General features: G+C 69.2%; 48 protein-coding genes, 1 tRNA gene and 1 riboswitch. Of the genes, 25 read left to right on the forward strand and 24 right to left on the reverse strand.

The features are described 5' to 3' along the window. Together ACWCRB_RS27560 and ACWCRB_RS27565 are read left to right on the forward strand one after the other, a co-directional pair. The coding region (locus ACWCRB_RS27560) for a hypothetical protein (protein ID WP_450998605.1) at window positions 1-264 on the forward strand (264 nt) is incomplete at its 5' end. 70 nt (window positions 265-334) lie between these two features. Beyond that, a tRNA-Met gene (locus ACWCRB_RS27565) sits at window positions 335-408 on the forward strand. 24 nt (window positions 409-432) lie between these two features. Here the strand turns inward: ACWCRB_RS27565 and ACWCRB_RS27570 are convergent. Both ACWCRB_RS27570 and hisN read right to left on the reverse strand, forming a co-directional pair. Next, complete coding sequence (locus ACWCRB_RS27570; RefSeq protein ID WP_450998606.1) at window positions 433-831, reverse strand: CBS domain-containing protein; 399 nt, start codon at window positions 829-831, stop codon at window positions 433-435. 111 nt (window positions 832-942) lie between these two features. Then, entirely contained in the window at window positions 943-1,743 is an 801-nt protein-coding gene (hisN, locus tag ACWCRB_RS27575; RefSeq protein ID WP_450998607.1) for a histidinol-phosphatase, read from the reverse strand. A gap of 200 nt (window positions 1,744-1,943) precedes the next feature. Between hisN and ACWCRB_RS27580 the strand changes: the two genes are divergently transcribed. Then, window positions 1,944-2,576 carry a TetR/AcrR family transcriptional regulator gene (locus ACWCRB_RS27580; protein ID WP_450998641.1) on the forward strand — a complete coding sequence of 211 codons (633 nt, stop codon included), beginning with the start codon at window positions 1,944-1,946 and terminating at the stop codon, window positions 2,574-2,576. 18 nt (window positions 2,577-2,594) lie between these two features. Here ACWCRB_RS27580 and ACWCRB_RS27585 read toward each other — a convergent pair whose 3' ends face one another. The 4 genes from ACWCRB_RS27585 to ACWCRB_RS27600 form a co-directional block, all read right to left on the reverse strand. After that, on the reverse strand, window positions 2,595-2,918 hold the full coding sequence (locus ACWCRB_RS27585; RefSeq protein ID WP_200395956.1) for a DMT family transporter: 324 nt from the start codon (window positions 2,916-2,918) through the stop codon (window positions 2,595-2,597). 157 nt (window positions 2,919-3,075) lie between these two features. Further along, window positions 3,076-4,086 (reverse strand): ribosome small subunit-dependent GTPase A, encoded by a 1,011-nt coding sequence (gene rsgA / locus ACWCRB_RS27590; RefSeq protein ID WP_450998608.1) that lies wholly within the window; start codon window positions 4,084-4,086, stop codon window positions 3,076-3,078. Between the two features lie 16 nt (window positions 4,087-4,102). Then, a complete protein-coding gene (gene aroA / locus ACWCRB_RS27595; RefSeq protein WP_450998609.1) occupies window positions 4,103-5,419 on the reverse strand; it encodes a 3-phosphoshikimate 1-carboxyvinyltransferase in 1,317 nt (438 codons plus the stop codon). 286 nt (window positions 5,420-5,705) lie between these two features. Further along, a complete protein-coding gene (locus tag ACWCRB_RS27600) occupies window positions 5,706-6,428 on the reverse strand; it encodes a M50 family metallopeptidase (RefSeq protein ID WP_235474963.1) in 723 nt (240 codons plus the stop codon). 50 nt (window positions 6,429-6,478) lie between these two features. Between ACWCRB_RS27600 and ACWCRB_RS27605 the strand changes: the two genes are divergently transcribed. The 4 genes from ACWCRB_RS27605 to rsrA all read left to right on the forward strand — a co-directional run bounded on the left by ACWCRB_RS27605 (window position 6,479) and on the right by rsrA (window position 9,187). Beyond that, on the forward strand, window positions 6,479-7,294 hold the full coding sequence (locus ACWCRB_RS27605; protein WP_450998610.1) for an SOS response-associated peptidase: 816 nt from the start codon (window positions 6,479-6,481) through the stop codon (window positions 7,292-7,294). Between the two features lies 1 nt (window position 7,295). After that, complete coding sequence (locus ACWCRB_RS27610) at window positions 7,296-7,940, forward strand: alpha/beta hydrolase family protein (RefSeq protein ID WP_450998611.1); 645 nt, start codon at window positions 7,296-7,298, stop codon at window positions 7,938-7,940. Window positions 7,941-8,216: 276 nt separating this feature from the next. Further along, the gene (gene sigR / locus ACWCRB_RS27615; protein WP_055524911.1) at window positions 8,217-8,897 is read left to right on the forward strand and encodes an RNA polymerase sigma factor SigR; all 681 of its coding nucleotides are present in this window, start codon (window positions 8,217-8,219) and stop codon (window positions 8,895-8,897) included. Continuing rightward, window positions 8,894-9,187: a mycothiol system anti-sigma-R factor gene (gene rsrA / locus ACWCRB_RS27620; protein WP_450998612.1), complete on the forward strand. Its 294-nt coding sequence runs from the start codon at window positions 8,894-8,896 to the stop codon at window positions 9,185-9,187. Before sigR ends, rsrA begins: the two co-directional genes overlap by 4 nt. Window positions 9,188-9,251: 64 nt before the next feature. Here the strand turns inward: rsrA and ACWCRB_RS27625 are convergent, their stop codons facing one another. Further along, window positions 9,252-9,617, reverse strand: a complete 366-nt coding sequence (locus ACWCRB_RS27625; protein ID WP_366879837.1) for a hypothetical protein — start codon at window positions 9,615-9,617, stop codon at window positions 9,252-9,254. Between the two features lie 164 nt (window positions 9,618-9,781). Between ACWCRB_RS27625 and ACWCRB_RS27630 the strand changes: the two genes are divergently transcribed. The 9 genes from ACWCRB_RS27630 to ACWCRB_RS27670 all read left to right on the forward strand — a co-directional run bounded on the left by ACWCRB_RS27630 (window position 9,782) and on the right by ACWCRB_RS27670 (window position 19,257). Next, complete coding sequence (locus tag ACWCRB_RS27630) at window positions 9,782-10,147, forward strand: hypothetical protein (protein WP_450998613.1); 366 nt, start codon at window positions 9,782-9,784, stop codon at window positions 10,145-10,147. A 43-nt stretch (window positions 10,148-10,190) separates the two neighbouring features. After that, on the forward strand, window positions 10,191-11,003 hold the full coding sequence (locus ACWCRB_RS27635) for a hypothetical protein (RefSeq protein ID WP_450998614.1): 813 nt from the start codon (window positions 10,191-10,193) through the stop codon (window positions 11,001-11,003). A gap of 350 nt (window positions 11,004-11,353) precedes the next feature. Next, entirely contained in the window at window positions 11,354-11,776 is a 423-nt protein-coding gene (locus tag ACWCRB_RS27640; protein ID WP_450998615.1) for a roadblock/LC7 domain-containing protein, read from the forward strand. A gap of 180 nt (window positions 11,777-11,956) precedes the next feature. Then, window positions 11,957-13,348 (forward strand): HD-GYP domain-containing protein, encoded by a 1,392-nt coding sequence (locus ACWCRB_RS27645; protein ID WP_450998616.1) that lies wholly within the window; start codon window positions 11,957-11,959, stop codon window positions 13,346-13,348. Then, window positions 13,345-14,571 carry an HD-GYP domain-containing protein gene (locus tag ACWCRB_RS27650; RefSeq protein WP_450998617.1) on the forward strand — a complete coding sequence of 409 codons (1,227 nt, stop codon included), beginning with the start codon at window positions 13,345-13,347 and terminating at the stop codon, window positions 14,569-14,571. The genes ACWCRB_RS27645 and ACWCRB_RS27650 overlap by 4 nt, the downstream gene beginning before the upstream one ends. Window positions 14,572-14,728: 157 nt before the next feature. Then, window positions 14,729-15,709, forward strand: coding sequence for a tetratricopeptide repeat protein (locus ACWCRB_RS27655; protein WP_450998618.1), 981 nt, complete (start codon window positions 14,729-14,731; stop codon window positions 15,707-15,709). Window positions 15,710-15,860: 151 nt separating this feature from the next. Beyond that, window positions 15,861-16,511, forward strand: coding sequence for a peptide deformylase (gene def / locus ACWCRB_RS27660; RefSeq protein ID WP_450998619.1), 651 nt, complete (start codon window positions 15,861-15,863; stop codon window positions 16,509-16,511). Window positions 16,512-16,813: 302 nt separating this feature from the next. Continuing rightward, entirely contained in the window at window positions 16,814-17,899 is a 1,086-nt protein-coding gene (gene cyc1 / locus ACWCRB_RS27665) for an epi-isozizaene synthase (protein WP_450998642.1), read from the forward strand. After that, complete coding sequence (locus tag ACWCRB_RS27670) at window positions 17,896-19,257, forward strand: bifunctional albaflavenone monooxygenase/terpene synthase (RefSeq protein WP_450998620.1); 1,362 nt, start codon at window positions 17,896-17,898, stop codon at window positions 19,255-19,257. Before cyc1 ends, ACWCRB_RS27670 begins: the two co-directional genes overlap by 4 nt. A gap of 30 nt (window positions 19,258-19,287) precedes the next feature. Here ACWCRB_RS27670 and ACWCRB_RS27675 read toward each other — a convergent pair whose 3' ends face one another. Then, window positions 19,288-20,250 carry a GlxA family transcriptional regulator gene (locus ACWCRB_RS27675; protein ID WP_450998621.1) on the reverse strand — a complete coding sequence of 321 codons (963 nt, stop codon included), beginning with the start codon at window positions 20,248-20,250 and terminating at the stop codon, window positions 19,288-19,290. A 93-nt stretch (window positions 20,251-20,343) separates the two neighbouring features. Between ACWCRB_RS27675 and ACWCRB_RS27680 the strand changes: the two genes are divergently transcribed. Beyond that, window positions 20,344-20,544, forward strand: a complete 201-nt coding sequence (locus ACWCRB_RS27680) for a hypothetical protein (RefSeq protein ID WP_450998622.1) — start codon at window positions 20,344-20,346, stop codon at window positions 20,542-20,544. 19 nt (window positions 20,545-20,563) lie between these two features. Here the strand turns inward: ACWCRB_RS27680 and ACWCRB_RS27685 are convergent, their stop codons facing one another. The 8 genes from ACWCRB_RS27685 to ACWCRB_RS27720 all read right to left on the reverse strand — a co-directional run bounded on the left by ACWCRB_RS27685 (window position 20,564) and on the right by ACWCRB_RS27720 (window position 30,318). Beyond that, complete coding sequence (locus ACWCRB_RS27685; protein ID WP_450998623.1) at window positions 20,564-21,577, reverse strand: ribonucleotide-diphosphate reductase subunit beta; 1,014 nt, start codon at window positions 21,575-21,577, stop codon at window positions 20,564-20,566. Further along, window positions 21,577-23,967: a ribonucleoside-diphosphate reductase subunit alpha gene (locus tag ACWCRB_RS27690; RefSeq protein WP_450998624.1), complete on the reverse strand. Its 2,391-nt coding sequence runs from the start codon at window positions 23,965-23,967 to the stop codon at window positions 21,577-21,579. The genes ACWCRB_RS27685 and ACWCRB_RS27690 overlap by 1 nt, the downstream gene beginning before the upstream one ends. Window positions 23,968-24,093: 126 nt before the next feature. Then, window positions 24,094-24,242: riboswitch (cobalamin riboswitch) on the reverse strand. 77 nt (window positions 24,243-24,319) lie between these two features. Continuing rightward, the gene (locus tag ACWCRB_RS27695) at window positions 24,320-24,823 is read right to left on the reverse strand and encodes a GNAT family N-acetyltransferase (RefSeq protein WP_450998625.1); all 504 of its coding nucleotides are present in this window, start codon (window positions 24,821-24,823) and stop codon (window positions 24,320-24,322) included. A gap of 188 nt (window positions 24,824-25,011) precedes the next feature. Then, window positions 25,012-26,643, reverse strand: coding sequence for a monocarboxylate uptake permease MctP (gene mctP, locus ACWCRB_RS27700; RefSeq protein WP_450998626.1), 1,632 nt, complete (start codon window positions 26,641-26,643; stop codon window positions 25,012-25,014). Continuing rightward, on the reverse strand, window positions 26,640-26,918 hold the full coding sequence (locus ACWCRB_RS27705) for a DUF3311 domain-containing protein (RefSeq protein WP_450998627.1): 279 nt from the start codon (window positions 26,916-26,918) through the stop codon (window positions 26,640-26,642). The genes mctP and ACWCRB_RS27705 overlap by 4 nt, the downstream gene beginning before the upstream one ends. 143 nt (window positions 26,919-27,061) lie before the next feature. After that, a complete protein-coding gene (locus ACWCRB_RS27710) occupies window positions 27,062-27,259 on the reverse strand; it encodes a YbdD/YjiX family protein (RefSeq protein WP_450998643.1) in 198 nt (65 codons plus the stop codon). Continuing rightward, a complete protein-coding gene (locus tag ACWCRB_RS27715) occupies window positions 27,234-29,399 on the reverse strand; it encodes a carbon starvation CstA family protein (RefSeq protein ID WP_450998628.1) in 2,166 nt (721 codons plus the stop codon). Before ACWCRB_RS27715 ends, ACWCRB_RS27710 begins: the two co-directional genes overlap by 26 nt. A 154-nt stretch (window positions 29,400-29,553) precedes the next feature. Continuing rightward, entirely contained in the window at window positions 29,554-30,318 is a 765-nt protein-coding gene (locus tag ACWCRB_RS27720; protein ID WP_235474940.1) for a GntR family transcriptional regulator, read from the reverse strand. A 400-nt stretch (window positions 30,319-30,718) separates the two neighbouring features. Between ACWCRB_RS27720 and ACWCRB_RS27725 the strand changes: the two genes are divergently transcribed. The 4 genes from ACWCRB_RS27725 to ACWCRB_RS27740 all read left to right on the forward strand — a co-directional run bounded on the left by ACWCRB_RS27725 (window position 30,719) and on the right by ACWCRB_RS27740 (window position 35,491). After that, on the forward strand, window positions 30,719-32,002 hold the full coding sequence (locus tag ACWCRB_RS27725; protein ID WP_450998629.1) for an extracellular solute-binding protein: 1,284 nt from the start codon (window positions 30,719-30,721) through the stop codon (window positions 32,000-32,002). A gap of 130 nt (window positions 32,003-32,132) precedes the next feature. Then, a complete protein-coding gene (locus tag ACWCRB_RS27730) occupies window positions 32,133-33,134 on the forward strand; it encodes a carbohydrate ABC transporter permease (protein WP_450998630.1) in 1,002 nt (333 codons plus the stop codon). Then, the gene (locus ACWCRB_RS27735; RefSeq protein ID WP_450998631.1) at window positions 33,131-34,000 is read left to right on the forward strand and encodes a carbohydrate ABC transporter permease; all 870 of its coding nucleotides are present in this window, start codon (window positions 33,131-33,133) and stop codon (window positions 33,998-34,000) included. Before ACWCRB_RS27730 ends, ACWCRB_RS27735 begins: the two co-directional genes overlap by 4 nt. 9 nt (window positions 34,001-34,009) lie before the next feature. Further along, complete coding sequence (locus ACWCRB_RS27740) at window positions 34,010-35,491, forward strand: glycoside hydrolase family 3 protein (RefSeq protein ID WP_450998632.1); 1,482 nt, start codon at window positions 34,010-34,012, stop codon at window positions 35,489-35,491. A 156-nt stretch (window positions 35,492-35,647) separates the two neighbouring features. Here ACWCRB_RS27740 and nagB read toward each other — a convergent pair whose 3' ends face one another. After that, a complete protein-coding gene (nagB, locus tag ACWCRB_RS27745) occupies window positions 35,648-36,433 on the reverse strand; it encodes a glucosamine-6-phosphate deaminase (protein ID WP_450998633.1) in 786 nt (261 codons plus the stop codon). 153 nt (window positions 36,434-36,586) lie between these two features. Continuing rightward, window positions 36,587-37,339 carry an SDR family oxidoreductase gene (locus tag ACWCRB_RS27750; RefSeq protein WP_450998634.1) on the reverse strand — a complete coding sequence of 251 codons (753 nt, stop codon included), beginning with the start codon at window positions 37,337-37,339 and terminating at the stop codon, window positions 36,587-36,589. 98 nt (window positions 37,340-37,437) lie between these two features. Between ACWCRB_RS27750 and ACWCRB_RS27755 the strand changes: the two genes are divergently transcribed. Together ACWCRB_RS27755 and ACWCRB_RS27760 are read left to right on the forward strand one after the other, a co-directional pair. Next, window positions 37,438-38,121, forward strand: coding sequence for a TetR/AcrR family transcriptional regulator (locus tag ACWCRB_RS27755; RefSeq protein ID WP_450998635.1), 684 nt, complete (start codon window positions 37,438-37,440; stop codon window positions 38,119-38,121). A 463-nt stretch (window positions 38,122-38,584) separates the two neighbouring features. Further along, on the forward strand, window positions 38,585-40,051 hold the full coding sequence (locus ACWCRB_RS27760; protein WP_450998644.1) for a sensor histidine kinase: 1,467 nt from the start codon (window positions 38,585-38,587) through the stop codon (window positions 40,049-40,051). A gap of 176 nt (window positions 40,052-40,227) precedes the next feature. Here ACWCRB_RS27760 and ACWCRB_RS27765 read toward each other — a convergent pair whose 3' ends face one another. Next, window positions 40,228-40,485: a WhiB family transcriptional regulator gene (locus ACWCRB_RS27765; RefSeq protein ID WP_006380970.1), complete on the reverse strand. Its 258-nt coding sequence runs from the start codon at window positions 40,483-40,485 to the stop codon at window positions 40,228-40,230. A gap of 319 nt (window positions 40,486-40,804) precedes the next feature. After that, complete coding sequence (locus ACWCRB_RS27770) at window positions 40,805-41,773, reverse strand: diacylglycerol/lipid kinase family protein (protein WP_369035874.1); 969 nt, start codon at window positions 41,771-41,773, stop codon at window positions 40,805-40,807. A 184-nt stretch (window positions 41,774-41,957) separates the two neighbouring features. Between ACWCRB_RS27770 and ACWCRB_RS27775 the strand changes: the two genes are divergently transcribed. After that, the gene (locus ACWCRB_RS27775) at window positions 41,958-42,404 is read left to right on the forward strand and encodes a hypothetical protein (RefSeq protein ID WP_450998636.1); all 447 of its coding nucleotides are present in this window, start codon (window positions 41,958-41,960) and stop codon (window positions 42,402-42,404) included. 27 nt (window positions 42,405-42,431) lie between these two features. Here ACWCRB_RS27775 and ACWCRB_RS27780 read toward each other — a convergent pair whose 3' ends face one another. From ACWCRB_RS27780 to ACWCRB_RS27790, 3 genes are all read right to left on the reverse strand, one after another. Next, a complete protein-coding gene (locus tag ACWCRB_RS27780; RefSeq protein WP_450998637.1) occupies window positions 42,432-43,559 on the reverse strand; it encodes an RNA polymerase sigma factor SigF in 1,128 nt (375 codons plus the stop codon). Next, window positions 43,556-43,969 carry an ATP-binding protein gene (locus tag ACWCRB_RS27785; protein ID WP_053744517.1) on the reverse strand — a complete coding sequence of 138 codons (414 nt, stop codon included), beginning with the start codon at window positions 43,967-43,969 and terminating at the stop codon, window positions 43,556-43,558. Before ACWCRB_RS27785 ends, ACWCRB_RS27780 begins: the two co-directional genes overlap by 4 nt. 337 nt (window positions 43,970-44,306) lie before the next feature. Continuing rightward, complete coding sequence (locus ACWCRB_RS27790) at window positions 44,307-44,567, reverse strand: UBP-type zinc finger domain-containing protein (RefSeq protein WP_450998638.1); 261 nt, start codon at window positions 44,565-44,567, stop codon at window positions 44,307-44,309. Window positions 44,568-44,657: 90 nt separating this feature from the next. Between ACWCRB_RS27790 and ACWCRB_RS27795 the strand changes: the two genes are divergently transcribed. Continuing rightward, window positions 44,658-46,253, forward strand: a complete 1,596-nt coding sequence (locus tag ACWCRB_RS27795; RefSeq protein ID WP_450998639.1) for a Na+/H+ antiporter — start codon at window positions 44,658-44,660, stop codon at window positions 46,251-46,253. Window positions 46,254-46,265: 12 nt separating this feature from the next. Here ACWCRB_RS27795 and ACWCRB_RS27800 read toward each other — a convergent pair whose 3' ends face one another. Continuing rightward, complete coding sequence (locus ACWCRB_RS27800) at window positions 46,266-47,135, reverse strand: 1-aminocyclopropane-1-carboxylate deaminase/D-cysteine desulfhydrase (protein ID WP_450998640.1); 870 nt, start codon at window positions 47,133-47,135, stop codon at window positions 46,266-46,268. Window positions 47,136-47,275: the final 140 nt, after the last annotated feature.

Genomic DNA, 47,275 nt, shown 5'->3' on the forward strand with positions numbered 1-47,275 from the left:
AAGAGGGGTGCGCTGGACGCGCTTGTCCTCAAGCGCCGGACGGGCTGGGTGGGGGTGCGGTGGGTGGGTGGGAAGAGGGGTGCGCTGGACGCGCTTGTCCTCAAATGCCGGACGGGCTGGGTGGGGGTGCGGTGGGTGGGTGGGAAGAGGGGTGCGCTGGACGCGCTTGTCCTCAAGCGCCGGACGGGCTGGGTGGGGGTGCGGTGGGTGGGTGGGAAGAGGGGTGCGCTGGACGCGCTCGTCCTCAAGCGCCGGACGGGCTGAGTGGTGGTCGGTGCTGGAAGTAAGTGATTTGCCTTTGTTGGTTGGGCTGACGTAACGTTGGGTTTACCGACGCGGGGTGGAGCAGCTCGGTAGCTCGCTGGGCTCATAACCCAGAGGTCGCAGGTTCAAATCCTGTCCCCGCTACTTTGAACTGAGGGTCGGAGTCCGTTACAGGGCTCCGGCCCTCAGGCGTGTTGGCGCCCAGCAGCGGATGATGTCGCGGACCGAGACGATGCCCGTGGGCTCGCCGGTGTCGTCCAGGACGATGAGGTGGCGGAAGCCGCCGTGGGCCATCGCATGTGCCGCGTCCTCCAGGGTCCAGGAGGGGGCCGCGAAGACTACGTCGTTGGTGGTGTGGGCGTGGGCGCGTTCCGTGTCGGGGCTCTGGCCCAGGCCGACGGAGTTGAGGATGTCGCGTTCGGTGAGGATGCCGATTCCGCCGGCGTCCGGGTCGAGGACCACCGCCGCGCCGATACGGCGCGCGGCCATCAGTGCGGCGGCCTGGCGGAGTGTGTGATCGGGGCCGATGGTGAGGACCACGGTGCTCATGGCGTCACGTACGAGCATGGGGTGGAGCCACCTCCTAGAGAGTTCCCGCCCCTTGTTCAGGTTTTCACAAGTTCACAAGTGGGGGGACCTTCAGAGTGGCAGTTAAAGGGACGGTCAACAAGAGGAGGGTCAGTAGCGCTGGTTCAGATAGCCCAGCATCTCGTCGTGGAGGTGGCCGTTCGACGCCGCCGCGTCGCCGCTGTGCGGACCCGGGCGGCCGTCGAGGCCGGTGAACGTGCCGCCGGCCTCCGTGACGATGATCGCGTTGGCCGCCATGTCCCACAGGGACAGCTCCGGCTCCGCGCAGATGTCGATCGAGCCCTCGGCGACCATCATGTACGGCCAGAAGTCGCCGTACGCGCGCGTGCGCCACACCTCACGGGTCAGGTCCAGGAAGCCGCCCAGCGCGCCGCGGTCCTCCCAGCCGGTGAGCGACGAGTACGCGAACGACGCGTCCGACATCTTGGAGACGCCCGAGACGCGCAGCCTGGACGCCGAGGAGAGGCTGCGGCCGGTGTAGGCGCCGTGGCCCTTCGCCGCCCACCAGCGGCGGCCCAGGGCGGGGGCCGACACGACGCCGACGACCGGCTGGAAACCGCCCTCGGCCGCCTCCATCAGGGAAATCAGTGTGGCCCAGACGGGCACCCCGCGGACGTAGTTCTTGGTGCCGTCGATCGGGTCGATCACCCAGCGGCGGGGGCCGGTGCCCTCGATGCCGTACTCCTCGCCGAGGATCGCGTCGCGTGGACGGGCCCGCTGCAACTGGCCCCGGATCAGCTCCTCGGCTGATTTGTCCGCCTCGCTGACCGGCGTCATGTCCGGCTTGGTCTCGACCTTGAGGTCGAGTGCCTTGAACCGGCCCATCGTCGTGGCGTCGGCGGCGTCCGCGAGGACATGGGCAAAGCGCAGGTCATCGTGATAGTCGGGCATAGGCGAACCGTATCTTTCACGGCTGCCGCCCGGCTACAGGGGCCATGGGTGCGGTTACCCGCAGTTGTTCGGCTCCCGCCCGGCCCTGGCCGGGGTGCGAATGTCGATACGCGCCCCCTGGCGCTGCCGCGAACCCTTGACAGTGACTCCGTCCGCGTCAAACCTGGGGCGCAGAGCCGCTCGCCCCTGGGAGGCCGATGATGCCTGCAGCGCGGGATTCCCTGCTGGACGCCGCTTACACGGCGCTCGCGCGCCGTCCGTGGTCCGCGGTACGGATGGTCGATGTCGCGGCGGCGGCCGGAGTGTCCCGGCAGACGCTGTACAACGAGTTCGGCAGCAAGGACGGGCTCGCCCGAGCCTTGGTGCGCAGAGAGGCCGACGCCTACCTCGCGGGCGTCGAACGGGCGCTCACCGGGCCCGCCGACCCGGGTGCCGGTGCACGGGAGCGGCTCACCGCCGCCGCCGAGTGGACCACGGCGTCCGCCCGCGACAGCGTGCTCGTACGGGCCCTGCTGACCGGCTGCTGGAGCGAACGGCTGCCCTCGCCGACGCTGTCCGCCGTGCCGTCCTCCGCCGCGGTGCCCGCGCAGCGCCGGGCCGACGGGCCGCTGCCCTCGCCCGGTGAGTTCGTGGCGCTCGTCCGCGACCGTGCCGTGACGGTGCTGTCCGGTCCCGGCGCGGCCAAGTCGGAGGCGGTCGAGATGTCCCGTACCTGCGAACTGGCCGTCCGGCTCGCCCTGTCCTGTGTCGCCGCGCCCCCGGGAGAGGGCGGTGTCGCCGATCTCGTACGGAGTGTGCTGACGAGGTCGGCCGGCGCCGCTGTCTGGAACTGACCCCCGCCGGGCCGGGTTCTAGTGCGACGAGCCCGACAGTTGCAGGCCGATCACTCCGATGATCACCAGGCTGATCGAGACGATCTTCAGGGTGGACACCAGATCGTCGAGGAAGATCATCCCGTAGATCGCGGTACCCGCAGCGCCGATGCCCGTCCATACCGCGTACGCCGGGCCCACGTCGAGCTTCTTCAGGGAGAGGGTGAGGAGGCCGAAGCTGCCCAGCGCGAAGATGCAGAACGCGACCGTCGGCCAGAGGCGGGTGAAGCCGTGCGACAGCTTCAGACAGACGGCGAAGCCGGTTTCCAGGAGTCCCGCCACAACGACCAGCAGCCACGCCATGTCTTGTCCTCCCGTGTACCGCTTCGACTGCTTCGTCTGTTGCGTCCGCTGCATCTGGTTCGTCACGCTCGGATTCGGCTCGGTGCGATTATGCACTTACCGGCACCCGCACCGGCCAAACAACGCGGAGGTCAGGAGGGGAGAGATCCGGGGGAGATCAGTCGCCTTCCGTGCGCTCCCGGGTCGACAGCAGCCGGCGCAGCGAGTAGAGACGCGCCGGATCGGCGTGGCCCTTCTCGACCCACTCGTCCAGCGCGCAGTCGGGCTCGTCGTGACTGCACGCGCGCGGGCAGTTCTCCGTACCCGGTTCGAGGTCGGGGAAGGCGTGGATCACGAGGGACGGGTCGACGTGGTGCAGCCCGAACGAACGTACGCCCGGGGTGTCGACCACCCAGCCGGTGTTGCCCGGGAGGGGGAGGGCCAGGGCGGAGGTGGTGGTGTGGCGGCCACGGCCCGTGACCGCGTTGACGTGTCCCGTCGAACGGCGCTGGTCGTTCGGTACGAGAGCGTTGACCAGGGTCGTCTTGCCTACGCCCGAGTGGCCGACGAACGCGGTGATCTTGCCGTCCAGCTGCTCGCGTACGCGGGCCACGGCCGCGCCGCTCTCCAGCTCCTGGCGGCTGGTGACGACGTACGGGATGTCCAGGGCGCCGTACAGCTCCAGGAGCTGGTCGGGCGGGGAGAGGTCCGACTTGGTCAGGACGAGGAGGGGGGTCAGGCCGCCGGCGTACGCCGCCACCAGGCAGCGGTCGATCAGGCGGGGGCGGGGTTCCGGGTCCGCGAGGGCCGTGACGATGGCGAGCTGGTCGGCGTTGGCCACGACCACGCGCTCGTAGGGGTCGTCGTCGTCCGCCGTGCGGCGCAGGAGGGAGGTGCGCGCCCCGATGCGGACGATGCGGGCCAGAGTGTCCTTCTTGCCGGAGAGGTCGCCGATGACGGACACGTGGTCGCCGACCACCGCGGCCTTGCGGCCCAGTTCGCGGGCCTTCATCGCCATGACGATCCGGTCGTCGACCAGGACGGTCAGCCGGCCCCGGTCGACGGTGAGGACCATGCCGTCGGCCGCGTCCTCGTGCTTCGGGCGGATGTTCGTACGGGGTCGGTTGCCCTTGGGGTTCGGGCGCGAGCGGATGTCGTCCTCGTCGGTGTTCTTGCCGTAGCGGCGCATGATCCAGGTCCGCCCGTCAGTTCCCGAGCATTCCGGTCCACAGATCGGGGAAGTCCGGGAGGGTCTTCGCCGTCGTCGCCACGTTCTCGATCTGTACGCCCTTCACCGCCAGGCCGATGATCGCACCGGCTGTTGCCATGCGGTGGTCCTCGTACGTGTGGAAGGTGCCGCCGTGCAGCGGGCGCGGGCGGATGTGCAGACCGTCGGCCGTCTCGGTGACGTCGCCGCCGAGTTCGTTGATCTCCTTGGTCAGGGCTGCCAGGCGGTCCGTCTCGTGGAGGCGGAGGTGTGCCACGCCGGTGAGGGTGGAGGGGGAGTCGGCGAGGGCGGCGACCGCCGCGATGCCCGGGGTCAGCTCGCCGACCTCGCCGAGGTCCACGTCGATGCCGTGGATCGCGCCGGAGCCGGTGAACTCCAGGCCGTACTCGGTGAGTTCGCAGGAACCACCCATCTCCGTGAAGATCTCGCGGAGCCGGTCGCCGGGCTGGGTGGTGCGGGCCGGCCAGTCGGGGATCGTCACCTTGCCGCCGGTCACCAGGGCCGCCGCCAGGAAGGGCTGGGCGTTGGAGAGGTCCGGTTCGATGGTCAGGTCCCGGCCGAGCAGGGCGCCCGGGGTGACCCGCCAGACGTTCGGTTCGCCGCCCGACTCGGGGGTGTCGACCTGGGCGCCGACCGAGCGGAGCATGTCGACGGTCATGCGGATGTGGGGGAGCGAGGGCAGGGTCGCGCCGGTGTGGCGGACCTCCACGCCCTGGTTGAAGCGGGGGGCGGAGAGCAGCAGGGCGCTCACGAACTGTGAGGACGAGGACGCGTCGATCGACACCGGGCCGCCGTCCAGGGCGCCGCTGCCGTGCACGGTCAGGGGGAGCGTGCCGCGGGCGTCGTCGTCGATGCGGGCGCCGAGGGCGCGCAGGGCGTCGATGACGCCGTTGAGGGGGCGCTCGTAGGAGCGGGGGTCGCCGTCGAAGCGGATGGGGCCGTCGGCGAGGGCGGCGACCGGGGGGAGGAAGCGCATCACGGTGCCGGCGTTGCCGACGTCCACCGTGGCGGGGCCGTGGAGGCCTGCGGGGAGTACGCGCCAGGTCTCGCCGGTGCCGTCGGGGCCTACGCCCTCCTCGATGCCTACGCCCATGGTGCGGAGGGCGCCGGCCATGAGGAGGGTGTCGCGTGAGCGGAGGGGGCGGCGCAGCCAGCCCGGTTCTGAGGCGAGGGCGGCGAGTACTAGGGCGCGGTTGGTGACTGACTTGGACCCGGGCACGTGGACCGTCGCGTCGACGGCTCCGCTCGCGTGCGGGGCGGGCCAGAGGGCGGTGTCTGCGGGGTTCGGGGCCATGGGGTCACTTTAGTGGGGGTTCGGTGTGTCGGGTTTGGCTGGGGAAGGTGGGTTCGTTGTCGGGTGCGGGCGCGTTGTGGCTGGTCGCGCAGTTCCCCGCGCCCCTAAGACGCTGCCCCTTCGGGGCGCGTCATCCGCCCAGGCCCCGCGTCCGCCCAGACGCGTCATCCGCCCAGGCCCCGCGTCCGCCCAGACGCGTCATCCGTGCAGGCCCCGCGTCCGCCCAGCCCCGCGTCCGTCCAGGCTCCGTGTCCGTCCAGGGCCCGCCATCCCCTTGCCACCCGGCTCACACCTCCAGTAGCCACCTGCCGCCGCCTATCAGTGAGCACAGGCTCACCGCGTGGAACAGGAAGAGCCACAAGCCTGCTGGGACGTGGGTCAGCCTTGACAGTTGGTCTGCGTCCGAGTCGCCTGCTCCGCCCCTGCGGCGTTTTGCCTGGAGTTCGAAGGCTGGGCGGACTCCGCCCAGGAGGAGGAACCAGACCACCGCGTAGGCGAAGGCCGCCTGGATCTGGGGGCCGGTCAGCCAGGAGACCGCCAGGAAGGTGCCGCCGGAGATGAACACCGTGAGGGCGCCGTACGCGTTGCGGATCATCACCAGCATCGCCACGAGCAGGACCGTGGCCAGCCACAGGAGGGCCGTGATGTGGCCTGCGGCCAGCAGGGCGGCGCCGCCCAGGCCCAGGAGCGGGGGAGCCGTGTAGCCGAACGCGGCCGTCAGGATCATGCCTATGCCGTGCGGCTTGCCCCGGCTGACCGTGAGGCCGCTGGTGTCGGAGTGCAGGCGTATGCCGGTGAGGGTACGGCCGGTCAGCAGCGCGACCAGACCGTGGCCGCCCTCGTGCGCGATGGTGATGGCGTTGCGCGAGAGGCGCCACAGGGGATGCGGGACGGTCACGGCGAGCGCGGCCACCAGGGTCGCGATCACCACCCACAGGTCGGGGTCGGGCTGGCTGCCGAAGATCTCGTCCCAGAGGCCGGCCAGCGAGGTGGATGCGGTGCTGTCCATTGTCGGCGGAGGCTCCCTAGTGTCGCGTCGAATCTGGCAGTGTGACATGTATGTGCGGTAGGTATGCAGCGAGTCGTGCGCCCGAGGATCTCGCAGGAGTCTTTGAGATCGACAAGTGGGATCCCGAGGAGACACTCGCCCCCGACTACAACGTGGCCCCGACCAAAGAGGTCTACGCGGTACTCGACCGTCCTCTGAAGGACGCCGAGGATCCGAAGCCGGTTCGGCAGCTGCGGAAGTTGAAGTGGGGGCTTGTGCCGTCCTGGGCCAAGACCCCCGAAGGCGGCGCCCGGATGATCAACGCGCGCGCCGAGACCGTCCACGAGAAGCCCTCGTACCGTCGGGCCTTCACCACCCGGCGCTGCATCCTGCCCGCCGACGGCTACTACGAGTGGGTCACCGCGGCCGGCGAGCGGGAGCTGGAGGTCGAGGGGAAGAAGAAGCGGCCCCGCAAGCAGCCGTACTTCGTGACGCCCGCCGACGGGTCGGTCTTCGCGATGGCGGGGCTGTACGAGTTCTGGCGGGACCGGACCCTGCCCGACGACCACCCGCAGGCCTGGTGGGTGACGTGCTCGGTCATCACCACCGAGGCCGAGACCTCCCCGCTCGCGGTCGGCCCCGCCGAGGGCCCGCGCACCCTGGCCGACATCCACCCCCGGATGCCCCTGATGCTCACCCCGGACCACTGGGACGCCTGGCTCGACCCGGCCCGTACGGACGTGGACGACCTGCGTGAGCTGCTCGCGCCGCCGCCCGCCGGGCTGATGCGCGCCTACCCCGTCTCCACGGCCGTCAGCAACGTCCGCAACAACGGACCGGAGCTGCTGACCGAGCTGGAGGGGCCCGAGGAGGGCACACTCTTCTGACGTGAGCCCAACCAACACACGTATCCAGACCGTCGAGACCGACGCCGGTCCCGCTCGCGTCACCTGGCACCCGGCCCCGCACCCCCGACTCGTCCTCGCCGTCAGTCATGGCGCCGGGGGCGGCATCGAGGCCCGCGATCTTCAGGCGCTCGCCGGGGAGCTGCCCGCGCACGGCGTCACCGTGGCGCTCGTCGAGCAGCCCTGGCGGGTGGCCGGGAAGAAGGTGGCGCCCGCGCCGAAGACGCTGGACGTGGGGTGGCGGGGGATCTGGCCCGCGCTCGCCAAGGCCGGGCTGCCGGTGATCGCCGGTGGGCGCAGCGCCGGGGCCCGCGTGGCCTGTCGTACGGCCGGGGAACTGGGCGCCGTGGCCGTGCTCGCGCTCTCCTTCCCGCTGCACCCGCCGGGCAGGCCCGAGAAGTCGCGGGCCGACGAGCTGCTCGGGGCCGGGGTGCCCACCCTTGTCGTCCAGGGCGGCAACGATCCGTTCGGGAAGCCGGACGAGTTCCCGGCGGGGGACTTCGAGTTGGCGGAGGTGCCGTACGGCGATCATGGATTCGTCCTGCCCAAGAGGGCGCCCCTCGGGCAGGACGAGGCTGTGGCGTTGATCACCGCACGGGTCGTGGAGTGGACCGCGTCACTCGGGTGACGGCCGGGAATGCCGGGCGGCGGACCGCTGTTGTGCGGATCAGATACCACAAGCGTGTGGTGACCGTTCGTACGAGAGGAAGTCCGCCGCATGGGTTCGACCATCTGCCCGAATCGCCGCAGCAGCGCTGACCTGGACTGGACGGTCCTGCACGCGGCGAAGACCGCCCCTATTCGGGCGGCGGGCGGACAGGATGTGCATCCTTCCCCGACCGCAGGTCGTCTATCCTCCGATTCGAGTGGGATCGGTTTCGGTCTCACCACGTCACTGGAGGAGGTGGGTCCGGTCACTGGGACCGACGCAGGGACCGAACACGGCCAGGCGGAGCAGCCCGAGGGCCCGGGCAGGAGTGAGTCGACCGCGGAGCGCAGCGCGCGCTTCGAGCGGGACGCGCTCGAATTCCTCGACCAGATGTACTCGGCCGCGCTGCGCATGACGCGCAACCCGGCCGACGCCGAGGACCTGGTGCAGGAGACGTACGCGAAGGCGTACGCGTCCTTCCACCAGTTCCGTGAGGGCACCAACCTCAAGGCGTGGCTGTACCGCATCCTCACGAACACGTTCATCAACTCGTACCGCAAGAAGCAGCGCGAGCCCCAGCGCAGTGCCGCCGAGGAGATCGAGGACTGGCAGCTGGCGCGTGCCGAGTCGCACATGTCGACCGGTCTGCGCTCCGCCGAGTCGCAGGCGCTCGACCACCTGCCCGACTCGGACGTCAAGGAAGCGCTGCAGGCGATCCCGGAGGAATTCCGGATCGCGGTGTATCTCGCGGACGTAGAGGGCTTTGCGTACAAGGAGATCGCGGACATCATGGGGACACCCATCGGTACGGTGATGTCCCGGCTGCACCGCGGCCGTCGCCAGCTGCGCGGCATGCTGGAGGACTACGCCCGTGACCGTGGCCTGGTCCCGGCCGGTGCCGGAGAGTCGAACGAAGCGAAAGGCTCGGGCTCATGAGCTGCGGAGAGCCGCACGAGACGGACTGCAGTGAAGTACTCGATCATCTCTACGAGTTCCTCGACCGGGAGATGCCGGACTCGGACTGCACCAAGTTCGAGGTCCACTTCGAGGAGTGCTCTCCGTGCCTGGAGAAGTACGGGCTCGAACAGGCCGTGAAGAAGCTCGTGAAGCGCTGCTGCGGTCAGGACGACGTGCCGACCGATCTGCGCGCCAAGGTGATGGGGCGGCTCGACATGATCCGCTCCGGCCAGGCCGTGCCCGAGCACGACATCGCCACCGAGGGCTGACGCTCTCGAACCGCCATCGGCCCCGCTCAGCGGGGCCGATCGCTGCTTTCCGGCTCGGACGTCCTCAGACGTCCAGGCCGTTCTCGATCCGCTTCAGGCTGTGCCGGGCCAGCGCCAGGTTGCTGCGCGACCGGTCGAGCGCGACGTACAGGAAGAGCGCGCCCTTGCTGCTGGCCAGCGGGCGGATCAGGTGGTACTGCCTGCCCAGCGTGATCAGGATGTCCTCGATGGTGTCGTCCATGTCCAGCGAGGCAAGCGTGCGCATCTTCGACCGCACGACCTCGGTGTTGCCCGCCGCCGCCAGTTCCAGGTCGAGGCCCGGGCCGCCGCCGAGGGTGCCGAGCGACATCCCGCTGTCGTAGTCGACGAGCGCCACTCCGAGCGCCCCGTCGACGGTCATGACTTCCTTGAGAGCTGTCTCGATGTTCATTCTTGCTGCCCCAATTCCTCAGTGACGCTGACCGGTCGCTGTCCGTGCAACTACGATCGAACTCAAGCGACTTGCGGGTCGTAAAACATCAACTTTGGTGTGTGTTACGAAAGTTGTCGTTCAAAGTACTGTGCAACGGTCGTACGTGAAGGGGGAATGGCGAAATGACGACGGCAGTTGAGGCTTCGCTGGCCCGGTTCCTCGACTCCCCCGGCGTCACCGGTGTCGCCCTCGTCGACGCCGTCACCGGCCTCACCTACGGAGTGGCGGGAGACGTCACCGAGGCCGGCGACGGTCAGGAGAGTTCCGAGTTCGCCTCCCTCGTCGCGGACCGGCTGGGCCGGGCGGGTGCCGAGGGCGAGCTGGAGAGCGTCGTCACCACCAGCGTGCGCCGCCATCAGGTCCTGCTCGCGGTGGGCCGCCCGGCCGGCGACCCGCTGCTGCTGACGGCCGGACTCGACCGGGAGCGGGCCAACCTCGCCCTCGCCGCACGCAGTATGGGCGACCTGGCCGGCGAGGTGCTGGCATGACCGGCATCCTCGGTGTGGCCGGCCCGAGAGTGCGGGTGAGCGCATGAACGCGTCCGCCGCGCGCAACCTGCCCGCGCTGCTCCTGGGGCTGCGCGAGGAGGAGTTCAGCGGCACGGTACGGGTCGCGGGCATGCCTGGTGGCACGATTCACCTACGAGCCGGTCTGGTGGGCGCGGTGGAGACACCGGGCGCGCCGACCGCCACCTCGGCCCTGCTGACCTCCGGCCGGATCGACGACGAGGCCTGGCTCGCCGCGTGCGCCGCACAGCCCGACCCCGACCTGCTCGGTGAACGTCTGGTGGCCGACGGGCTGGTGGGCGCCGCGGAACTCGAAGTCGTCTGCACGGCCGCCGTGTTCGACGCGGCCTTCGCCATGTCGCTGGGCGCGCCGGGCGGTTGGGAGCTGAGCGCCCCGGAACCGGCCCTCCGTGTCCGACCCGGCGTGGAACCACGGCAGTTGACCGACGAGACCACGCGGCGTATCGCGCTGCTCAGCCGACTGTGGGGACCCCCGGGCGAACTCGCCCGCGCGCGCCCCACACCGGGCACAGGGGTCGTGGAGGGGCCGCTGTCCGGTCGGCACGAGGACGTTCTGAACCAGGTCAACGGGCGCCGTACGGCCCGGGACATAGCCTTCGCGCTGGGGCGCGGACTGTACGCCGTGATGCTGGACCTGATCCGCATGGAGACGCTCGGGCTCCTCCGATGGGGGACCCCGACCGCACCCGGCGGCCGGCCCAGCACCGCGCCACGTGTCACCCCCGGCCGTACGACGGCCGCCGGCCCGCCGCCGGTGCCGTCGAGAACCGAGCCGCTGCCGAGGCGTATGCCCAGGGGCGGAGAGAGAGGGGGGTAGTGAGTGCGGACGACGGACGAGACGACGGACGAGACACCGAAATCGCTGCCGGAACCAACGGCGAAAGCAACGGGAAAGCCGGGAAAACCTCGAAAACCGGGGAGACCGACGGGGGAACAGCTGGCGAAACCGTCGACGAAGGCGCGGCGACCCAGAACGATCAGGGTGTGAGTACACCCCCTCCGCCCGTACGGAGGCCGCTTCCCGTACGGCCTCCCGCGAATCCCGCCCTACTGGGCCCCACGGCCGAAGAACTGGCCGCCGACCAACCCTCTGTCGAGACGCTGCGGCGGGTCCGCCATGCGTTGCGCGCTCTTCCGGAGCCCGACTGACCGCAAGGAGTACGTCCCATGGGTCCCCTGAGCCCTCCCCTGAGCGAAGAAAACCCGGAGCCCTCCCAGTCCGCCCAGCTGACCGGCATCCTCACCTCGTTACGGGACCGGGTGATGGGAGTCTCCGAAAGCGTCCTGTCCACGGTGGACGGCCTTCTGGTCGTCGCCGACACGGACACCGCGCACCCCGAGTCGATCGCCGCGCTCGCCGCCGCCACGCTCGGAGTGAGCCGCCGGATCGCCGAGCAGGCGAACGTCGGCGTGCTCCGCGAGGTGGTCGCCCGCTGCGGCGCAGGGCATGTCATCGTGCTGGCCGTCGGCGAACGCGCCCTGCTGACCGTCATGGGCGACGACGGGCTGGACATCGCCGCGTTCCAGCGTGAATCCCCGGCCACGGTCGAGGAGTTGACCAAGGTGCTGGCCGCGGATGTGGCGTACTGACACGGACGCGCACGGTTCCCTCTAACGGGCTAATCTGCGGCTCCTGAGGCCTGGGATTCGCCCAATGCCTCCGTACGGCCGCCACCGGCCGCCCTATCCTCCATGTCCCGGAGCCTGAACAGGCTTGTGCCGAACGCCAGCCCGGCCGGCCCCGGTCCGGGACACGGGGGAGGGAGCGCCATGCGGTCGATCACACCGTGGGCGCGTGTCTACGTCGTCGCTGTCGCCCTGGGGGCCGTCCTCTGCGCGGCGCCCGTCCGATCCGCGCACGCTCCCTGGGGCGCCGTCGCGCTGTTCGCCGCGCTGTGCGCCGCGTGCGAGCAGCTCGCGGTGGGCCGGTTCGGCGGGGGCCGCGGGTACGAGGGTCCGGGCGCCGCCGGTTCCGGGGGCGCCGGTGGCGGGCCGCCCCGGTGGCACACGCCCGTCCTGCTCGCCGGTGCCTTCCTGCTGCCGCCCGCAGCGGCCGCGCTCGTACCGCTGCCGGGCGCGTTGCTGGTCAGGGGCGCCGAACGCACACCGTGGCCACGCCGGCTCTGGCGGGCCGGACAGCTCGGGATCGGCACCTGGGCGGCCTCGCGGGTGCACTGGTCGCTCGGCGGTCCTGACGCGGTCGACTCCGCCGGGTTCCCGTACGCGCTGTTCGGCGCCGGGGTGGCCGTGGTCGCGTTCTGCCTGGTCCTGGCCCTGCTCGACGGAGGCATCCTGGCGCTCGCCGAACGGGTCCCGGTGCGGCTGGCCTGGCGGGGACTGTTCGTACGGTCTCTGGTGCCGGTCGGGGTGCACGGGCTCGCCGGGCTGATGATGGCCGTCCTGTGGCGCGGCCCGTACGGACCCGTCGCCGCGCTGCTCGTGCTGCTGCCGATGTGGGTGTCGTGGTGGGTGTTCGCCCAGTACCACCGGGAAAGGGCGGCACACCAGGCGACGATCCGGGCGCTCGTGCAGGCCGTCGACATCAAGGACGGCTACACGCGCGGGCACAGCGAGCGGGTCGGACAGGCGTCGATGCTGATCGCGCGGGAACTGGGCATGGACGACGAGCGGGTCGAAGTCCTGCGGTTCGCCGGAATCCTGCACGACGTGGGCAAGCTGGGCGTTCCCACGCGGCTCCTGCGGAAGGACGGGCCGCTCACCCCGGAGGAGCGCCGGGTGATCGAGCTGCACCCGGAGTACGGGCACGAGATCGTCCGGGGGATCGGCTTCCTAGGGGAGGCCCGGTCGGCGATCCTGCACCATCACGAGCGACTGGACGGGAGCGGGTACCCGTACGGGCTCGTCGGAAGCCAGATCCCGGAGTTCGCACGGGTCGTGGCCGTCGCGGACGCGTTCGACGCGATGACGTCGACGCGGTCCTACAGTCGGGCGAGACCTGTGCCGGTGGCGCTGGCGGAGCTGGAGCGGTGTGCGGGGACGCAGTTCGACCCGGTGATGGTCCGGGCGTTGGTGCGGGGGCTGGAGCGCGGGGGTGGGTGGCATCCGGCGGTCACGGCCGACTCGGGGCACTCCGACGCCGACCGCACGCCGGCCCCCGGGATTCCGGCCCCGCTGGGGTCCACCGCGGGGACGGTGAGATGAGAACACTGGTTCATCTCACCGCCGCTCTCCTGACCCTGCTCTCCCTCGCCCACACCCTCTGGTCCGGCCTCGACGAGCGTGCCGTCGCGCTCTGCTTCGGGCTGCTCGTGGTCCTCGGGGAGCTGACCCGGTGGAGCGGGCCCGAGTCGCGGGAGGTGGCGCCGCTCGCCGCCGCCGGGGCGCTGTCGTACGCGCTGCTCGGGGAGGACGCCGGGCGGGCCACGCACCACGGCGCCCTCCAGGTCGTCGCCGTCGTCTTCGCGGCCACCCTCGTCGGCTGCGTGCCGCACGTCGCACGCGGGCAGGGGCCGACCGCCGACCACCTCGCCCGGCGCGTCCTCACCGCCGGCTTCGCCGCCGTCTGTTTCCAACCCCTCTACAACCAGGGCGTGTTCGAGGCCTGGGGCGGCCCCGCCTACGTCCTGCTGCTCGTCGCGCTGCTCGGGCTCACCGCGCTGTGCGACGCCGTACTCGCCGCCGCGCTGGCCCACTCGCGCACCGGCTGGCCGTTCGGTCCGCTGCTGCGGGACGAGCTGCGGGCCACCCTGGGCATCGGGACCGCGGTGTGTGCGACCGGGGTGGTCATGGCGCTGGCGGTCGCCGTCGTCGGGCTCTGGGCGCTGCCCGTCTTCTCGCTGCCGTTGCTCCTCACCCAGCTCTCCTTCCGGCGGTACGCGGCCGTGCGGGCCACCTATCGGCAGACCATCGCCTCCCTGGCCCGCGCCACCGAGATCGCCGGGTACACCCCGGCCGGGCACGCCCGGCGGGTCGCGGTGCTGAGCACGGCGGTGGGGCGGGAGCTGGGGCTGTCCGAGCCGGAGCTGACCGTGCTGGAGTACGCGGCCCTCATGCACGACATCGGGCAGCTCAGCCTCGTCGACCCGGTACCGGCCGGCGCCACGGCCGTACTCCCGGTGGAGGAACAGCGCCGGATCGCGCTGCTCGGCGGGGCCGTCGTACGGCAGACGGGGGTTGCCGCCGCGGTCGCCGTGGTCGTGGAGCGGCAGGCCGATCCGTACCGGGAGCAGCCGGTCTCCGCGCGGATCGTGCGGGCCGTCAACGCATACGAGGAGAAAGTCCGGGAAGCCGGAGCGGACGGGCCGCTGCGGGCTCTCGAAGAGCTGCGGCTGGGAACCGGCCGGGACTACCAGCCCGAGGTCGTGGAATCACTCGCCCGGGTGCTCGCCAGAAATGGCGGCGCCGTCCGCGAGCGCATCGGCTGAAGGTGGTGGTGGGAGAGGGGTGGACGGTCTTACGCTGCCCTCGGTTGGGTAACCCATGGGTAATGAGCGCCCCTCCAGCGGTCCGTGGTTGGATGCGAGGGAGAGGCTGTACGGGGGCAGAAGCCGGCCCACTCCACGGCACTGGCAGGCGGGAATCGTGAGGATCTTCGGCAAGGGACGGCACCGGCCCTCCGCCTCATGGCGGCAGGCCACCGACCGCGCGTTCACGCTGATCGGCGACGGGCGGTACGAGGACGCGGGGGCGCTGCTGACACGTGCCGCCGATCTTGAACCGTGGCTGTCCGAGTCGTGGTTCAACCTCGCTCTGCTGCACAAGTTCCGGCACGACTGGGAGCAGGCGCGGGCGGCCGGTCTGCGCGCTGTCGCGCTGCTCGACCGGGAGACCGGGGCCCCCGATTGGTGGAACGTGGGCATCGCCGCCACCGCCCTCCAGGACTGGCCGCTGGCCCGGCGGGCCTGGCAGGCGTACGGGCTGCGGGTGCCCGGGGGCGTCACGGCCGCCGGTGAGCCCGTCGGCATGGACCTGGGCAGCGCGGCCGTACGACTGTCGCCCGAGGGCGAGGCCGAGGTCGTGTGGGGGCGGCGGCTGGATCCCGCCCGGATCGAGGTGCTGTCGATCCCGCTGCCGTCGTCCGGGCGGCGCTGGGGCGAGGTCGTGCTGCACGACGGGGTGCCGCACGGTGAGCGGACGACTGCCGCCGGGCACTCCTACCCCGTCTTCGACGAGATCGAGCTGTGGGCGCCGTCGCCGGTGCCGACGTGGGTGGTCCTGCTGGAGGCTGCGGCCGAGGAGGACCGGGACGCGTTGGAGCGGCTGGCGTCCGACGCGGGATTTGCCGCCGAGGACTGGTCGTCGTCCGTTCGGTTGTTGTGTCGGATGTGTTCGGAGTCGCGGATGCCGTCCGACGAGGGTGACGGTGACCATCTTGATCCGCACGATCACAGTGAGCCCGGTCATCCTGGGCCGTTGGGGCATCGTACGGATGGGCAGTTCTGGGCGCCGGAGCGGGAATGCGGCATCGCTGCCCCGGCCTCGTTGGTGAAGGGGCTGCTGGACGGGTGGGTTGCCGACAGCCCGGAGACTCGGGCCTGGCGGGATCTCGAAGAGGTTTGTTAGGTCTCGTTGCCGGGTGCGGGTCCGGTGGGGGCTGGTCGCGCAGTTCCCCGCGCCCCTAAGGATGCCCCTGCGGGGCGGCCCTTAGGGGCGCGTCCCCGTACCCTGTATCCGCAACTCTCCCCCTGTTTGTTTGAGGAAGGCATCGTCGGTCATGGCGCAGCAGGACACCGATCAGCAGCACGCGGGCGTGCTTCCCGTGGACGACGAGGGCTTCGTCATCGATACCGAGGACGGGGAGGAGCGTGAGGCCGCCTGGCGGGAGCGTGGGACCTCGCGGCCCATCACGGTCGTCGGTAATCCGGTGCTGCACAAGGAGTGCCAGGACGTCACCGAGTTCGACGCGGAGCTGGAGCAGCTGGTCGCGGACATGTTCGCCAGCCAGCGCACCGCCGAGGGCGTGGGTCTGGCCGCCAACCAGATCGGTGTCGATCTGAAGGTCTTCATCTACGACTGCCCCGACGACGAGGGTCAGCGGCACACCGGGGTCATCTGCAACCCCAAGCTCGTCGAGCTGCCCGCCGACCGGCGTCGGCTGGACGACAGCAACGAGGGCTGCCTCTCCGTGCCGACCGCGTACGCGCCGCTCGCCCGGCCCGACTACGCCGAGGTGACCGGGCAGGACGAGAAGGGCAACCCGATCAAGGTGCGCGGCACCGGCTACTTCGCACGCTGTTTGCAGCACGAGACCGATCACCTCTACGGGTACCTGTACATCGACCGGCTCTCCAAGCGCGAGCGCAAGGACGCCCTGCGCCAGATGGCCGAGAACGAGCCCCGGTACCCCGTGGTCGCGAACGACTGACAGCTCCTGAGGCACACGCGCACTCATCCGCACACGAACGGCCCCTGACCAGGGGCCGTTCGTGTTTCGGTCGTACGTCCGTCGCACGTTCGATCGAAAGTCGGACTCAAGTGTGCTTGTAGTGATCCAGAATCAGTCAGACCAGCGGCGAATCTCGGCAGCTTGGGGTAGTGAAGGAAGCAAATCCGTTCCCAGAACGGTCAGTTGTGGTGCTGAATGGGAAGTGCGGGGATACGCAACGGCGCACGCCCGGCACAGCGGGAGGGGTGTTGCGCCAACTGGCGGCTGAGAGGGGTTTGTTCGTGCCTGCTTTCCCACACAGCACCTCACCGGCGACAACAGCGGTAGCGATCCCACCATCACTGGCCTTACCGGTGATCGAGGCGGCGTTTCCCCGGCAACTGCATCCGTATTGGCCCCGACTTCAGGAGAACACCAGGGGCTGGCTGCTGGAAAAACGCCTCATGCCGGCGGACAAGGTCGCAGAATATGCCGACGGCCTTTGCTATACCGACCTCATGGCCGGGTACTACCTCGGCGCCCGGGACGACGTACTCCAGGCGATAGCGGACTTCAGTGCCTGGTTCTTCGTCTGGGACGACCGCCACGACCGTGACATCGTGCACGGCCGCCCCGCCGCCTGGCGGAAACTCAGGAGCCGTCTCCATGCCGCGCTGGACGCACCCGGGCTGTATCTGTACCACCGGGATCCGCTGGTCGCGGGGTTCGCGGACAGTGTGCTGCGGCTGTTCTCGTTCCTGGGCAGGAAGTGGAACGCACGCTTCGCGCGGCATTTTCACGCGGTGATCGACGCGTACGACCGTGAGTTCCGTAACCGTACAAACGGAACCGTGCCGAAAGTCGAGGAATATCTCGAACTGCGGCGGCTCACCTTCGCGCACTGGATCTGGACCGATCTCCTGGAACCGAGCGCGGGCTGTGAACTCCCCACGGTGGTGCGGAAGCAGCCCGCATTCCATCGGGCGGCGCTGCTGAGCCAGGAATTCGCCGCCTGGTACAACGACCTCTGCTCGCTCCCGAAGGAAATCGCGGGAGACGAGGTCCACAATCTCGGAATCAGTCTCATCCGGCATGAGGGGATGACTCTCGAAGAGGCCATCGCGGAAGTCAGGGGGCGGGTCGAGGAGTCCATTCTGGATTTTCTCGCGGCGGAGCAGGAAGCACGTCGGTTCGCCGAATCGCTCGACGACGGCAGCACCCGGGGAAAGGAAATGAGCAGCGCCGTGAACGCCTGTCTCGACAACATGCGGAACTGGTTCAGTTCCGTCTACTGGTTCCACCACGAGTCCGGCCGCTACATGGTCGACAACTGGGACGACCGCTCCACACCCCCGTACGTCAACAACGAAGCGGCAGGTGAGAAATGACCGTCGAATCCGTGCGGCCCGCGTCTCCTCCCATGAGCGAACCGCCCCTCGCCGGCGGCGGTGTCCCGCTCCTCGGCCATGGCTGGCAGCTGGTCCGCGACCCGCTCGGCTGGTTCGCCCGGCTCCGCGACCACGGCGACGTCGTACGGCTGAAGCTCGGCCCCAAGACGGTGTACGCGGCCACCTCGCCGGAACTGGTCGGGGAACTCGCGCTCAACCCGGCCTACATCATCGGCGGCCCGCTGTGGGAGTCCCTGGAGGGGCTGCTCGGCAAGGAGGGCGTGGCCACCGCCAACGGGCCCACCCACCGGCGCCAACGGCGCACCATCCAGCCCGCGTTCCGGCTGGACGTCCTGCCCGAGTACGGGCCGATCCTGGAGGAGGAGGCACACGCGTTCGCCCAGCGCCTGCGGCCGGGCGAGACCGTCGACTGCACCGCGGAGTCCTTCCGGGTCGCCGTGCGCATCGCGGCCCGCTGTCTGCTGCGCGGCGACTACATGGACGAGCGGGCCGACCGGCTGTGCGCCGCGCTCGCCACGGTGTTCCTGGGGATGTACCGGCGCATGGTGATCCCCGCGGGACCGCTCTACCGGCTCCCGCTGCCGGGCAACCGCAAATTCAACCGAGCCCTGGCCGATATGCATCTCGTCGTCGACGAGATCGTGGCCGAGCGCCGGGCATCCGGTCAAAATCCGGACGATTTGCTGACGGCGTTGCTGTCGGCCAAGGACGAGAATGGCGACCCCATAGGCGAACAGGAGATCCACGATCAGGTCGTCGCCATTGTCACCCCGGGCGCCGAAACCGTCGCCTCCACGATCATGTCGTTGCTCCAGGTCCTCGCCGAACAGCCGGACCACGCCGACAAGGTGGCCGAGGAGGCCGAATCGGTCGGGGGCGACCGCGCGGTCGCATTCGCGGACGTCCGCAAGCTGACGCACACGAACAATGTCCTCGTCGAGACGATGCGTTTGCAGCCGCCCGTATGGATATTGACCCGGCGGGCGGTGGCCGAGACCGAGCTGGGCGGCTATCGGATTCCGGCCGGTGCCGATCTCGTGTACAGCCCGTACGCGATCCAGCGCGATCCGCGTTCGTACGAGCGGAACACCGAGTTCGACCCCGACCGCTGGCTTCCGGAACGCACCAGGAGTCTGCCCAAGTACGCGATGACCCCGTTCGGCGTGGGCAACCGCAAGTGTCCGAGCGACCACTTCTCGATGGCCATGCTCACCATTCTCACGGCTGAGCTGGCGAGGAAGTGGCGCTTCGAACGGGTGCCCGGTTCACGCGACGCGGTCCGCGTGGGCATCACCCTGCACCCGGACCGGCTGCTGCTGCGGGCGATACCCCGCTGAAGGCGCCCGGGCAAGGCAACAGGCGTACGTTCAGGCGGCTTCCGGGCCCTTGAACGTACGCCGGTACGCCTGCGGGGTGGTCCCCAGCGACCGTACGAACTGGTGGCGCAGCGCCGCCGCGTTGCCGAAACCGGTGCGCCAGGCGATCGCGTCCATCGTCTCGTCCGTCGCCTCCAGCAACTGCTGGGCCAGCAGCACGCGTTGCCGCAGGATCCAGCGGTAGGGCGTGGTGCCGGTCTCCTGCTGGAAGCGGCGGGCGAAGGTGCGCGGCGACATGTGGGCGCGCTCGGCGAGCTGCTCGACGGTCACCTCCTCGTCGAGATGGCGCTCCATCCAGACCAGCACCGACCCCACGGTGTCGCACCGCGACCGGGGCAGGGGCCGCTCGATGTACTGGGCCTGCCCGCCGTCCCGGTGCGGCGGTACGACCATCCGGCGGGCGATGGAGTTGGCGACCTCGGGCCCGTGCTCCTCACGCACGATGTGCAGACAGGCGTCGATCCCGGCGGCCGTACCGGCGGAGGTGATCACCGGTCCCGCGTCGACGTACAGCACGTCCGGCTCGACCTCGATGCGCGGATAGCGCCGGGCCAGCTCGTCCGCGTGCCGCCAGTGCACCGCGCACCGTCGGCCGTCCAGCAGGCCCGCGGCGGCGAGCACGAAGACCCCGGAGCAGACGCTGAGCACCCGGGCCCCGCGCTCCACGGCCCGCCGCAGCGCGTCGAGCAGCTCCGGCGGGTACTCCCGGTCGGCATAGGTCTGCCCGGCCGGTACGGCGATCAGGTCGGCGCTCTCCAGCCGCTCAAGGCCGTGGTCCAGCTGCACCGAGAAGCCCGCGTGGGTGCTCAGCGTCGGGCCCTCGGCCGAGGCGACCGCGAAGTCGTACACGGGCAGGCCCTCGTCGCTGCGGTCGAGGCCGAAGACCTCGCAGACGACACCGAGTTCGAAGGGATGCACTCCGTCGAGCAGCACGACGGCCACGTTTTCCAGCATGCTGCCAGTGTGCCTCGGCATTGGCAGGAAATCGAGGGTGTGCGGCAGTCCTGCCACTGACGGTCAGGAGTATTCGGCGCGAGACTGATGTCCATGAACACAGCAACGGACAACATCGTCGGAATACTCGTCGTCGTCGCGGTCTTCGTGGCCCTCGCCTTCCCGTCCCTGATCGGCCTCGCGCACGACCGGCGCATCGACCGTCAGCTCCGGAAGGCCCAGCAGGACCGCCAGGCTCAGGACACTTCGGCCCGCCGGGCCATCACCGCCCAGGACGTGGCCCGGGCGGCGTGACCTCGACCGGCTGTCGGTGTCAGAACTCGTCGTCGAACGACACCGAGCCCTCCACCGCCACCTGGTACGCCGACGGGCGGCGCTCGAAGAAGTTGGTCAGCTCCTGGACCCCTTGCAGCTCCATGAAGGAGAAGGGGTTCTCGGAGCCGTACACCGGGGCGAAGCCCAGCCGGGCCAGGCGCTGGTCGGCGACACACTCCAGGTACTGGCGCATGGACTCGGTGTTCATGCCCGGCAGGCCCTCACCGCACAGGTCGCGGCCGAACTGCAACTCCGCCTCGACCGCCTCGCGGATCATGTCGGTGACCTGCTGCTGGAGCTGGTCGTCGAACAGCTCCGGCTCCTCCTTGCGGACGGTGTCGACCACCTCGAACGCGAAGCTCATGTGCATGGTCTCGTCGCGGAACACCCAGTTGGTGCCGGTGGCCAGACCGTGCAGCAGACCCCGGCTGCGGAACCAGTAGACGTACGCGAAGGCCCCGTAGAAGAACAGGCCCTCGATGCACGCGGCGAAGCAGATCAGGTTGAGGAGGAAGCGGCGGCGGTCGGCCTGGGTCTGCAGGCTCTCCAGCTTCTCGACCTCGTTGATCCACTTGAAGCAGAACTCGGCCTTCTCGCGGATGGACGGGATGTTCTCCACCGCGTCGAAGGCGGCGGCCCGGTCCTCCGGGTCGGGGAGATAGGTGTCGAGCAGCGTCAGATAGAACTGGACGTGCACGGCCTCCTCGAACAGCTGGCGCGACAGATACAGCCGCGCTTCCGGCGAGTTGATGTGCTTGTACAGCGTCAGCACGAGGTTGTTCGCCACGATCGAGTCGCCCGTCGCGAAGAACGCGACCAGCCGGCCGATCATGTGCTGCTCGCCCTCGGACAGCTTCGCCAGGTCGGCGACGTCCGAGTGGAGGTCGACCTCCTCGACGGTCCAGGTGTTCTTGATGGCGTCCCGGTAGCGCTCGTAGAAGTCCGGGTAGCGCATGGGGCGCAGGGTGAGCTCGAAGCCCGGGTCGAGAAGGTTCTTGGCTTCGCTGGACATTACTGGCAGGCCTCGCAGGACTCGGGGTTCTCAAGGGAGCAGGCGACGGCGTCTTCGTCAGCCGTGGCCTGCACGGGGATCGGGGCCTGCGCCTGTGCGGCGCGGGCGATGCGGGTCGCGGGGCGCGAGCGCAGGTAGTACGTCGTCTTCAGACCCGACTTCCAGGCGTACGCGTACATCGAGGAGAGCTTGCCGATGGTCGGCGTCTCCAGGAACAGGTTCAGGGACTGGGCCTGGTCCAGGAACGGGGTCCGGGCGGCGGCCATGTCGATGAGCCCGCGCTGCGGGATCTCCCACGCCGTGCGGTACAGGGCGCGTACGTCGGCCGGGATCCAGGCGAACTCCTGCACCGAGCCGTTCGACTCGCGCAGCGCCTCACGGGTGCGGGCGTCCCACACGCCGAGGTCCTTCAACTCCTGCACCAGGTAGGAGTTGACCTGGAGGAACTCGCCGGACAGCGTCTCGCGCTTGAACAGGTTGGAGACCTGCGGCTCGATGCACTCGTACACACCGGCGATCGACGCGATGGTGGCGGTGGGCGCGATCGCCAGGAGCAGCGAGTTGCGCATCCCGGTCGCGGCGATACGTTCCCGCAGCGCCGACCAGCGCTCGGGCCAGTTCAGCTCCACGTCGTAGTGGTCGGGGTGGAGCACACCACGGGCCGTACGGGTCTTCTCCCAGGCCGGCAGAGGGCCGTTGCGCTCGGCGAGGGCGGCGGAGGCCTCGTACGCGGCGAGCATGATCCGCTCGGCGATCCGCGTGGAGAGGGCCTTGGCCTCGGGCGAGTCGAAGGGGACGCGCAGCTTGAAGAAGACGTCCTGGAGACCCATCGCGCCGAGCCCGACGGGACGCCACCGCGCGTTCGACCGGCCGGCCTGCTCGGTCGGGTAGAAGTTGATGTCGACGACCCGGTCGAGGAAGGTGACGGCGGTGCGGACGGTCTCGTCCAGCCGCTCCCAGTCGAGGTCGCCGGTCTTCTGGTCGACGAACGCGCCCAAGTTCACGGACCCCAGGTTGCAGACCGCCGTCTCCCCGTCGTCCGTGACCTCCAGGATCTCGGTGCACAGGTTCGAGGAGTGGACGACGTTGCCCGGCTCGGCCGTCTGGTTGGCGGTGCGGTTGGCCGCGTCCTTGAAGGTCATCCAGCCCTGGCCGGTCTGCGCGAGCGTACGCATCATGCGGCCGTACAAATCCCGCGCCGGGATGGTCTTGCGGGCGAGCCCGGCGTCCTCGGCCTTGCGGTAGGCGACGTCGAACTCGTCGCCCCACAGGTCGACCAGTTCGGGCACGTCGGCGGGGGAGAACAGCGACCAGAGCGCGTCCGTGTTCACCCGGCGCATGAACTCGTCGGGGATCCAGTGCGCGAGGTTCAGGTTGTGCGTACGGCGGGCGTCCTCACCCGTGTTGTCGCGCAGCTCCAGGAACTCCTCGATGTCGGAGTGCCAGGTCTCCAGGTAGACGGCGGCGGCACCCTTGCGCCGGCCGCCCTGGTTCACGGCGGCGACGGAGGCGTCCAGCGTCTTCAGGAACGGCACGATGCCGTTGGAGTGCCCGTTGGTGCCGCGGATGAGGGACCCGCGCGAGCGGATCCGGCTGTACGACAGCCCGATGCCACCGGCGTGCTTGGAGAGGCGGGCGACCTGGTGGTAGCGGTCGTAGATGGAGTCCAGCTCGTCGATCGGGGAGTCGAGGAGGTAGCAGGACGACATCTGGGGGTGCCGGGTACCGGAGTTGAAGAGGGTGGGGGAGGAGGGGAGGTAGTCGAGGCGGCTCATGAGCCGGTAGAGCGAGGCGACTTCGTCGAATGCGCGGACGCCCGTTTCTGAATCAAGCACAGTGTCATCGGCCAGCCCGCTCGCGACGCGCAGCATGAAGTGCTGGGGCGTCTCGATGACCCGGCGCGTGATCGGGTGGCGCAGGAGGTAGCGGCTGTGGAGGGTCCGCAGCCCGAAGTACCCGAAGCGGTCGTCGCCTTCGACGTCGATCAGGGTGTTCAGACGGTCCGTGTGCAGCCGTACGAACTCGGCGGTGCGGTCGGCGATCAGGCCTTCCCGGTGCCCGACCGCGACCGACTCCGAGAAGGTCGTGACGCCCTGCGAGGCGGCCTCGGCGGCGATGCTGACCGTCAGCAGCCGGGCGGCGAGGCGGGAGTAGGCGGGGTCCTCGGAGATGAGGCCGGCCGCCGCCTCGGTGGCCAGCTCGCGCAGCTCCGACTCGTCGGCCCGCGAGGACCGGCCGCGCAACGCGGCGGCGGCGACCCGGCCGGGGTCGGCGTCGGGGAGGTCGGCGGTCAGCTCGGTCAGGGTCCGCAGCAGCGCGGCTCCGGGACCGTCCGTCTCGACTCGGGCCACTGGGGTCGCTGAAGCCGGTTCGGCTGGCGCGATGGTCACGTGGGGGCTCTCCCTCGCTCGGCACGGGGCCTGGCGGAGGGCAGCGGGGCACACGGACGCCTTACGGGTACGCGCGCGTCCACCGGCCCACTCCACGAGGCCCGGACGTCAGGCGCCCGGACCGGTCGGCCGGGCACACCGTCGGCAGGTCCTCGGACTGGACACGCGCGCAGCCGTGCCAGGGCTATCAGGGCACGAATGCGCACGTGTACACCGTTGCGGGACAGTTCCGGATTCGCACCGGATTCCCCTGCGGCGACAGCGAGCATGAGCATACATCTTGTGCCGGGCCCTGAAGGCACCCCCACATGTTGTGTCGTGTCGGCTTCGGTGGGTGGAGCGACCGGTGCTGTCAGAGCGTCAGCTCGTAGGCGAGCAGGCTCATGTCGAGGTCGGGAATCGGGTTCCAGTCGCGCTCCGGGGCGCGTACGAAGCCCAGGCGCCCGTAGATCCGGTGCGCGGTGCGCATGGCGCTCTGGGTCGACAGGACGACGCGCACACACCCCTCGACGCCCCGGGCCCGCTCGACACAGGCCCGCACGAGCGCCTCACCGGCACCCCGGCCGCGTGCTTCCTCCGCGACCGCCAGCATCCGTATCTCGGCCTCGCCCTCGCGCGCGATGTCGGACATGGGCCCGCCGGCCGGCACGAAGGTCACCCCGCCGAGCAGCCGCCCGTCGGCGACCGCCACCAGCACCTCGGCAGCGGCGGCACGCTTCCCGACGTTCCGCAGCTCGACGAGATACCCGTCACTCTCCCCGAAGTCGAGCAGCCCGTCCCGGAGATAGGCCTCCGCGGTGATCTCCCCGAGCACCTCGTACTCCTCGGGAAGGGCCCGCCTGATCAAAATGTCCATGAGTGGAGTGTGCCGGAGGGGTACGACAACGGACCGCCGATTAAATCCGGCGGCCCACTGTCGCGCCCCATCGCATGGGCGGTTCCGGTGAAGTCGCGTGCGCTGCAGCGCCCCGAAAGGGGCGCGGGGAACTGCGCGACAAGCCCCCACCGGGCCGCAGACAAAGAACCGCGCACCCGGCGGAGCCATCAGTGCGCGGCGGCCCCCGCAGTGGCCGGCGGCAACTCCACCACCACCCCCGGATCCCCCGCGTCGGCCGTGTAGTCCGACGCCGTCGTCTCGTCCAAGCCCTCCGGAGCCTTCAGCGCCTTCAACACAAACGTCAGCACCACCGTCACGACCACATTCAGCACGAACGCCGTCAGCCCGATGTACCCGATCTCCCCGATCCCCGGAATCTCCTTCGCGCTCCCCCCGAAGTGCTTCTGCGTCGGAGACGCGACCCCGTACGCCGCCAGCGTCCCGTACAGCATGCCGACCGCCCACCCGGCCAGCAGCGCCCATCGGTGGAACCAGCGGGTGAACAGACCGCCGACCAGCGCCGGGAAGGTCTGCAGGATCCAAATACCTCCCAGGAGCTGGAAGTTGATCGCGACCGTCTTGTCCATGGTCAGGACGAAGACCAGCGCGCCCACCTTCACCAACAGCGAGACCAGCTTGGAGACCTTGGTCTCCTGCTCCGGAGTCGCGTCGGGCTTCAGGAAGTCCTTGTAGATGTTCCGCGTGAACAGGTTCGCCGCCGCGATGGACATGATGGCCGCCGGGACGAGCGCCCCGATGCCGATCGCCGCGAAGGCGACACCCGCGAACCAGGCCGGGAACATGTTCTCGAACAGCTGCGGGATCGCCAACTGCCCGTTGGTGACCTTGATTCCGGCCGCGATCGCCATGAAGCCCAGCAGTCCGAGCAGACCCAGCATCAGCGAATACAGCGGCAGGATCGTGGAGTTGCGCCGGATCACGTCACGGCTGCGACTGGACAGCACCGCCGTCACGCTGTGCGGGTACATGAACAGCGCGAGCGCCGAGCCGAGCGCCAGCGTGGCGTACGTCCACTGCGAGGCCTCGCCCGGAGCGAGCGCGCCGCGTGGGTTGCCGGTCGCCGGGTTGGTCTGGGAAAAGGCGTCGCCCGCGGCCTTGAAGATCTCGTCGAAGCCGCCCAGCTTGATCGGGATGTAGATGATCGCGACCGCGATGACGAGGTAGATCAGCGCGTCCTTCACGAACGCGATCAGCGCGGGAGCCCGCAGCCCCGACGAGTACGTGTACGCGGCCAGCACACCGAACGCGATCAGCAGCGGCAGATCCTTGACGAACCAGTTGGTGTCCTCGCCGCCGCCGACGCCCATGACATCCAGGACGGCCTGGATGCCGACCAGTTGGAGCGCGATGTACGGCATCGTCGCCAGGATGCCGGTGACCGCGACCGCCAGCGACAGCCCCTTCGAGCCGAACCGGCCGCGCACGAAGTCCGAGGTGGTGACGTACCCGTGCTTGTGCGAGACCGACCACAGACGGGGCAGGAACACGAACATCAGCGGGTAGATGAGGATCGTGTACGGCACCGCGAAGAAGCCGGCCGCGCCCGCCGCGTAGATCGCCGCGGGTACGGCCACGAAGGTGTACGCCGTGTACAGGTCACCGCCGAGCAGGAACCAGGTGACCCAGGTGCCGAACGACCGTCCGCCCAGGCCCCATTCGTCGAGGCTGTTCTCGTTCTCGGCCCTGCGCCAGCGCGAGGCCATGAACCCGATGATCGTGACGGCCAGGAAGAAGATGATGAAGACGGCGAGTGCCACGCCGTTCACGCCGTCGTTCACGCGTCCGCACCGCCCTTCGCGGAGCCCGAGGACACGGCGGCGCGGGCGCGCTGGTCACGCTGCCAGAGCTGGTACGCGGTCATCGTCAGCGCGGTGGATATGACCACCCACAGCATCTGGTACCAGTAGAAGAACGGTATGCCGATAAGAGTCGGTTCGATCTTCGCGTACGAACCCACCCACAGCATCGCGACGAAGGGTGCGAAGAGGCAGAGCCCGATGACGACACGGACCGGTGTCACCACCGGTGGGTTCACTTCAGGCGCTTCTGACATACCAAGGCTCCGTCCCCACGCTGATTTCCTGTGATCACTTGTGCAACGCGCAGGAAATCTAGGGGACGGTTTCGCTTTATGGAACCCCCGTCCGTATAACGGATAACGCCTGTTGGTGAGGGGTGTGTGTCAGCGGTGGAGGGTCAGCAGCAGCGGAACCCCTGCCGGGGATCCCTTTCCTGTCGTTCCGTACGCATCCGCTCGAACTCCCGCCGGGTGGGCACCGGTTGCTCCCCGTGCCCCGACCGGACATGCGAGACATACCGCTCGTACGCCGACTCGTCGGTCAACTCCCGTACGTACCAGCGCACTCCTCTAATCGCCCGACGAGCCCGGCGCAGCACTGCCGACGACCGCACGGCGCTCCTCCTCCTTCTCCTCCTCGCGCTCCTCCTTGGTCGGGAACAGCCCGGCCGGAGCGACGATCTTCGACTCGACGTACGCCGCCTCGCTCAGCGAGGACAGCGCCGGCCGGCGCACATGCCGGATACAGACCCGGGCCGCGTCCACGATCACGACGACGATCAGGATCGCGAGTACGGCGGACAGGACGCCGTCCACCGTCGAGTTGGTGACGATGGTGCGCATGTCGTCCATGCTCTTGGCCGGCGCCAGGACCTCGCCCCGGTCGATACCGTCCTGGTAGACCGACCGCTGCTTGAAGAAGCCGACGCGCGGATCGCTGGAAAACACCTTCTGCCAGCTGGCCGTCAGGGTCACCGTCGCGTCCCAGGCGAGCGGAATCCCGGTGATCCAGGCCCACTTGAGGCGTCCGGACTTCACCAGCAGCGTCGTGCAGACCGCCAGCGCGACCGCCGCGAGCAGCTGGTTGGAGATGCCGAAGATCGGGAAGAGCTGGTTGATCCCGCCGAGCGGCTCGTGCACGCCGACCCAGAGGAAGTAGCCCCACAGCGCGCACACGATCGCGCTGGTGATGACGAGTCCGGGCTTCCAACTCACGTTCTTGAAGGGCCTGTAGAGGTTGCCCAGCATGTCCTGGAGCATGAACCGGCCCACGCGTGTGCCCGCGTCCAGCGCGGTCAGGATGAACAGCGCCTCGAACATGATCGCGAAGTGGTACCAGAACGCGCGCAGCCCGTCCCCGGTCACCTTGGAGAAGATCTCCGAGACCCCGACCGCGAGGGTCGGCGCACCGCCCGTACGCGACAACAGGCTTGCCTCCTCGACCTGTTCGGCCGCCTTGGCCAGCGCGTCCGGCGAGATCGTGTACCCGAGGTTCGCGACCGCCTCCGACGCCGACTGCACGCTGGTGCCGATGACCCCGGCGGGCGCGTTCATCGCGAAGTACAGCCCCGGGTCGATGACGGAGGCGGCGATCAGCGCCATCACGGCGACGGACGACTCCATCAGCATGGAGCCGTACCCGATCATCCGGACCTGCGTCTCCTTCTGGATCATCTTCGGCGTCGTACCGGAGGAGATGAGGGAGTGGAAGCCGGAGAGCGCCCCGCAGGCGATGGTGATGAACACGAACGGGAAGAGCGAACCCGCGAAGACGGGCCCGTCGCCGCGTGAGGCGAAGTCGGTCACCGGGTCCATCTTCAGCGTGGGCAGCGTGACGAGAACGCCCAGGGCGAGCAGCCCGATCGTGCCGATCTTCATGAACGTGGAGAGGTAGTCGCGCGGGGCCAGCAGCATCCACACCGGCAGGATCGACGCGATGAACCCGTACGCCACCAGCCACACGACCAGCGTCGAGGGCGCGAGCGTGAAGGTGTCGGCCCACGACGACTCGGCGACCCAGCGTCCGGCGACCAGTGCGAGCAGCAGCAGCGCCACGCCGATCAGCGAGACCTCGGTGACCCGTCCCGGCCGTAGAACCCGCAGGTAGAAGCCCATCAGCAGGGCGATCGGGATGGTCATGCCGATGGAGAAGGTGCCCCACGGCGAGGCGGCCAGCGCGTTCACGACGACCAGGGCCAGCACGCCCAGAAGGATGATCATGATGGCGAACGCCGCGACCAGCGCCGCCGCCCCGCCGAACGGCCCGATCTCCTCCCGGGCCATCTGCCCGAGCGAGCGTCCGTCGCGGCGGGTGGAGAAGAACAGCACGACCATGTCCTGGACGGCGCCCGCGAAGATGACGCCCACGATGATCCAGATCGTGCCGGGCAAGTACCCCATCTGCGCGGCCAGTACGGGCCCGACCAGCGGACCGGCCCCCGCGATGGCGGCGAAGTGGTGACCGAGCAGCACACGCCGGTCGGTCGGATGGAAGTCGATGCCGTTGTTGAGGCGTTCGGCGGGGGTGGCCCGGGTCCTGTCGACCTTGAGCACCTTGTACGCGATGAACTTCGAGTAGAAGCGATAGGCGATGGCGTACGAGCCGAGGGCCGCCGCGACCATCCACGCGGCTGAGACGTCCTCCCCACGCGCCAGCGCGAGCACGGACCACCCGGTCGCGCCCACCAGCGCGACGAGGGTCCAGATGACGATGGTTCGGGTGTTCGCAGTGCGCACCGGGCCGTCCTCCCGTCCATGCGATGACGCAAGGACGGTAGTGCGGGATGGGGAACAGCGCTACACCGCGTACGTGTGCTGGAGGCTTTTAGGGGCGCGGGGAACTGCGCGAGCAACCACAACGCACCCGCACCCGCCAATGCACCTGAAGCCCCTATTCAATAGGCCGCTTAAGCCGAGCAACGAACTTGTACCGATCCCCCCGATAAACAGACCGCACCCACTCCACCGGCTGCCCGTCCTTGTCCAGCGAATGCCGCGACAGCATCAGCATCGGCAACCCCACATCCGTACCGAGCAACCCCGCCTCACGCGGAGTGGCCAGCGAGGTCTCGATCGTCTCCTCCGCCTCCGCCAGGTGCACGTCGTACACCTCGGCAAGAGCCGTGTACAGGGACGTGTACTTCACAAGCGACCGGCGCAACGCCGGAAACCGCTTGGCGGAGAGGTGGGTGGTCTCGATGGCCATCGGCTCACCGTTGGCCATCCGCAGCCGCTCGATGCGCAGCACCCGCCCGCCCGCCGTGATGTCGAGCAGCTCGGCGAGCGTGTCGTCGGCGGTGATGTACCCGATGTCGAGAAGCTGCGAGGTGGGTTCGAGGCCCTGCGCGCGCATGTCCTCGGTGTACGAGGTGAGTTGCAGCGCCTGCGAGACCTTCGGCTTGGCGACGAACGTGCCCTTGCCCTGGATGCGTTCGAGCCGGCCCTCGACGACCAGCTCCTGAAGGGCCTGGCGGACGGTCGTGCGGGAGGTGTCGAACTCCGCCGCCAGCGTGCGCTCGGGCGGGACCGGCGTGCCTGGTGCCTGGGTCTCCGTCATATCGAGCAGATGCTTCTTCAGACGGTAGTACTTGGGCACGCGCGCGGTACGGACGGTAGCCCCACCCTCGTTCTCCGCACTGCTCACGTCGGTGCTCATGCTCCGCCTTCCCGGCTCCTGGTGCCGCTACGGCCGGCGTCCCGCCGGTCCACGCCCACATCGTGGCACGGCTCACGCCGCGATTGACCTGTGAATGGTCTCGTCGGACCCGCGCGCGCTCCGTGATCCCCTCTGTATACCTTCACGCCCCTCGCTGGTCTAGTCCACCGTACGGAAACCCGCACTCACCTCGCACCCCACTGCTCCCTCGGAGTGGTCTACCTCGAACCGGACACGTGTGCAGGGTATTTCCGCCACCTTCTTACTTAAAGGTCCCTGCATATGTAGGTCGCATAACGGCTGGTCAGAGATGTTCACGGACTCTTGACACGCAGTTTGGTCTGAGCCAAGCTCCGCCTACTGGTCTACACCATTGGTCCAGGTCCCTGAGGAGGGTGGCGTGAAGCGCAAGCTGATAGCCGCGATCGGTATCGCGGGCATGATGGTCTCCATCGCGGCATGCGGGGACAGTGACAGCGGAAGCTCGGACAACACCGGAGCCGACGCCAAGGAACTGACCGTCTGGCTGACCGTGGACGCGCAGAACAACTGGCCCGAGCTGGTGAAGGCCGCCGACGCCGCGCTGGTGAAGAAGCACCCCGGCATCAAGATCAACCACGAGTACTACGGCTGGCCCGACAAGAACGCCAAGCTCGACGCCGTTCTCGCCACCGACAAGGCGCCCGACGTGGTCGAGATGGGCAACACCGAGATGCTCAGCTACATGGTCAAGGGTGCCTTCGCCCCCGTCGACCCGGCGAAGTTCGAGAACTCGGCCGCCTGGCTCGACGGCCTCAAGGCCTCCGTCACCTACGAGGGCAAGACGTACGGCGTCCCCTACTACGCCGGTGGCCGCGTCGCCAACTGGCGCAAGGACGTGGCCGCTTCGGTCGGCGTCAAGTCGACACCGAAGACGTACGCCGAACTCACCTCCGCCCTGGACAAGATCCAGAAGAAGGAGGGCGACAAGTACAACGCCTGGTACCAGCCCACCCGCGACTGGTACGCCGCCATGTCCTTCGTCTACGACGCCGGCGGCTCGATCGCCGAGGAGTCGGGCGGTCAGTGGAAGGCGACCCTCTCCTCGCCGGAGTCCGTCAAGGGCCTCACGGAGTTCAAGAACGTCATCGACAAGTACATGCACGGTGACAAGACCAAGGACGAGTCCGACCGCTACATCGTCTACGGCCAGGGCAAGACCAGCATGATCTTCGCCGCCGCCTGGGAGGGCGCGACCGCCGAGGCGCCGGAGAACGACAAGACCGGCAAGCTCAAGGGCAACCTGGAGAACTTCGTCATGCCCGGCCCGTCCGGCAAGAACATGCCGGTGTTCCTGGGCGGTTCGGACCTCGCCATCCCGGTGAAGTCGGACGCGCAGACGGTCGCCGCCGAGTGGATCGACGCCTACACCGGCGCCGGCGGCCAGAAGGGCCTGATGGCCAAGGGCAACCTGCCCAACAACAAGACCGACCTCGCCACCCTGAAGAGCGACCCGGCGACGGCGGTCCCGGCCACGGCGGCCGAGTCCAACTGGTTCGTGCCGATGGCACCGGGCTGGGGCCAGGTCGAGAAGGCCCAGATCCTCCAGACGATGCTGCAGAGCATCGGCACCGGAAAGAAGACGGTCGAGGAAGCCGCGAAGGAAGCGGACGCGGCGATCGACAAGGTCATCAACGTCAAGTAGCGGACCGGCGCGGGGCCCTGTCACGGGGAGGGCCCCGCTCGCTCGCCACGCGCAGGACCCGCCGGCCACAGGCGGGACCTGGACGACCGTCATGACCGTACGACCTGAGGGACCGCTGAGGAGTGCGCGGATGAGTGCCGCTGATACGACCACCCCTGCCAAACTGCCGCCGTCGACACGGCACGCGCCGCCATCACCGCCGACCGGCGGCCCGGACATCCCACGGAGAAAGCGGACGGCCAAGGGCGCCGCCGCGATTCCGTGGGCCCTGCTGGCCCCCTGTCTGCTGATCCTCGTGCTGGTCCTCGGCTATCCCCTCGTCCGTCTGGTCACCCTGTCCTTCCAGAAGTTCGGGCAGTCCCAGCTGTGGGGCTTCCAGCCGGCCGAGTCGGTGGGCTTCGACAACTTCACCAACGTGCTCGGCGACAGCGAGTTCTGGGACGTCGTCGTCCGCACGATCGTCTTCGCCGTCGGCTGTGTCGTCTTCACGATGGTCATCGGCATGCTGATCGCCCTGCTGCTCCAGCGGGTGAGCGGCTGGATGAAGACGCTCATCAACATTGTCCTGGTGGCCAGTTGGGGCATGCCCATCATCGTGGCGACCACCGTCTTCAAGTGGCTGTTCGACTCCGACTACGGGATCATCAACGCGCTGCTGAGCAAGCTGCCCGGCGTCGAGATGATCGGCCACAACTGGTTCGCGAGCGGACCGCAGGGCCTGGCCGTGATCATGCTCCTCGTGGTCTGGGGCGCGGTGCCGTTCGTCGTCATCACGCTCGGCGCGGGACTGACCCAGGTCCCGAAGGAACTGGAGGAGGCGGCCCGGCTCGACGGCGCGGGCGCCTGGGGCGTCTTCCGTTATGTCACCCTCCCCATCCTCAAGCCGATCATCGTGATGCTCACGACCCTGTCCGTGATCTGGGACATGGGCGTGTTCCCCCAGGTGTTCGTCATGCGCAACGGCCACCCCGAGGCCGAGTTCCAGCTCCTGACCACCTACTCCTACGACCGGGCCTTCGCCGTCAACGACTACGCCCAGGGCTCGGCGATCGCCCTGCTCACCGTGGTGCTGCTGCTCGGTGTCGTCGCCGTCTACATGCGCCAGATGCTGAAGATCGGAGAGGTCGAATGAGCGCGACAGCCCCCTCCGTGCCCCGGAAGGCCGAAAAGACCCCGGGGCCCCGCAAGTCGAAGGCCGGCTGGAACCTGCTGGGCCTGTTCGTCTTCCTGACGGCCGGCTTCCCGGTCTACTGGATGCTGAACACGGCGTTCAAGCCGGCGAAGGACGCGATCGACCCCGACCCGAGCCTGCTGCCGACGGGGTTCACCCTCGACAACTTCCGCCGCGCGCTGAACATCGCCGACTTCTGGGGCCCGGTCGGCCGCAGCCTCATCGTGTCCCTCACGGTCGTCGTGATCGGCATCATCGTCGGCATGCTGGCGGCCCTCGCCATCTCGCGCTTCGCCTTCCGCGGCCGGAAGATCGTCATCGTCGGCATTTTGGCCGTGCAGATGGTCCCCCTGGTCGCGATGATCATCCCCGTGTTCCTGCTTCTCAACGACCTCGGCCAGTACGACCGGCTGACCGGCCTGATCATCACCTATCTCACCTTCATCCTTCCGTTCACGGTGTGGACCCTGCGCGGCTTCATCGTCAACATCCCGAAGGAGCTGGAGGAGGCGGCGATGGTCGACGGCTGCTCCCGCACCACCGCCTTCATCCGCGTGGTCTTCCCCCTCCTGGCCCCCGGCCTGGTCGCCACCTCGGTCTACGGCTTCATCCAGGCCTGGAACGAGTACCTCTACGCCCTGATGCTGATGAGCCAGAAGAACCAGACCGCCACCGTCTGGCTCGGCAACTTCACCACCAAGCACGGCACCGAGTACGCCCCGATGATGGCCGGCTCCACGATGATGGCCGTGCCGATCGTCGTCCTCTTCCTCCTCGTCCAGCGCAAGATGGCCGCGGGCCTGACCGCGGGCGCCGTGAAGGGATAACCCCACCCGATGACGACACTCGCCCGCCGCCCCGACACCCTGACCCGCGACGCGCTCACCGTCCTCCAGCCCGGATTCCCCGGCACCACCGCCCCCGACTGGCTGCTCCGCCGCCTCGGCGAAGGCCTCGCCTCCGTGGGCCTGTTCGGCCGCAATATCGCATCCCCCGCCCAACTGGCCGCCCTCACCGCCCAGTTGCGCGCCGAACGCGACGACGTCCTGGTCGCGATCGACGAGGAGGGCGGCGACGTCACCCGCCTGGAGGTCCGCACCGGCTCCTCCTTCCCGGGCAACCACGCCCTGGGCGCGATCGACGACGTCCAGCTGACGCGCGAGGTGGCGCACGAACTCGGCCACCGCCTCCGCGTCTGCGGGGTCAACCTCAATTGGGCCCCTTCCGCCGACGTCAACTCCAACCCCGCCAACCCCGTCATCGGCGTCCGCTCCTTCGGCGCAGACCCGGAACTGGTCGCCCGGCACACCGCCGCCTATGTCACGGGTCTCCAGACGGCGGGCGTCGCCGCCTGCACCAAGCACTTCCCGGGCCACGGCGACACCTCGGTCGACTCCCACCACGCCCTCCCACGCATCGACGCGAGCCGCTCGGTCGTACTCGACCGCGAACTCGCCCCCTTCCGCGCCGCGATCGAGGCCGGCACCAGGGCGATCATGAGCGCCCACATCCTGATCCCCTCCCTCGACCCCGACCGCCCGGCCACGCTCTCCCACCCCGTCCTCACCGACCTCCTCCGCGGCGAACTCGGTTACACCGGCCTGATCGTCACCGACGGCATGGAGATGCAGGCCATCGCGGGCACCTACGGCATCGAACGCGGCAGCGTCCTCGCCATCGCCGCCGGCGCCGACGCCATCTGCGTGGGCGGCGGCCTCTCTGACGACGAGACGGTACGCAGCCTGCGCGACGCCCTGGTCAACGCCGTCCGTACCGGTGAACTCCCGGAAGAACGCCTGGCGGACGCGGCCGAACGCGTCCGTACCCTCTCCCGCTGGACCGCCTCGGCACCACACCCCTCCGACACGGCACCCACGGACGTAGGCCTCACAGCGGCCCGCCGCGCCCTGAAGGCAACGCACCTCGAGCCCTATGAACCCCTCCGGGAACCCCCGTACGTGGCGGCCTTCACCCCCGTGGCGAACTTCGCCGTCGGCGACGAGACCCCATGGGGCGTGGCAGCGGAGCTGGTACGCCTCCTCCCAGGCACTCGCACCGGCACCTTCACCGGCGAGAACGCGGGTCACGCGGCCCTGACGGAAGCGGGCCCGAGCCGCATCGTCGCCGTGGTCCGCGACGAACACCGCCACCCCTGGATGTCCGCCGCCCTGGACACCCTCCTGTCCGCCCGCCCCGACACGATCGTCGTGGAGATGGGCGTCCCCCAGGCCTCCCGCCGAGGCGCCCTACACCTGGCGACCCACGGCGCGGCCAGAGTCTGCGGCGTGGCGGCGGCGGAGTTCATCGCGGGGGAGTAGGCCATACGGCTATGAAGGCGCCGGTTCCCATGAAAGGGGACCGGCGCGCTTTTTGTCCTTCAGGGGCGCGGGGCTGTGACATTTGCGACTCCGCCGCGTGGGCGCGACAAGCCACAGCGGACCCGCAGCCACCCGAAAACCGAACCCGGCAGACGCTTAGATCCCTTGCCACTCAGGCTTGTTGACAAAGGTGTGCCGAAAATAATCCGCAAGCTTCAACTTGGAAGCCGCCCCCTCATCGACCACCACAGTCGCATGCGGATGCAACTGCAGCGCCGACGCAGGACACACCGCAGCAACAGGCCCTTCCACAGTCGCCGCGACGGCATCAGCCTTACCCTCGCCGGTCGCGAGCAGCACCAAGTGCCGAGCCTCCAGAATCGTCCCGATCCCCTGCGTGATCACATGGTGCGGCACCTGCCCGATGTCCCCGTCGAAGAACCGTGCGTTGTCGATCCGGGTCTGCTCGGTCAACGTCTTGATCCGGGTCCGAGACGCCAGCGACGAACACGGCTCGTTGAACCCGATGTGTCCGTCGGTCCCGATCCCCAGCAACTGAAGATCGACCCCGCCGGCCTCGGCCAGCGCCTTGTCGTACGCCTCGCAAGCCCCCCGCACGTCCTCGGCGGTCCCGTCGGGCCCCATGAACGCGTCCATCCCGATCCCGAGCGGCTCCAGCACCTCGCGCCGCAGCACCGAGCGGTACGACTCCGGATGCTCGGCCGGCAGCCCCACATACTCGTCGAGCTGGGCTATTCGCGCCCGGGACACGTCCACGGCACCGGAACTCACCTGTGCCGCGAGTGCCTCGTAGATGGGCAGCGGGGTCGAGCCGGTGGCCACGCCGAGCAGGGCGGTCGGCTTGTGCCGGAGCAGCTGTGCCATGGCCCCGGCGATCAGCTCGCCACCCGCCTTGGCGTCCGGAACGATGACAACTTCCACGCTGGGCCTGCCGATCTGGAGTGACGACGTAAGTCTTCAGTAGAGGTCTCAGTAGCAGTCTCAGTAGAGGACTCGACCGAGACCTGGAGGGGGACATTGGGGAACCATGTGGTTTAGACCAATCTAACAGAACGGGGTTCCCCGGCCCAGGTCCTACGTCAGTGAACCTCCCGTCACATCCACCCAGCTCCCGGTCACCCACCGACCGCCGTCCGACGCGAGAAACGCGACCACGTCCGCCACATCCGCCGGCGCCCCCACCCGCCCCAGCGCCGATATCGCCGCCGCCTCCGCCCACCCGTCCTCGGTCGAATGCAGCAGCTCGGCCGTGTTGTCCGTGTCGATGATTCCCGGGGCGACCGAGTTCACCGTGATCCCCCGGCCGCCCAGCAGCTTGGACAGGTCCCGGCTGAGGACGTCCAGCGCGCCCTTGGTCATGGAGTACGCCATGAGATTCGGCATCCCGGCGGAGCGGGCCAGGCCCGAGGAGATGTTGATGACCCGCCCGCCGTCCCGCAGCCGGTCGAGGCCGTGCTTGGCGATGAAGTACGGCGCCTTCACATTCACCGCGAAGACCCTGTCGTACTCCTCCTCGTCGATCTCCTCGATCGGCGCCGACGTCCCGATCCCGGCGTTGTTGACCAGGATGTCCACGCCCTCCGCCCGCTGGTCGAACGCCTCCCACACCGCCTCGGCGTCTCCCGGCCGCCCCAGCTCCACCCCGATCGTGAACGCCGAACCGCCCGCCGCCTCGATCGAGGCGACCGTCTCCTTCGCGGCGGCCTCATCTCGTCCGTAGTGCACGGCGACCCGCGCCCCGTCCCGCCCCAACCGCTCGGCGATTCCCCGCCCGATACCCCTGCTCGCACCCGTGACCAGCGCCGTCCTGCCCGTGAGCACACCCATGACCGACGTCCCCCTCGCATTTACCTAGTGGCCGCTACAGAAAAAACCGTACAACACGGCTCGGACATTTAGCTAGTGCCCGCTATAGAATCCACCCCATGGTGAACGAGGAGCCCCGGACCAGGGCAAAGTCCGCATCCGCAGCGGCATCGGCGGCGGCGTCCAGGGCCGCGTCCACATCCGCACCTGTGTCCAAGCCGCGCGGCCGCCCCCGCTCCTTCGACCGTGAAACCGCGCTGGAGCAGGCGGTCCTGGCCTTCTGGGAGCACGGGTACGAGGCGACCTCCGTCTCCGACCTCACCCGCGTCATGGGCATCGGCGCCCCGAGCCTGTACGCGGCCTTCGGCGACAAGCAGTCCCTCTTCGCCGAGGTCGTGCAGGCGTACGGCGTGAAACACGGAGCCTTCGGCGACCGCGCCCTCACCGAGGAACCCACCGCCCGGGCCGCCATCGGGCGGATGCTCAGGGAGGCCGCCGCCGAGTACACGGACCCCGGTCACCCGCACGGCTGCCTCGTCATCCACGCGGCCACCAACTGCACGACCCCCGAGGTCGAGGCGTCCCTGCGTGACCGGCGCAACGCGAACATCGCCGCCTTCGAGAACCGTATGGAAGAAGACGTCGCGGCGGGGGAGCTGCCCGCCGGGACCGATGCCGCCGCGCTCGCCCGGTACGCCGGGGCCGTTCTCCAGGGAATGTCGCAACAGGCCCGCGACGGCGCGAGCCGGGAAGAGCTGGAGGCGGTCGCGGAAATTGCCATGGAGATCTGGCCCCGCACATGAACCAACAGGGCTAGGCTGCATGGTGGATCCTGGGACGTCCGACTAGTTCCAACGGGCGGCCTTCAGGCATCCGAAGTGCTCGCGAAGACACAGCAACAAACACTCTTCAACGCATGGACACGGCTTGTGGTCTAGTCCACAATGCGTAGGGAAAACGTACGATCGATCAGCTGTAGGTACAACCAGCTGTATGTACGACCAGAGCCTCCGTCTTCCCCGCACAGGAAGGCGGATCGAGGAACCGGGGCTCTCTGCCCTGACTGCGCCGGCTCCTCATCCATCGGCCGACTGGGACCGCACACCCCACGGCCGTTGCTGCTCCGGGCTGCGGTGCCGGGAGGGTTGAGGGTCCCTCTCAGGCGCCGCGGCCCGCGGGTGTTTCCGGGCCTCTTTCGCACCTTCCCGCCAGCCACGGTTTCAGGCCATGTCCGAACCGCCGGGTACGCTCGCACACGTGCCCTCCATGAACGAACTCGTACGCCAGCACACCGCGCTCAGCGACTCCGACCTGGAGTGGCTGCACCTGCTGGTGTCGGAGTGGCAACTGCTCTCCGACCTCTCCTTCGCCGACCTCGTCCTGTGGGTCCCCACGCGTGACGGCACCCGCTATGTCTCGGTCGCCCAGATGCGGCCCAACACCGGCCCGACCTCGTACCAGGACGACATGGTCGGTCACCTCGTCCCCCGCGGCCGCCGCCCCCTGCTCGACGCCGCCCTGGACGAGGGCCGGATCGTGCGCGAGGGCGACCCGGAATGGCGTGAAGAGGTCCCTGTCCGGGTCGAGTCGATCCCCGTCCGCCGGGAAGGGCGCGTCCTCGGGGTCATCGCCCGCAACACCAACCTCCTCACCGTCAGGACCCCGAGCCGCCTGGAGTTGACGTACCTCCAGAGCGCCTCCGACCTGGCCCAGATGATCGCCGCCGGATCGTTCCCCTTCTCGAACCAGGTCGTCGACATGGACGCCTCGCCGCGCGTCGGCGACGGACTGATCCGCCTCGACGCCGACGGAGTCGTCCAGTACGCCTCGCCGAACGCGCTGTCCGCGTACCACCGCCTCGGCCTCGCCTCCGACCTCGTCGGCCATCACCTGGGCATGACCACCGCGGAACTCGCCCCGACCCGGGGGCCGGTGGACGAGGCGCTCGCCAAGGTCGCCAGCGGGTGGGCGCCGCGCGAGTTCGAGATCGAGTCCGGCGACGGGGTCATCCAGTTCCGGGCGATCCCCCTCAAGCCCAAGGGCACCCGCATCGGTTCGCTCGTCCTGCTCCGGGACGTCACCGAACTGCGCCGCCGAGAGCGCGAGTTGATCACCAAGGACGCGACGATCCGGGAGATCCACCACCGGGTCAAGAACAACCTCCAGACGGTGGCCGCCCTGCTGCGCCTCCAGGCCCGGCGCATCGACTCGGAACGGGGGCGCGAGGCCCTGGAGGAGGCCGTACGGCGGGTCGGGTCCATCGCGATCGTGCACGAGACGCTCTCCCAGAACCTGGACGAACGCGTGGAGTTCGACGAGATCGCCGACCGCGTCCTCGCGATGGTCGCCGAGATCTCGCCGGGGACGGTCACCGCCCGGCGCAGCGGACGCTTCGGCATCCTGGACGCGGAGGTCGCCACCCCGCTCTCCATGGTGCTGACCGAGATCCTGCAGAACGCCCTCGAACACGGCTTCGGGCCGGGCGAGACCGGAACGGTCGAGGTCTCGGCGGTCCGCGGCGGCACGAGCAAGGAGGCCCGCCTCCTCGTCACCGTCCAGGACGACGGCGTCGGCCTCCCCGAGGGCTTCGACCCGCACCGCTCGGGCAACCTCGGCCTGCAGATCGTACGGACGCTGGTGGAGGGGGAGTTGGGCGGCACGTTCGACATGGTGCCGGCGCCCGAGCGGGGTACGCAGGTGATCCTCGACGTCCCGGTGCGCGCCAACAAGTAGGCGTACGGACGGCGATTCACAGCAAGGCACAGCAATGAGCCCCGGACCATGGGATGGTCCGGGGCTCATATGCTCGTTGCTATGCGCATCGGGGGCACTGCGCGCTGCGGCTCGGGGGCGGGAGATGCGTACTCGCTGTACGCGCCGCCAAGCTCAGGCTGTTACGGGGTGGGTTGTCAGGCGGTTGCCTGGCGGGCCCGGTTGCGGGCGGCGCGGCGCTTCATGGCGCGGCGCTCGTCCTCGCTGAGACCACCCCAGACGCCGGAGTCCTGGCCGGACTCAAGCGCCCACTGCAGGCACTGCTCCATGACGGGGCAGCGGCGGCAGACGGCCTTGGCTTCCTCGATCTGCAGCAGCGCAGGACCGGTGTTGCCGATGGGGAAGAAGAGCTCGGGGTCTTCCTCGCGGCAAACGGCGTTGTGACGCCAGTCCATGGCTGCTACCTCTCCTTGGTATTACATGCACGTTGCTTGTGAATGTGAACGCTTTCACGAATCCCTCAACAAGTGAAGGGCCGATCATCAGACGGACTGATGTGGTCCTGTGAAGTGAGGAGGGGTTCTGGCTCTCTGTGGTGGCCGGTGTTGCGGGCCGTCCCGAGCGCCACGTAGAGACTCGCAAACCTCAGCGACGGATACAACCCCTACCGGAAAGTTTTTTTTGATTCCTCGGTGTCGGCTCGGTCACAGCCGTACTTCCATGGGGTGGACCCTGGCCTAAACGTTCGAGTGGAAGGACTTTAGCCCGTTCCGCTCACACAATCACACGCAGTGCACGGCGTACGCCTGTGAACGTCACGCTCGTTCGCAGTCCAAGGTGGTCGCCGTCCATCTGGAGGGGTAGAGGCGCCTTCGAATGCAAGGTGAAGTCGGTCAGGTCGTGCAGGGACGTGGCATGCCTGCCATGGGGTCCCCGTTCGGGGGACGAAGTGAGCAACTGCATGCCATACCGGGCAACCGCGGCCGTCGACATACGGCTGAGACCGAGTACGTCGAGCCCGGTATCGAACGAGGCCTTAGGCGACGCGTACACCGGGCGATTGCCCAGAAACGTCCAAGGGGACGTGTTGCAGACTATGGACAGCACAAGATCGGTAACGGGGTCCTCGCCCGGTTGTTCCAGTGTGATCGTGCCGTGCCGGCGATTGGCCTCTCCCAGGAATTGGCGCGCGGCCTGACGCAGGTAAAGGGAGTGTGTGGATTTCCTGCCGCGTTCGCGCTGCTGTTCCACCCGCCCGATCACACCGGCGTCGAATCCCAGACCGGCGCAGAACGTGAACCAGCGCTCCGGCACGGACTCGTCCTCGGTACCCGGCGTCCCCTTCGCCATTCCGAGGCCCACCGTGCGCTCCCGCTCCTCGCGCAGGGCGTCCAGCAGGACGCCGGTGGCCTCCACGGCGTCGTTGGGCAGGCCGAGAGCGCGGGCGAAGACGTTCGTGGAGCCGCCGGGGACCACGGCGAGGCCGGGGAGCCGGTCCGGGTCGGGGCCGTTGTGCAGGAGCCCGTTCACGACCTCGTTGACCGTGCCGTCGCCGCCGAGGGCGACGACCAGATCGATGTCCTTGCTGTCCGCCGCCTGCCGACCGAGGTCACGCGCGTGGCCCCGGTACTCGGTGGTGACCGCCTCGAGTTTCATCTCGCTCGCGAGAGCATGGGTCAGCACATCGCGCGTACGTGCGCTTGTGGTGGTAGCCGCCGGATTGACCACGAGAAGTGCACGCATGCGAAGCAGGGTACCTACCCGGTGGTACTCGGCCCAGGGCAGGTTAGGGATCAGTAAGAAGTAGGGGGGCGTGAGCCGGGGCGCCGTATGGAAGCTGCGGGTGCGTTGTGGCTGGTCGCGCAGTTCCCCGCGCCCCTACGGGGCGCGGGCCGAGCGTCCTGGTGGCCAGGGCTACCCTTCTTGGGTGAGCGCTGAGCGGAACCCTGCCCCGGAAACCCCCGAATCTACGGGGCCGCGACCCTTGCGGCTGACCCTCGCAGCCGTGCTGGCCGCCCTTGAGGGGCTCGCCCTGGTCGTCGGAGGGGCCCTCATCCTCGTGCTGGGGATCACGGGTGATGCGGACGACCGGCAGCAGGCCGTCACCGGGGGCGTCACGCTGATCGTGCTCGCGCTGCTGCCGCTGCTCGCCGCGCGCGGGCTGCTGGGGCGGCGCAGCTGGAGCCGGGGGCCGGCCGTCATCACGCAGATCATGGCGCTGCCCGTGGCCTACAACCTGCTCCAGGCGGACAGCATGGCCATTCCGGGCGGGATCGTGCTGGGTGTCGTGGCGGTCACCGCGCTGGTGCTGCTGGTGAACCAGGAGACGACCCGGGCCCTCGGGGTCCGGGGGCCCGGCAGCGCGTCGGAGTAGCCCTGAGGGGTACTCCTCGATCAGTGGTTACTCCTCGACCAGCAGCTTCTCGCGCAGCTGGGCCAGGGTCCGGGCCAGCAGCCGGGAGACGTGCATCTGAGAGATGCCGACCTCCTGCGCGATCTGCGACTGCGTCATGTTGCCGAAGAAGCGCAGCAGCAGGATCCGCTTCTCGCGCGGCGGGAGATCCTCCAGGAGCGGCTTGAGCGACTCGCGGTACTCGACGCCCTCCAGGGCCTCGTCGTACGCGCCCAGCGTGTCCGCGACCGCCGGGGACTCGTCGTCCGTGTCGGGGACGTCCAGGGACAGCGTGGAGTAGGCGTTGGCGGACTCCAGGCCCTCCAGGACCTCCTCCTCCGAGATGCCCAGCTTCTCGGCCAGCTCGTGGACCGTGGGGGAGCGGCCGTGCCGCTGCGAAAGCTCCGCCGTCGCCGTGGTGAGCGACAGGCGCAGCTCCTGGAGCCTGCGCGGGACGCGGACCGCCCAGCCCTTGTCCCGGAAGTGCCGCTTGATCTCGCCGACGACCGTCGGGGTCGCGTAGGTCGAGAACTCGACACCGCGGTCCGGGTCGAAGCGGTCGACCGACTTGATCAGGCCGATGGTCGCGACCTGGGTGAGGTCGTCCAGCGGCTCGCCGCGGTTGCGGAAGCGGCGCGCGAGGTGCTCGACGAGCGGGAGATGCATACGGACCAGCCGGTTGCGCAGCTCCGCGTACGCGACACTGCCGTCCTCCAGCGCGCGCAGCTCGATGAACAGGGCACGCGCTCCGCTGCGGTCCGTCGGGGAGTGCTGTGTGGCCTGCGCCGTCTGTGGTGCGCCCTGCGCGTCGTCTCGTTCGTGCTCGCTCATCGTCCCGCCCGTCGACCTTCCCCGAATTCGCGCATCAGCTCGAACAGGGGAGACCTCACTTGGCCCTTCCAGGGGCGCACTCTGCACGGCACCTTCCCGATCCAGCTGCCCGTCGTCCATGAAGCCGGCCTCCGAGGGGTCGTCCTCCGGGTGCGGCCGGGCCTGTTCGGGGATGCCGGAGATACCGGCGATGCCGGAAATGGCGTCCGCCGTGTCCCGCGGCCCGTCGGGGCCGCCGCTGCCCGCCGCGGGCAGCTCCCGTGTGCCGCGCTCTTCGTCCCGCACCGGCCCGTCCCCGTTCCTCACGCCGGCCCGGGTCCCGCGCCGCGCTTCTTGTAGAGACTGATCGACACGGTCTTGTCCTCGGCGACGGTGGAGTCGACCTGGCCCGCGAGGGCGGACAGGACGGTCCAGGCGAAGGTGTCACGCGCGGGGGCGTGACCGTCCGTGGTCGGTGCCGAGACCGTGACCTCCAGGGAGTCGTCGATCAGCCGGAACACACAGCTGAGTACGGAGCCGGGCACGGCCTGCTGAAGCAGGATCGCGCAGGCCTCGTCCACTGCGATGCGCAGGTCCTCGATCTCGTCGAGGGTGAAGTCCAAACGGGCCGCGAGACCGGCCGTGGCCGTACGCAGCACCGACAGGTAGGCACCCGCGGCCGGCAGCCGGACTTCCACGAAGTCCTGGGTCGCGGGCTCGCCTGCGAACTGGGACACCCTCACCTCCAAGGTGGTACAAGCTCTTTCGGGGGCCGAGGGTCGCCCCCCGGGGTAACGCGATACGTGGTTCAGCGGTGACGCTACCGCGCTCTCGACTTTCCTGTCCCCGGGACCCCAGCCCCTTGCTGTCACTCATAGTAAACATACGGATACGCACAGTGGCTAGGGGTTCTGCGGGCCCAATTGGGAACAACGAGCGCCGGGTTGACGTACCCAGACGTCAGACGGTCGAACCGTCCGGATCCAGGGTCACACGAGTACGCCTCCGGTCACCAATGCCCCTGCTCACACGGGTGCGAGGTCGGGTGGACGACGATACGCGGCTTCCGCGCGGTCATACGAGGACATGGTCCACGAAGCACCAGCGCCAGCTCTCGCCGGGTTCGAAGGTGCGCATCACCGGATGCCCGGTCTCCTTGTGGTGTTCTGTCGCGTGGCGCATCGGCGAGGAGTCGCAGCAGCCGACGTGGCCGCAGTCCAGGCACAGGCGCAGCTGCACCGGATGGGTACCGGCCGCCAGGCACTCCGGACAGGTCTCGCTCTTGGGCTCGGGTTCCGGGAGCGGCAGCGCGTCGGCATGCGTGCACTGTTTCATGATTGCCAGGTTACGACGGGTGCGCGGAAAGCCGCGCGGAAACCAGATGGGGTGCCGGATGGGGCGGGAAACGAGATTGGGCCGAGACCGATGCACGTGATGCCACTGCTCCTGCTGGTCGCGGGCAGCGCCGCCATCGCCGCCGCGGCCCGCCGCACCCCTGTCCCGCCCCCGCTGCTGCTGGTCGCGGCCGGCCTGGTGTTCGCGTACGTCCCCGGAGTGCCCGACTACGCCCTCGACCCGCATGTCGTCCTGCCGCTGATGCTGCCCCCGCTGCTGTACACGGCGGCCGTCGACAGCTCGTACCTCGATCTGCGCGCGCAACTGCGGCCCGTGGCACTGCTGTCGGTGGGGTACGTGCTCTTCGCGACGCTCGTCGTCGGCTGGGCCGCCTATCAGATCGTGCCCGGGCTGCCGCTGACGGCCGCGCTGGTGCTCGGCGCGGTCGTGGCACCGCCGGACGCCGTCGCCGCGACGGCGATCGCGCGCCGGGTCGGGCTGCCGTCGCGGGTCACCACCATCCTCCAGGGCGAGTCCCTGGTGAACGACGCCACCGCGATCACCGCGTACCGCGTAGCCCTCGCGGCGGCCGTCGGAGAGGGTGCGACCTGGGCGGGCGGGATCGGCGAGTTCCTGCTCGCGGCGGTCGGCGGTATCGGGATTGGGCTCATCCTGATGATGCCGATCCACTGGCTGCGCACGCACCTGAAGGAGGCGCTGCTCCAGAACACCCTCTCCCTGCTGATCCCGTTCGCGGCGTACGCGGTCGCCGAGGAGGTGCATGCCTCCGGGGTCCTCGCGGTGGTGGTCGTGGCGCTTTATCTGGGCCATCGCGCGTGGGAGGTCGATTTCGCGACCCGTCTCCAGGAGGAGGCGGTCTGGAAGATGGTTGCCTTCGTTCTCGAATCAGCCGTCTTTGCCCTGATCGGGCTGCAACTGCCGGTCGTCCTGGAGGGACTTGGGGCGTACGAGGGTGTCGACGCCGCCTGGTACGCGATCGCCGTCTTCCTCGTGGTCGTCGTCACCAGGTTCGTCTGGGTGTACCCCGGAACGTTCGTGCCCCGACTGCTGTCGGCACGGATCCGGGACCGCGAACCGAACCCGACCTGGAAGGGCGCGTTCGTCATCTCCTGGGCCGGCATGCGGGGAGTCGTCTCCCTGGCCATCGCCTTCTCGATCCCGCTCACGATGGAGGGCGGCGAGGCGTTCCCGGAACGGAACCTGGTGCTCTTCCTGACCTTCACGACGGTCATCGGCACGCTGGTCGTCCAGGGCCTGACGCTGCCCCCGCTGATCCGTCTGCTGAAGCTGCCCGGGCGCGACGCGCAGGCGGAGACGCTCGCGGAGGCGAACGCCCAGGCCCAGGCGTCCAGGGCGGCACAGCAGCGCCTGGAGGGCCTGCTGGAGGACGACCGCAACGCGCTGCCACCCCCGCTGGCCGACCGGCTCAGGACAGTCCTGGAACGCCGCCAGAACGCCGTCTGGGAACGGCTGGGCGCGGTCAACCCCGTGACCGGCGAGACGGTGGACGACACGTACCGGCGGCTGTCCAGGGAGATGATCAGCGCGGAACGGGAGGTGTTCGTGCGGCTGCGGGACGCGCGCCACATCGACGACGAGATGCTGCGGACGCTGCTGCGACGGCTGGACCTGGAGGAGGCGGCGGCGTTCCGGGAGGCGGAGTGAGGGCGACGTCCGTCACGGGAACGGGCGGCCGGTGATCACCGCCGCGACGGTGGTCCCGCGCGCGAACGCGCCTTCTTCCGCGAGGGCGACAAGTCCGTACAACATCTTGGCGACATAGAGACGTTCCACGGGGACGCCGTGACGGGCCTCGAAGTCGTCGGCGAAGGCGTGCAGTTCGGGGGGCGTACGGGCATAGCCGCCGAAGTGGAAACGGTGGTCGAGGGTCCAGGAGCCGCGGGGGCCGCCGAAAGCGAGGTCCTGGAGGGCCCGTATCTCCGCGTCCAGGAAGCCGCCCTTGAGGACCGGGATGCCGAGGGCGCGCTGGTCGGGGGCGAGGCCCGCGGCCAGGCCGGCGAGGGTGCCGCCGGTGCCGCAGGCGACCGCGACGACGTCGGTGTGGCCGCGCAGCTCGTCGCCGAGGGCGCGGCAGCCGCGTACGGCGAGGTCGTTGCTGCCACCTTCCGGTACGACGTACGCGTCGTCGGCGTCGGCCTCCTTGCGGATGGCGGCGAGGACGGCGGGGTCGGTCTTGCGCCGGTACGTCGATCTGTCGACGAAGTGGAGGCGCATGCCGTTCGTCGTGCAGTGGGCGAGGGAGGGGTTGAGAGGGCGGCCGGCGAGTTCCTGACCCCGGACGATCCCGATGGTCGGCAGGCCGAGGAGGCGGCCGGCGGTGGCTGTGGCGCGCAGGTGGTTGGAGTAGGCGCCGCCGAAGGTGAGGATCGGGCGTCCGGCGGCGGCATCCAGGTTGGGGACCAGCTTGCGCCACTTGTTGCCGATGAGGTCAGGGTGGATGAGGTCGTCGCGCTTGAGGAGCAGACGGAGGCGGTGGCGGGCGAAGCGGGGGTCGGTGAGTTCTTGAAGGGGGGCGGGAAGGGACACAGAGCCATTTTCGCCCCCGCCGCCCCTACCCGTCCCATCCCTGGGGGCTGCGCCCCCAGACCCCCTTTTGTCCTCAAACGCCGGACGGGCTAGTAGCAGTACCGAGTAAGGTCGATTCGTTTTTCGGTCTTACCGAAAAC

The sequence above is a fragment of the Streptomyces sp. NPDC002156 genome (genome assembly GCF_053593675.1).

Excerpts from the sequence above, each read along its gene's own strand:
- ACWCRB_RS27755 (WP_450998635.1), top strand. The coding sequence starts at position 37,438 with ATGGTGAACGAGGAGCCCCGGACCAGGGCAAAGTCCGCATCCGCAGCG.
- rsgA (WP_450998608.1), bottom strand. The coding sequence starts at position 4,086 with ATGCGCCGCTACGGCAAGAACACCGACGAGGACGACATCCGCTCGCGC.
- ACWCRB_RS27630 (WP_450998613.1), top strand. The coding sequence starts at position 9,782 with ATGACGACGGCAGTTGAGGCTTCGCTGGCCCGGTTCCTCGACTCCCCC.
- ACWCRB_RS27790 (WP_450998638.1), bottom strand. The coding sequence starts at position 44,567 with ATGAAACAGTGCACGCATGCCGACGCGCTGCCGCTCCCGGAACCCGAG.
- ACWCRB_RS27795 (WP_450998639.1), top strand. The coding sequence starts at position 44,658 with ATGCACGTGATGCCACTGCTCCTGCTGGTCGCGGGCAGCGCCGCCATC.
- ACWCRB_RS27685 (WP_450998623.1), bottom strand. The coding sequence starts at position 21,577 with ATGTCCAGCGAAGCCAAGAACCTTCTCGACCCGGGCTTCGAGCTCACC.
- ACWCRB_RS27640 (WP_450998615.1), top strand. The coding sequence starts at position 11,354 with ATGGGTCCCCTGAGCCCTCCCCTGAGCGAAGAAAACCCGGAGCCCTCC.
- ACWCRB_RS27730 (WP_450998630.1), top strand. The coding sequence starts at position 32,133 with ATGAGTGCCGCTGATACGACCACCCCTGCCAAACTGCCGCCGTCGACA.
- def (WP_450998619.1), top strand. The coding sequence starts at position 15,861 with ATGGCGCAGCAGGACACCGATCAGCAGCACGCGGGCGTGCTTCCCGTG.
- ACWCRB_RS27625 (WP_366879837.1), bottom strand. The coding sequence starts at position 9,617 with ATGAACATCGAGACAGCTCTCAAGGAAGTCATGACCGTCGACGGGGCG.
- ACWCRB_RS27750 (WP_450998634.1), bottom strand. The coding sequence starts at position 37,339 with ATGGGTGTGCTCACGGGCAGGACGGCGCTGGTCACGGGTGCGAGCAGG.
- ACWCRB_RS27600 (WP_235474963.1), bottom strand. The coding sequence starts at position 6,428 with ATGGACAGCACCGCATCCACCTCGCTGGCCGGCCTCTGGGACGAGATC.
- ACWCRB_RS27720 (WP_235474940.1), bottom strand. The coding sequence starts at position 30,318 with ATGAGCACCGACGTGAGCAGTGCGGAGAACGAGGGTGGGGCTACCGTC.
- ACWCRB_RS27740 (WP_450998632.1), top strand. The coding sequence starts at position 34,010 with ATGACGACACTCGCCCGCCGCCCCGACACCCTGACCCGCGACGCGCTC.
- ACWCRB_RS27580 (WP_450998641.1), top strand. The coding sequence starts at position 1,944 with ATGCCTGCAGCGCGGGATTCCCTGCTGGACGCCGCTTACACGGCGCTC.
- ACWCRB_RS27635 (WP_450998614.1), top strand. The coding sequence starts at position 10,191 with ATGAACGCGTCCGCCGCGCGCAACCTGCCCGCGCTGCTCCTGGGGCTG.
- ACWCRB_RS27675 (WP_450998621.1), bottom strand. The coding sequence starts at position 20,250 with ATGCTGGAAAACGTGGCCGTCGTGCTGCTCGACGGAGTGCATCCCTTC.
- ACWCRB_RS27650 (WP_450998617.1), top strand. The coding sequence starts at position 13,345 with ATGAGAACACTGGTTCATCTCACCGCCGCTCTCCTGACCCTGCTCTCC.
- ACWCRB_RS27705 (WP_450998627.1), bottom strand. The coding sequence starts at position 26,918 with ATGTCAGAAGCGCCTGAAGTGAACCCACCGGTGGTGACACCGGTCCGT.
- ACWCRB_RS27585 (WP_200395956.1), bottom strand. The coding sequence starts at position 2,918 with ATGGCGTGGCTGCTGGTCGTTGTGGCGGGACTCCTGGAAACCGGCTTC.
- rsrA (WP_450998612.1), top strand. The coding sequence starts at position 8,894 with ATGAGCTGCGGAGAGCCGCACGAGACGGACTGCAGTGAAGTACTCGAT.
- ACWCRB_RS27645 (WP_450998616.1), top strand. The coding sequence starts at position 11,957 with ATGCGGTCGATCACACCGTGGGCGCGTGTCTACGTCGTCGCTGTCGCC.
- aroA (WP_450998609.1), bottom strand. The coding sequence starts at position 5,419 with ATGGCCCCGAACCCCGCAGACACCGCCCTCTGGCCCGCCCCGCACGCG.
- hisN (WP_450998607.1), bottom strand. The coding sequence starts at position 1,743 with ATGCCCGACTATCACGATGACCTGCGCTTTGCCCATGTCCTCGCGGAC.
- ACWCRB_RS27765 (WP_006380970.1), bottom strand. The coding sequence starts at position 40,485 with ATGGACTGGCGTCACAACGCCGTTTGCCGCGAGGAAGACCCCGAGCTC.
- ACWCRB_RS27670 (WP_450998620.1), top strand. The coding sequence starts at position 17,896 with ATGACCGTCGAATCCGTGCGGCCCGCGTCTCCTCCCATGAGCGAACCG.
- ACWCRB_RS27680 (WP_450998622.1), top strand. The coding sequence starts at position 20,344 with ATGAACACAGCAACGGACAACATCGTCGGAATACTCGTCGTCGTCGCG.
- ACWCRB_RS27570 (WP_450998606.1), bottom strand. The coding sequence starts at position 831 with ATGCTCGTACGTGACGCCATGAGCACCGTGGTCCTCACCATCGGCCCC.
- ACWCRB_RS27735 (WP_450998631.1), top strand. The coding sequence starts at position 33,131 with ATGAGCGCGACAGCCCCCTCCGTGCCCCGGAAGGCCGAAAAGACCCCG.
- ACWCRB_RS27760 (WP_450998644.1), top strand. The coding sequence starts at position 38,585 with ATGAACGAACTCGTACGCCAGCACACCGCGCTCAGCGACTCCGACCTG.
- ACWCRB_RS27770 (WP_369035874.1), bottom strand. The coding sequence starts at position 41,773 with ATGCGTGCACTTCTCGTGGTCAATCCGGCGGCTACCACCACAAGCGCA.
- ACWCRB_RS27605 (WP_450998610.1), top strand. The coding sequence starts at position 6,479 with ATGTGCGGTAGGTATGCAGCGAGTCGTGCGCCCGAGGATCTCGCAGGA.
- ACWCRB_RS27695 (WP_450998625.1), bottom strand. The coding sequence starts at position 24,823 with ATGGACATTTTGATCAGGCGGGCCCTTCCCGAGGAGTACGAGGTGCTC.